This is a genomic window from Winogradskya humida, assembly GCF_016862215.1.
Taxonomy (GTDB): Bacteria; Actinomycetota; Actinomycetes; order Mycobacteriales; family Micromonosporaceae; genus Actinoplanes; species Actinoplanes humidus.
On record NZ_BOMN01000088.1, the window covers coordinates 1 to 57,671 of the forward strand.

General features: G+C 70.4%; 50 protein-coding genes (1 of these 50 running past the window's edge). 19 read left to right on the forward strand and 31 right to left on the reverse strand.

Going from position 1 to position 57,671, the window contains the following annotated elements; genetic code table 11:
• Positions 1-37: 37 nt before the first annotated feature.
• The 8 genes from Ahu01nite_RS31180 to Ahu01nite_RS31210 form a co-directional block, all read right to left on the reverse strand.
• Entirely contained in the window at positions 38-1,324 is a 1,287-nt protein-coding gene (locus tag Ahu01nite_RS31180; protein WP_239159297.1) for an IS256 family transposase, read from the reverse strand.
• A gap of 39 nt (positions 1,325-1,363) precedes the next feature.
• A complete protein-coding gene (locus Ahu01nite_RS31185) occupies positions 1,364-1,837 on the reverse strand; it encodes a GNAT family N-acetyltransferase (RefSeq protein WP_203840260.1) in 474 nt (157 codons plus the stop codon).
• A 292-nt stretch (positions 1,838-2,129) separates the two neighbouring features.
• Positions 2,130-2,747: a Sua5/YciO/YrdC/YwlC family protein gene (locus Ahu01nite_RS31190; RefSeq protein ID WP_203840261.1), complete on the reverse strand. Its 618-nt coding sequence runs from the start codon at positions 2,745-2,747 to the stop codon at positions 2,130-2,132.
• Entirely contained in the window at positions 2,744-3,598 is an 855-nt protein-coding gene (gene pqqB, locus Ahu01nite_RS31195; RefSeq protein WP_203840262.1) for a pyrroloquinoline quinone biosynthesis protein PqqB, read from the reverse strand. Before pqqB ends, Ahu01nite_RS31190 begins: the two co-directional genes overlap by 4 nt.
• On the reverse strand, positions 3,595-4,977 hold the full coding sequence (gene pqqE / locus Ahu01nite_RS31200; protein WP_203840263.1) for a pyrroloquinoline quinone biosynthesis protein PqqE: 1,383 nt from the start codon (positions 4,975-4,977) through the stop codon (positions 3,595-3,597). The genes pqqB and pqqE overlap by 4 nt, the downstream gene beginning before the upstream one ends.
• On the reverse strand, positions 4,974-5,735 hold the full coding sequence (gene pqqC / locus Ahu01nite_RS31205; RefSeq protein WP_203840264.1) for a pyrroloquinoline-quinone synthase PqqC: 762 nt from the start codon (positions 5,733-5,735) through the stop codon (positions 4,974-4,976). Before pqqC ends, pqqE begins: the two co-directional genes overlap by 4 nt.
• The gene (locus Ahu01nite_RS51460) at positions 5,714-5,842 is read right to left on the reverse strand and encodes a hypothetical protein (RefSeq protein ID WP_275411794.1); all 129 of its coding nucleotides are present in this window, start codon (positions 5,840-5,842) and stop codon (positions 5,714-5,716) included. Before Ahu01nite_RS51460 ends, pqqC begins: the two co-directional genes overlap by 22 nt.
• An 11-nt stretch (positions 5,843-5,853) precedes the next feature.
• On the reverse strand, positions 5,854-7,971 hold the full coding sequence (locus tag Ahu01nite_RS31210) for an outer membrane protein assembly factor BamB family protein (RefSeq protein WP_203840265.1): 2,118 nt from the start codon (positions 7,969-7,971) through the stop codon (positions 5,854-5,856).
• A 134-nt stretch (positions 7,972-8,105) separates the two neighbouring features.
• Here Ahu01nite_RS31210 and Ahu01nite_RS31215 point away from each other — a divergent pair, with 134 nt between their 5' ends.
• Positions 8,106-9,047: a ThuA domain-containing protein gene (locus Ahu01nite_RS31215; protein ID WP_239159282.1), complete on the forward strand. Its 942-nt coding sequence runs from the start codon at positions 8,106-8,108 to the stop codon at positions 9,045-9,047.
• A gap of 5 nt (positions 9,048-9,052) precedes the next feature.
• Here Ahu01nite_RS31215 and Ahu01nite_RS31220 read toward each other — a convergent pair whose 3' ends face one another.
• From Ahu01nite_RS31220 to Ahu01nite_RS31245, 6 genes are read right to left on the reverse strand one after another with little or no spacing between them, the layout of a single operon-like run.
• Entirely contained in the window at positions 9,053-9,787 is a 735-nt protein-coding gene (locus Ahu01nite_RS31220) for an ABC transporter ATP-binding protein (protein ID WP_203840266.1), read from the reverse strand.
• Positions 9,784-11,559: a branched-chain amino acid ABC transporter ATP-binding protein/permease gene (locus Ahu01nite_RS31225; RefSeq protein WP_203840267.1), complete on the reverse strand. Its 1,776-nt coding sequence runs from the start codon at positions 11,557-11,559 to the stop codon at positions 9,784-9,786. The genes Ahu01nite_RS31220 and Ahu01nite_RS31225 overlap by 4 nt, the downstream gene beginning before the upstream one ends.
• The gene (locus tag Ahu01nite_RS31230; protein WP_203840268.1) at positions 11,556-12,425 is read right to left on the reverse strand and encodes a branched-chain amino acid ABC transporter permease; all 870 of its coding nucleotides are present in this window, start codon (positions 12,423-12,425) and stop codon (positions 11,556-11,558) included. Before Ahu01nite_RS31230 ends, Ahu01nite_RS31225 begins: the two co-directional genes overlap by 4 nt.
• A 25-nt stretch (positions 12,426-12,450) precedes the next feature.
• Positions 12,451-13,608: an ABC transporter substrate-binding protein gene (locus tag Ahu01nite_RS31235; protein WP_203840269.1), complete on the reverse strand. Its 1,158-nt coding sequence runs from the start codon at positions 13,606-13,608 to the stop codon at positions 12,451-12,453.
• Between the two features lie 21 nt (positions 13,609-13,629).
• On the reverse strand, positions 13,630-15,342 hold the full coding sequence (locus Ahu01nite_RS31240) for a thiamine pyrophosphate-binding protein (protein WP_239159283.1): 1,713 nt from the start codon (positions 15,340-15,342) through the stop codon (positions 13,630-13,632).
• Complete coding sequence (locus Ahu01nite_RS31245; RefSeq protein ID WP_203840270.1) at positions 15,342-16,802, reverse strand: aldehyde dehydrogenase family protein; 1,461 nt, start codon at positions 16,800-16,802, stop codon at positions 15,342-15,344. Before Ahu01nite_RS31245 ends, Ahu01nite_RS31240 begins: the two co-directional genes overlap by 1 nt.
• Before the next feature lie 171 nt (positions 16,803-16,973).
• On the opposite strand from Ahu01nite_RS31245, the gene Ahu01nite_RS31250 reads away from it, so the two are divergent.
• The 3 genes from Ahu01nite_RS31250 to Ahu01nite_RS31260 are packed head-to-tail and all read left to right on the forward strand — an operon-like array spanning position 16,974 to position 19,849.
• Positions 16,974-17,738 carry an IclR family transcriptional regulator gene (locus Ahu01nite_RS31250; RefSeq protein WP_203840271.1) on the forward strand — a complete coding sequence of 255 codons (765 nt, stop codon included), beginning with the start codon at positions 16,974-16,976 and terminating at the stop codon, positions 17,736-17,738.
• A gap of 27 nt (positions 17,739-17,765) precedes the next feature.
• Positions 17,766-19,079 carry a CaiB/BaiF CoA transferase family protein gene (locus tag Ahu01nite_RS31255; protein WP_203840272.1) on the forward strand — a complete coding sequence of 438 codons (1,314 nt, stop codon included), beginning with the start codon at positions 17,766-17,768 and terminating at the stop codon, positions 19,077-19,079.
• Positions 19,076-19,849, forward strand: a complete 774-nt coding sequence (locus Ahu01nite_RS31260) for a citryl-CoA lyase (RefSeq protein WP_203840273.1) — start codon at positions 19,076-19,078, stop codon at positions 19,847-19,849. Before Ahu01nite_RS31255 ends, Ahu01nite_RS31260 begins: the two co-directional genes overlap by 4 nt.
• Before the next feature lie 149 nt (positions 19,850-19,998).
• On the opposite strand, the gene Ahu01nite_RS31265 is transcribed toward Ahu01nite_RS31260, so the two are convergent.
• Together Ahu01nite_RS31265 and Ahu01nite_RS31270 are read right to left on the reverse strand one after the other, a co-directional pair.
• Positions 19,999-21,144 carry an MFS transporter gene (locus tag Ahu01nite_RS31265; protein WP_203840274.1) on the reverse strand — a complete coding sequence of 382 codons (1,146 nt, stop codon included), beginning with the start codon at positions 21,142-21,144 and terminating at the stop codon, positions 19,999-20,001.
• Positions 21,145-21,193: 49 nt separating this feature from the next.
• Complete coding sequence (locus Ahu01nite_RS31270; protein ID WP_203840275.1) at positions 21,194-22,042, reverse strand: LysR family transcriptional regulator; 849 nt, start codon at positions 22,040-22,042, stop codon at positions 21,194-21,196.
• Between the two features lie 103 nt (positions 22,043-22,145).
• On the opposite strand from Ahu01nite_RS31270, the gene Ahu01nite_RS31275 reads away from it, so the two are divergent.
• The gene (locus Ahu01nite_RS31275) at positions 22,146-22,877 is read left to right on the forward strand and encodes an SDR family oxidoreductase (protein WP_203840276.1); all 732 of its coding nucleotides are present in this window, start codon (positions 22,146-22,148) and stop codon (positions 22,875-22,877) included.
• Between the two features lie 96 nt (positions 22,878-22,973).
• On the opposite strand, the gene Ahu01nite_RS31280 is transcribed toward Ahu01nite_RS31275, so the two are convergent.
• The 9 genes from Ahu01nite_RS31280 to Ahu01nite_RS31320 form a co-directional block, all read right to left on the reverse strand.
• Complete coding sequence (locus tag Ahu01nite_RS31280) at positions 22,974-23,171, reverse strand: hypothetical protein (protein ID WP_203840277.1); 198 nt, start codon at positions 23,169-23,171, stop codon at positions 22,974-22,976.
• Between the two features lie 231 nt (positions 23,172-23,402).
• Positions 23,403-23,726, reverse strand: coding sequence for a hypothetical protein (locus tag Ahu01nite_RS31285; RefSeq protein WP_239159284.1), 324 nt, complete (start codon positions 23,724-23,726; stop codon positions 23,403-23,405).
• 140 nt (positions 23,727-23,866) lie between these two features.
• Positions 23,867-31,105, reverse strand: a complete 7,239-nt coding sequence (locus Ahu01nite_RS31290; protein ID WP_203840278.1) for a non-ribosomal peptide synthetase/MFS transporter — start codon at positions 31,103-31,105, stop codon at positions 23,867-23,869.
• Entirely contained in the window at positions 31,102-32,259 is a 1,158-nt protein-coding gene (locus tag Ahu01nite_RS31295; protein WP_203840279.1) for a class I SAM-dependent methyltransferase, read from the reverse strand. Before Ahu01nite_RS31295 ends, Ahu01nite_RS31290 begins: the two co-directional genes overlap by 4 nt.
• A complete protein-coding gene (locus tag Ahu01nite_RS31300) occupies positions 32,256-33,059 on the reverse strand; it encodes a 2,3,4,5-tetrahydropyridine-2,6-dicarboxylate N-succinyltransferase (protein ID WP_239159285.1) in 804 nt (267 codons plus the stop codon). Before Ahu01nite_RS31300 ends, Ahu01nite_RS31295 begins: the two co-directional genes overlap by 4 nt.
• Positions 33,056-34,132 carry a pyridoxal phosphate-dependent aminotransferase gene (locus Ahu01nite_RS31305; RefSeq protein WP_203840280.1) on the reverse strand — a complete coding sequence of 359 codons (1,077 nt, stop codon included), beginning with the start codon at positions 34,130-34,132 and terminating at the stop codon, positions 33,056-33,058. Before Ahu01nite_RS31305 ends, Ahu01nite_RS31300 begins: the two co-directional genes overlap by 4 nt.
• Positions 34,129-35,382, reverse strand: a complete 1,254-nt coding sequence (locus Ahu01nite_RS31310; protein WP_203840281.1) for a diaminopimelate decarboxylase family protein — start codon at positions 35,380-35,382, stop codon at positions 34,129-34,131. Before Ahu01nite_RS31310 ends, Ahu01nite_RS31305 begins: the two co-directional genes overlap by 4 nt.
• Before the next feature lie 13 nt (positions 35,383-35,395).
• Positions 35,396-36,067, reverse strand: a complete 672-nt coding sequence (locus tag Ahu01nite_RS31315) for a class I SAM-dependent methyltransferase (RefSeq protein WP_203840282.1) — start codon at positions 36,065-36,067, stop codon at positions 35,396-35,398.
• Between the two features lie 178 nt (positions 36,068-36,245).
• Positions 36,246-37,448 (reverse strand): FAD-dependent monooxygenase, encoded by a 1,203-nt coding sequence (locus Ahu01nite_RS31320; RefSeq protein ID WP_203840283.1) that lies wholly within the window; start codon positions 37,446-37,448, stop codon positions 36,246-36,248.
• A gap of 142 nt (positions 37,449-37,590) precedes the next feature.
• Between Ahu01nite_RS31320 and Ahu01nite_RS31325 the strand changes: the two genes are divergently transcribed.
• The 8 genes from Ahu01nite_RS31325 to Ahu01nite_RS31360 all read left to right on the forward strand — a co-directional run bounded on the left by Ahu01nite_RS31325 (position 37,591) and on the right by Ahu01nite_RS31360 (position 45,827).
• Complete coding sequence (locus tag Ahu01nite_RS31325; RefSeq protein WP_203840284.1) at positions 37,591-38,403, forward strand: SAM-dependent methyltransferase; 813 nt, start codon at positions 37,591-37,593, stop codon at positions 38,401-38,403.
• A 35-nt stretch (positions 38,404-38,438) separates the two neighbouring features.
• Complete coding sequence (locus tag Ahu01nite_RS31330) at positions 38,439-38,909, forward strand: GNAT family N-acetyltransferase (protein WP_203840285.1); 471 nt, start codon at positions 38,439-38,441, stop codon at positions 38,907-38,909.
• Positions 38,910-39,177: 268 nt separating this feature from the next.
• Complete coding sequence (locus Ahu01nite_RS31335) at positions 39,178-39,885, forward strand: S1 RNA-binding domain-containing protein (protein WP_203840286.1); 708 nt, start codon at positions 39,178-39,180, stop codon at positions 39,883-39,885.
• 42 nt (positions 39,886-39,927) lie between these two features.
• Complete coding sequence (locus Ahu01nite_RS31340) at positions 39,928-42,783, forward strand: NACHT domain-containing protein (RefSeq protein WP_203840287.1); 2,856 nt, start codon at positions 39,928-39,930, stop codon at positions 42,781-42,783.
• Complete coding sequence (locus Ahu01nite_RS31345; protein WP_203840288.1) at positions 42,750-43,226, forward strand: MarR family winged helix-turn-helix transcriptional regulator; 477 nt, start codon at positions 42,750-42,752, stop codon at positions 43,224-43,226. Before Ahu01nite_RS31340 ends, Ahu01nite_RS31345 begins: the two co-directional genes overlap by 34 nt.
• Positions 43,227-43,266: 40 nt before the next feature.
• The gene (locus Ahu01nite_RS31350; protein WP_203840289.1) at positions 43,267-44,172 is read left to right on the forward strand and encodes an LLM class flavin-dependent oxidoreductase; all 906 of its coding nucleotides are present in this window, start codon (positions 43,267-43,269) and stop codon (positions 44,170-44,172) included.
• 96 nt (positions 44,173-44,268) lie between these two features.
• Entirely contained in the window at positions 44,269-44,676 is a 408-nt protein-coding gene (locus tag Ahu01nite_RS31355; RefSeq protein ID WP_203840290.1) for a YciI family protein, read from the forward strand.
• Complete coding sequence (locus Ahu01nite_RS31360) at positions 44,673-45,827, forward strand: RNA polymerase sigma factor (RefSeq protein WP_203840291.1); 1,155 nt, start codon at positions 44,673-44,675, stop codon at positions 45,825-45,827. Before Ahu01nite_RS31355 ends, Ahu01nite_RS31360 begins: the two co-directional genes overlap by 4 nt.
• Before the next feature lie 597 nt (positions 45,828-46,424).
• On the opposite strand, the gene Ahu01nite_RS31365 is transcribed toward Ahu01nite_RS31360, so the two are convergent.
• Positions 46,425-47,558 carry an MFS transporter gene (locus Ahu01nite_RS31365; RefSeq protein WP_203840292.1) on the reverse strand — a complete coding sequence of 378 codons (1,134 nt, stop codon included), beginning with the start codon at positions 47,556-47,558 and terminating at the stop codon, positions 46,425-46,427.
• 101 nt (positions 47,559-47,659) lie between these two features.
• On the opposite strand from Ahu01nite_RS31365, the gene Ahu01nite_RS31370 reads away from it, so the two are divergent.
• The 3 genes from Ahu01nite_RS31370 (at position 47,660) to Ahu01nite_RS31380 (ending at position 50,785) form a co-directional block, all read left to right on the forward strand.
• A complete protein-coding gene (locus Ahu01nite_RS31370; RefSeq protein WP_239159286.1) occupies positions 47,660-48,664 on the forward strand; it encodes a DUF5937 family protein in 1,005 nt (334 codons plus the stop codon).
• A 44-nt stretch (positions 48,665-48,708) separates the two neighbouring features.
• Positions 48,709-49,290, forward strand: coding sequence for a PadR family transcriptional regulator (locus Ahu01nite_RS31375; RefSeq protein ID WP_203840294.1), 582 nt, complete (start codon positions 48,709-48,711; stop codon positions 49,288-49,290).
• A 64-nt stretch (positions 49,291-49,354) separates the two neighbouring features.
• Positions 49,355-50,785, forward strand: a complete 1,431-nt coding sequence (locus Ahu01nite_RS31380; protein WP_344572236.1) for an MFS transporter — start codon at positions 49,355-49,357, stop codon at positions 50,783-50,785.
• 5 nt (positions 50,786-50,790) lie between these two features.
• Here the strand turns inward: Ahu01nite_RS31380 and Ahu01nite_RS31385 are convergent, their stop codons facing one another.
• The gene (locus Ahu01nite_RS31385) at positions 50,791-51,252 is read right to left on the reverse strand and encodes a GNAT family N-acetyltransferase (protein ID WP_239159287.1); all 462 of its coding nucleotides are present in this window, start codon (positions 51,250-51,252) and stop codon (positions 50,791-50,793) included.
• 289 nt (positions 51,253-51,541) lie between these two features.
• Here Ahu01nite_RS31385 and Ahu01nite_RS31390 point away from each other — a divergent pair, with 289 nt between their 5' ends.
• On the forward strand, positions 51,542-52,111 hold the full coding sequence (locus Ahu01nite_RS31390) for a hypothetical protein (RefSeq protein WP_203840297.1): 570 nt from the start codon (positions 51,542-51,544) through the stop codon (positions 52,109-52,111).
• A gap of 6 nt (positions 52,112-52,117) precedes the next feature.
• Here the strand turns inward: Ahu01nite_RS31390 and Ahu01nite_RS31395 are convergent, their stop codons facing one another.
• Positions 52,118-52,693, reverse strand: a complete 576-nt coding sequence (locus Ahu01nite_RS31395) for a TetR/AcrR family transcriptional regulator (RefSeq protein ID WP_203840298.1) — start codon at positions 52,691-52,693, stop codon at positions 52,118-52,120.
• A gap of 57 nt (positions 52,694-52,750) precedes the next feature.
• Between Ahu01nite_RS31395 and Ahu01nite_RS31400 the strand changes: the two genes are divergently transcribed.
• The gene (locus Ahu01nite_RS31400; RefSeq protein WP_203840299.1) at positions 52,751-53,647 is read left to right on the forward strand and encodes an alpha/beta fold hydrolase; all 897 of its coding nucleotides are present in this window, start codon (positions 52,751-52,753) and stop codon (positions 53,645-53,647) included.
• An 18-nt stretch (positions 53,648-53,665) separates the two neighbouring features.
• Here the strand turns inward: Ahu01nite_RS31400 and Ahu01nite_RS31405 are convergent, their stop codons facing one another.
• From Ahu01nite_RS31405 to Ahu01nite_RS31415, 3 genes are read right to left on the reverse strand one after another with little or no spacing between them, the layout of a single operon-like run.
• Positions 53,666-54,229: a redoxin domain-containing protein gene (locus Ahu01nite_RS31405; RefSeq protein ID WP_203840300.1), complete on the reverse strand. Its 564-nt coding sequence runs from the start codon at positions 54,227-54,229 to the stop codon at positions 53,666-53,668.
• 47 nt (positions 54,230-54,276) lie between these two features.
• Complete coding sequence (gene trxA / locus Ahu01nite_RS31410) at positions 54,277-54,717, reverse strand: thioredoxin (RefSeq protein WP_203840301.1); 441 nt, start codon at positions 54,715-54,717, stop codon at positions 54,277-54,279.
• 35 nt (positions 54,718-54,752) lie between these two features.
• Positions 54,753-57,305, reverse strand: a complete 2,553-nt coding sequence (locus Ahu01nite_RS31415; RefSeq protein ID WP_203840302.1) for a CHAT domain-containing protein — start codon at positions 57,303-57,305, stop codon at positions 54,753-54,755.
• Between the two features lie 162 nt (positions 57,306-57,467).
• On the opposite strand from Ahu01nite_RS31415, the gene Ahu01nite_RS31420 reads away from it, so the two are divergent.
• A protein-coding gene (locus tag Ahu01nite_RS31420; protein ID WP_203840303.1) for a S8/S53 family peptidase crosses the window boundary here: on the forward strand, positions 57,468-57,671 show its 5' end (the start). Its footprint extends 1,140 nt past the window's final position; 204 of the gene's 1,344 nt are visible here — the first part of the coding sequence; the start codon lies at positions 57,468-57,470; its stop codon lies beyond the right edge, outside the window.

A 57,671-nucleotide genomic window follows, 5' to 3' on the forward strand; every position in this document is an offset into this window, starting at 1 on the left:
TCTGTCAAGAAAACGGTGTAACCCAGGTTGTTGAAAGTTAGCGGCGGGCTGCGGCGAGGCGGCCTTCGAAGGTCATCTCGAAGGCGTTGAGGGCTGGTTTCCAGCGCATGGTCCAGCGTTTACGGCCCTGGCCGGTCGGGTCGAGGCTCATCACGGCGAGGTAGACGCACTTCAACGCGGCGGCCTCGTTCGGGAAGTGGCCCCGGGCGCGGACGGCCCGCCGGATCCGGGCGTTCACGCTCTCGATCGCGTTGGTCGAACAGATCACGGTGCGGATCTCGGCGTCGAAGGCCAGAAACGGCACGAACTCCGCCCACGCGTTGCGCCAGAGCCGGATGATCGCTGGATACGTCGTGCCCCAGGCCTCGGCGAACTCATCGAAACGGGCCTGCGCCGCGGCCTCCGTGGGCGCGGTGTAGACGGGTTTGAGGGCCTTGGCGATCTCCGCCCAGTGCTGCCGGCCGGCGTAGCGGAACGAGGCCCTGAGCAGGTGAATCACACAGGTCTGGACCACGGCGAGGGGCCAGGTCGCCGCGATTGCGTCGGGCAGGCCCTTCAACCCGTCACACACGACCATGCAGGCGTCTTCAACGCCACGGTTCTTGAGCTCGGTCAGCACCTGCAGCCAGAACTTGGCGCCCTCACCGCCGTCGCCGGCCCATAACCCGAGGATGTCGCGGGTGCCGTCGACGGTCACGGCCAAAGCGACGTAGATGGGCCGGTTCGCGACCTTGCCGTCGCGGATCTTCACGTGAATAGCATCGAGGAAGACCACTGGATAAACGGCGTCGAGGGGCCGGTTCTGCCACTCGCTCATCCCCTCGATGACTTTGTCGGTGATCGTGGAGATCGTCTGCCGGGACACGTCCGCGCCATAGACCTCTGCCAGGTGCGCGGAGATTTCTCCGGTCGTCAATCCCTTGGCGGACAACGAGATCACCATGTCTTCGACCCCGGACAGCCGACGTTGCCGCTTCTTCACAATCTGAGGTTCGAAGCTGCCCTCACGGTCACGTGGCACGGTGATCTCCACCGGGCCGACCTCCGTCAGCACCGTCTTGGCCCGGGCACCGTTACGGGAGTTCAGACCATTGTTCCCGGCCGGGTCACCCCTGTCATAGCCGAGGTGGTCAGTGATCTCCCCGTCCAGGGCGGCCTCGATCACCCGCTTCGTCAACTGCTGCAGCAGACCACCATCACCGGTCAGCTGCAGGCCCGCCGCGCGGGCCTGCTCGACCAACTGGCCGACCAGCACCGCGTCCACACCCTCGGCCGGCGTCACCGCCGGCTTCTTCTTCGCCACCGCGGAAGTATCCACGGTCATCGTCATCTCAGTCATCAGGTGCTGCTCCTTGATCAGGAGTTACACCGTTCTTTTTACAGTCCCTCCGCTCGCCTCGAACCCGAGTGACCGGTACAGGTCATGTGCGCCGTCGATCGCATGCCTCTTGTGCGTCAGCAGTTGGACCTTGAAGCACGACTTGCGACGGGCAGTGTCAAGAACGCTTTCGAGCATGAGTCTTGCTACCCCTCGCCGGCGATGGTCATATCGAACAACGACGGCCTCGACGAAGGCCGTCGGACGACAGTTGTAGGTGATGGTCGGCAGGATTGACAGGCATGCCGTGCCGACCGGCCTTCCGTCGGACTCGGCGTGGTAGACCGTCACATCGGGGCTGTCGGCGATCCGGCGCCACATCGCGATTTGCCGATCTGAGGGAGCTGCCGCGGGGGCAGGTAGTTCCGGTGGCCGGCTGGATTGGTTTTCTGGCAGTATTTCCAGTACCGATGCAAGGTCGCCGTCCGTGGCAGGACGCACCGAGTACAAGTGAGCCATACATCGAGTATCCCGTCGGCCGACTCGCTTGTTCAGACGCCCGCATTGCCGCCTATCGGGCTCCGGCGGTGCGACCTGGCAAGAACATGGCCATGATCGAGTTGGCAGTCCACGATGTGATGAGCCGCCGGGAAGGCCTGGCCGGACACGTTCGGGATGCTCTTGCCGTCGCGGGGCTTCCCGGCGTCGCTGCGAACATGAGCCCTCGGCTGATCATCGGAGGTGCCCCGGTCCGGGTCGACAAACTCGCGGACTGCCATGCGCCGGATCTTCCGCGGACGAAGCCATGCGGTCAGCCCTTGGTGTCCAGCGCGCCTGACCGCAGCCGGTCCAGGTAGGCGTCGGCGCCGAGCAGGCGGTCCTGGGCGCCGGGGCGGTGCAGGTCGAGGCGGCCGTCGGCGTGCAACCGCAGCGTTGTGGTCGCTGTCCGCTCCCCCGGCGCGTCCGGACCGGAATCCAGCACCGGCACGTCGGCCGGGAACATCGCGCGGGCCGCGGCTGCCGTGGCGGCTGGTGGGCTGCCGGAGCGGTTGGCGCTGCTCACGTAGAGCAGCGGGTGACCGGCGACAAGCGGCGACTGCGCGCCGAACAGCAGTGTCCAGCCGTCTCGGGTGGCCGGGGCCAGGAAATCGGGGACAGAGCGCATCGGCAGCAGCAGCGTCACCAGCTCCTCCCGCAGCAACCGGCGGGCCAGCGCGGCGGAAGCAGAAGCGGGATCCAGGGCCGAAAAAGCCAGCACCGATGCGAGGGTCTCGTCGTCGTGGCACCAGAGGGCGACCGCCTGGTCGGCGGGGCGGCCTTTGGCGCGGTTGACCGCAGCAGGGACCCGCGCGGTGACGACGTAGGTCAGCGGGAACGGGTTGGGTAGGACAACCGCACCACCGGCCAGCAGCACCTCGTCAAGGTTCACCCCAGGAGTTTGGCAGAGAGCTCCCCCGCCTCGGGCGCGATGAGGGCACCCGCGGCCGTGACCGTGGTGTGTTCCGGGGTGCCTTCCCACGCGGCGGGGTTGGTGTTGTTGAGGTGGGTGTAGATGTACGTGGCGCCGCCGTCGAGCAGCGGCAACGAGTCGACCATCGGGAGGTGGCCCATGGCTCGGGCGCTGCGGCCGACCATTTCGTCCTCGCGGTAGAAGGTGCCGTCCAGGATGACCACGTCGGCGCCAAGGCCCGCCTCGGTGAACGCCTCGCTCCAGGACGGCAGGCAGGGCGCGTAGAGCAGGGTGCCGCCCGGGCCGGTGATCCGGTAGCCGACCACCCAGTCGGGGGAATCCGGGGCCGTCGCCGCGTAGCGGGGTTTCTTGGTGCCGAGGGACACGGCGGTGACGGTCAGGCCGCCGTCGAGGTCGAACGGCTTGCCCGGCACGACCACCTGGGTGGAGACAGTGGTGTACGCGCCGGCGAGCGCGATTGACGGCGTCACGTCCAGCACCGGCGACGTCGCGTGGACGGTGAGGGATTCCGCTTCGCGCAGTGCCGCGAGGCCCAGCGTGTGGTCCAGCTCCGCGCTGGTGAAGAGCACGCCGCGGACGGGGGTGCGGCGGGTGCCGGGTGGTGGGGTGAGTGCGGGGGTGCGCAGGAGCTGCGTACGGATATCGGGGGAGGCGTTGAGCAGCCACCAGGCGGAACCGTCGCCGGTGACCGCGAGCCCGTCCTGGGTCCGGGTGTGGCCCTCGTGGCGGGCGCGGACGCAGCTGGGGCAGCCGCAGTTCCATTGGGGCAGGCCACCACCGGCGGCGGTGCCGAGGAACAGAACTCTCAAGGGAACCGCCTCGGCTGCAGCGGGGGCACCGGACCCGTACCGGCAAGAATGTCGTCGATCGTGCCATGGTCGGGCGACAGGGAACAGACCGGGTCGGTCGCGGCCGGATCACCCGTCAGCTGGTACGCCTGGCAGCGGCAGCCGCCCAGGTCGATGTCCCGCAGAGCGCAGCTCTGGCACGGCTCCGGCATCCAGTGCGTGCCCCGGAACCGGTTGAACGACGCGGAGCGGTACCAGATGTCCGCCAGACTCCGCGTGCCGACGTTCTCGACGGTCATTCCGGGCAGCTGCGCCGCGGCGAGGCACGGCAGCACGTCACCGTTGGGGGCCACGACCAGCTGCCTGCTCCCCCACCCCTGCATACAGGGCTTGGGGGTACGCGTGTGCAGGTCCGGTTGCACGTAGACGATCTCCAGTGTGTCGCCGTACCGCCGCTGCACCTCCCCCGCTTGCGCAGCGGCCCGCGAGACCTGCGCGGCACTCGGCATGAGAGCGGCCCGGTTCCGCAGCCCCCAGCCGTAGAACTGCGTGTGCGCCAGTTCGAGTCGGGAGGCGCCGAGCGCGACGGCCTGCGCGGCGATGTCGAGGACCCGGTCGGCGTTGAGAGCGTGCAGCACGACATTGACGGTCAGCGGCAACCCGCACGCGCGCACCCTCGCCGCCGCCGCCCTCTTGCGCTCGATCGCGTCGAGGCCGGCGATGTGCCGGGCCGAGGCCGGGTCGCTGTCCTGCACGGAGAGCTGCACGTGGCTCAGCCCGGCCTCGGCGAGCGCCTCCATGCGGCCTTCCGCCAGGGGGATGCCGCTGGTGATCAGGTTGGTGTAGAGGCCGAGCGCACTGGCGTGGGCCACGAGGTCGACGAGGTCACGGCGCAGCAGCGGCTCCCCGCCGGACAGGTGCAGCTGCAGCACGCCGAGCGCGGCCGCCTGATCGAGCACGCCGAGCCACTGAGCGCGGGAAAGCTCGTCGCGGTAGCCGGCTGTCTGCACGGGGTTGGAGCAGTAGAAGCACTGCAGCGGGCACCGGTAGGTCAGCTCGGCCAGCATCCCCACCGGCACGGGATCCGGCGGCGCATCGGCGACCGGTCGCGCCGCCGGCCCGGCGAAGACCCCGCGACCACCGGCTGTGACCAGCCGCCGCCTTACAAGATCATCCAGAAGATCGACCACCGCGGACACCGGCACGTCGTCATAGTCACGGCCGAGGTCGGCTGCGATCTCCTGGACCGTACGCACACCGTCGCACAGCCGGACCACGTCGGCGGCCGTCTCGTTGAGCAGCAGCACGCCCTCGGGGAACAGCAGGGCGTCCCCGCCCCGCACCCGGTCGTGGGTGAACACCACCCCGGGCCGCAGCCCGGGCACCTCGGTGGCCCTCATCGCGGACCGTTAGGTTGTGTGCAATTAAATTGTGCACAATTTAATTGCACACAACTAAATTGTGCACAACTCGACGCGTAGTCGACGGCGTCGAGGATCGCGCCGAGCACGTCGCACTTGAACGCGAGCGCCGCGATCGAAGCCTCCTGCTGCTCCCGGGTCACCGAGTGCGTCAGCACCACGTCGAGTGTCCACGAGCTGTCCTGCTCCACGACCGGGATCCGGGAGTCGAAGTAGGCCATCCCCTCGGGGGCGATCCAGTCGTAGTGCTCCCGCCACGCCTGCACCCGCGCGGTCATGTGCTGCGGCGAGAACAGCTCGGTCAGTGCCGCGGCGGCGCCTTCCAGCCAGGGCCGGGTCCGGCAGAACGCGACGTACGCGTCCACCGCGAACCGGGTGCCGCGCAGCACGTGCCGCTCGTCGAGCAGCTCCTCGCGGGACAGCCCGACCGCCTCGCCGAGCACGATCCAGTCGTGCAGCCCGCCCTCGGCCGCCGTCTGCCCGTCCTGGTAGCTGATCCGGCCGAGCCAGCGGCGGCGGATCTCCGGCAGCGGGCAGTTCGCGACGATGGCGGCGTTCTTCTGCGACAGGTGCCGCTGGTAGTACCAGCGGTTCGCGACCCACGAGCGGATCTCCTGCGGGCCGCACCCGCCGGCGTGCAGGCGGACATGGAACGGATGCTTGTCCCAGTACCTGCGCGACAGCGCGTGCAGCTCCGCGGAGAGCTCCTCGCGGGTCAGCGGCCGGCGTTCAGCCACGGACCGGTGTCACCGGAGTAGGCGGACACCTCGGGACGGGCCTCGAGACACGTCACCACGGGCTTCTTCCAGACCTTTTTCGTCTTCGGAGCGGACTTCACAGACATTTCGACCTCCATTAGTAGACGACGATCTTGCCGGTATTCTGGGGGTAGACCGAGTCGTTGTAGAAGTACGTGCCCGGGGTCGCGAAAATGTGCGTGGCGGACTGGCCCGGCATGAGCACGCCGGTGTCGAACTCGTTGTCGAAGAACGATACCGCCGCGTGGGCGCCGGCGTTACCCACGGGATTGATAAACGTCACTTCGCTTCCCACGGGTACGCGGAGGTGCTGCGGCGCCATCGCGTTCTGTGCCACCAGATTCTCGGTGGGCCCGGGCTGCCCCGTGGTGGCGTTCCAGACGCGGCCGAGCACGACTGTGGACGTACCCGTGACGGCGGTTGTCCTGATGTCGTTGCGCTTCGCGGGTGGGACCGGGGTGGCCGCCGGCGCGACCGTGCCACCCAGTTTGAAGGCCCACAGGTGGTCGCCGCGCGGGATGTCGGGGTAGGGCAGGCCGTTGCCCCCGGCGAACACCGCGATGTACTGCTCGCCGTCGATCTCGTACGCGATCGGGCTCGTGTGCACGCCCGCGCCGGTCTGGAAGCTCCACAGCGTTTCGCCGGTCTCGTCGTTCATCGCGTGCAGCAGCCCGTCCGGGCCACCCTGGAACATCACCCGGCCCGCCGTGGTCAGGATGCCGTTGCCGTGCGCGAGGGACCACTCGCCGTCCTTCGTCCAGACGGGGGTGTTGGTACGCGGATCCACGGCCGCGATCCCGCCCGCGAAGAACTCCCCGAGCGGGCGCGACGTGTTGACCCGGCCCTCGCGGGCGTTGGAGAACCCGGAGTTGATCAGCCCGTACCCGACGTAGATCCAGCCGGTGAACGGGTTGAACGACAGGTGTGCCCAGTCCGCGCCGCCGCCCGCGCCCGGGAAGATGATGGTGGGCCGGTCCCAGTGCGGCGTGTAGAGCCCGCCGAATTCGTAGAACGGCACCGGCCGGGTGGCGTTGTCGAAGCGCGGCGCCTGCGGCGTGAAGGGTTCGCCGCCGGGGAACGGCTGGGTCGCGGCGGTCTTCTGGCGTACGTCCTGCTCGACCGGCCGTTCCTCCATCCCGTGCACGGCTTCCCCGGTGCGGCGGTCGAGGATGTAGTACATGCCGACCTTGCTGCCGTAGACCACGACCTTGCGCAGCCGGCCGCCGATCCGGATGTCGGCGAGCACCGGGGCCATGACGTTGTCCATGTCCCAGATGTCGTGGTGCACCGACTGGAAGTGCCAGCGTCGTTTGCCGGTCTTCGCGTCGATGGCGACGATCGAGTTGGCGAACAGGTTGTCCCCGGCCCGGGACGATCCGTCCGTACGCGGGTACGGCCCGGAGAACGTCCAGTAGACGAGCCCGAGCTCCGGGTCGATCGCCGGATGGATCCACGGGACGGCTCCGCCGGTCTTCCAGGAGTCGCCCTCCCACGAGTCGTTGCCGAACTGGCCCTCGCCCGGGGCGCCCCAGAAGATCCAGGCGATCTCCCCGGTGGCGGCGTGCAGGGCGTACGCGCGACCGCGGGCTCCGCCGGTGCTGCCCTGCATTCCCACGTAGATAAGGCCGTCGTGATAAACCACTGCGCCGGCGAGGGTGCCCGTGGCGCCGCCGCACTGACCGTTCTGCGGGTCGCAGCCGCTGTCCATGCCGCCCTCGGCATCGGTGATCAGCTGTTTCTGCCAGAGGATCGCGCCGGTGCGCTGGTCGAGGGCGTAGACGATGTTGGCGCCCGAGGTGGAGTAGACCCGGCCCTCGCCGAGCGCGACACCGCGCATGTTCGTGGTGCGCGTACCCACATTGGTCTTCCATCTGATCGCGCCTGTCCGGCCGTCGACGGCGAAGACGTTCTGCTGGGTGGTCTGCACGTAGAGCACACCGTTCTGCACGACGGCGGTGCTCTGCTGCGCCTGGGCGGTGCTGCCGCCCTCCAGGTTGGTGTGCCAGGCGCCGCCGAGCCGGTTGATCGTCCGCCGGGAGATCTGCTTGAGCGGCGAGTGGTTCTGGTTGCCGAGATCGCCGCAGACCTTGGGGAAGTCCCGGCCCGGCGCCGCAAATGGCTGCTTGGGGACGAACGCGGAGGCGGATTCGGGGGTGCCGACCGCGACGGCGGCGGCGCCCGCTCCGGTGGTGGCGAGGAACTTACGTCGGTCCATCAGGCGGACCTCCCATTCCACTAGACGGATGGACCGTAAACCGGCTGGTTACACGGACGCAATACTTTGCTAGCGTCAGTCCATTGATTGGTCCCTATGGTCCGCCTAGCGGACCTTTTATAAAGGAGACCCCCATGAAACGCTTCGCACCCCTCGCGGCGGCCCTGGCGATCGTCCTCGCCGTGCTGACCGGTTGGGCCCTGCGCGCCGGCACCCAGCAGGCGGCCGGGAAGCCGAGAGCCGACACCTTCGACCTGTGCCGGGGCACGGATCCGAGCTGCTATCACAACTGGGGCAACTTCGACCCCGCCGCCGGATACCGCGTGCTGCTCTACACCCGCACTGCGGGTCCCCGGCACGCCAACCTCGGCCCGGCACTCACCGCCGGCCTCAATCCCCCGCTGACGGCCGCGAACATCGTGCAGAACGGCGTCGTCGCGCTCGGGCAGGCGAACGGGTTCGCCGTCGACTGGACCGAGGACGTCACCCAGCTCGCCTCCCCCGGCACCCTGCTGCGCTACAACGCCGTCGTCTTCTTCAGCACGTCGCGCGACGCGCTCGACGACTCCGCGCAGACCTCGCTGCGGCAGTACATCCGCGGTGGGGGCGGGTTCGTGGGCGTGCACAACGCGTTCGGCACTGAGTACAACTGGCCGTGGTACGAGGGCCTGCTCGGCGGGACGAACTACTACGACCACGGGCCCGCGCAGACCGGTGTGGTCCGCACGGTGGACCGCCGGGACGCCTCCACCGCGCAGCTCCCGGCCCGCTGGACGTTCAAGGACGAGTGGTACAACCTCGTCCCCGCTCCCAGCGATGTCCGCGTGCTGGCCACCGTGGACGAGTCGACGCTGCCCAGCGGCGCCGCGGGCAGCATGGGTCATCCCGGGCACGGCGCCGAGCACCCGGTCGCGTGGTGCCAGTACTACGACGGCGGCCGGGCCTGGCTGACCACGCTCGGACATGACGCCGGGCTGTTCGCCGCGGACTCCACCGTCCCCGGCGCCGCGCAGTTCCGCAGCCTGCTGCTCGGCGGCATCACCTCGGCGATGGGTCAGAAACCGTTCTGCCGCTGAGCCGTTCACAGCCCCAGATAGATGCGGCGGACCCGGGGATCGTGGCGCAGACTGGCAACCGGGCCGGTCATCGCCACGATCCCGTTCTCCACGACCAGGCAGGTGCTGGTGGCCTCGAACGTGAGCTTCGCGTTCTGCTCCACCAGCAGCATGCTCAGCCCCTCGGCCCGCAGCCGCTGCAGCACCGTCAGGATCTCCGAGATGAGCTTCGGCGAGAGCCCCATGGACGGCTCGTCGAGCAGCAGCAGCCGGGGCCGCGACATCAGGGCCCGGCCGATCGCGAGCATCTGCTGCTGACCGCCCGACAACGCGCCGGCGAGCCGGCCGCGCATCTCCCCCAGGACAGGGAACAGCTCGTACATCTCGCCCAGGGTCTGGCGGGTGGCGGCTTTCCAAGGCTTCGCGTACGCCCCGAGCAGCAGATTCTTCTCCACGGACAACCCCGCGAACACATGCCGGCCCTCGGGGACGTAGCCCACGCCGTGCCGCACCATGTCCCGCGCCGCCACCTTGCTCAGGTCGAGGTCGCCGAAGCGCAGCGCCCCCGCCTGACGCGGCACGAGGCCCATGACGGCCTTCAGCGTCGACGTCTTGCCGGCACCGTTCGCGCCGATCACCCCGACGGCCTCGCCCGCGGGCACCTCGAAGCTGACGTCACGCACCGCGCACACCCCGCCGTAGTGCACGGTGAGCCCCTCAACCGAGAGCGTCTCTGCCTTCACCGTGGTCTGGGCCTTCATCGTGTCGCCTCCGTGGGGATCTCCATGACGTCACCCAGGTACGCCTCGATGACCGCGGGGGTGGCGGCGACGTGCGCGGGGGTGCCCTCGGCGATGACGCGGCCCCCGGCGAGCACGGTGACCCGCTCGCACAGCGCCATGACCAGGCCCATGTTGTGCTCGATCAGCACGACGGTGACGCCGCTGTCGCGGATGGAGCGGACCATCTCGCCGAGCTGGCGCACCTCCTCGCCGTTGAGCCCGGCGGCCGGCTCGTCGAGCAGCAGCAGGCGGGGGCGCGCGGCCACCGCCCGGGCGATCTCGACGCGGCGCTGGATGCCGTAGGGCAACGCCTTCGGGGCCTGACCGGCGAACTCCGCCAGCCCGAACCGCTCCAGCACGGCATCGGCCTCGGCGCGCAGGCGTCTGTCGCGGGCGCGGACCAGCCAGGGGGCGAGGACGTATTGCCAGCTGTCGAGGGTCCGGCTGCGGTCGAGGGCGACCAGGACGTTCTCGCGTACGGTCAGATCGCCGAACAGACGCAGGTTCTGGAACGTCCGGGAGAGTCCGGCCCGCGACAAGCGGTAGGGGGTCACGTTCGTCATGTCCCTGCCGCCGAACTCGACGCGCCCGGCGGTCGGCTTGTAGAGGCCGCTGATCACGTTGAACAGGGTCGTCTTGCCGGAACCGTTGGGCCCGACGATGCCCCGGATCTCCCCGGTGGCGACGCTCAGCGACACGTCGTCGAGCGCCTTGAGCCCCCGGAACTGCTTCTTGACGGCGTCGACGATCAAGATCACTTCGTCGGAGCCGGATGCACCCGCTTCGTAGGGCTGGAAAGGCTGCAGTCGAGCCGCTTCGCCGGTGCTGCGGCGCAGACCTCGCAGGCGCGGCGGGATGCCGGCCAGGCCCGTGGGGGCGAAGACGACGACCAGGACGACAACGGCGCCATAGCCGATCTGGGCGTACGTGGGGTGGTCGGAGAGCAGCTCGCGCACGAGATAGAGCGCGACCGCGCCGGTCACGCAGCCGATCAGGCTCTGCCGCCCGCCGATGATGACCATGCCGAGCAGCAGGAACATGTTGGCGATGCCGAACGACTCCGGGGCCACGAACCGGATCAGGCCCGCGTAGAGCACGCCGGCGACCCCGCCGTAGACGCTGGCGAGCAGGAACGCCGTCATCCGCAGCAGCGGCACCTCGGCGCCCAGCGCCCCGGCGGCGAGGGAGTCGTCGCGCATGGCCCGCATCCGCCGGCCGAGCCCGGTGCGGACCACGAACAGCCCGAACGCGAGGGCCAGGGCGAAGACAATCAGTTCCAGGTAGTAGAAGAGGTATTCACTGGAGAGGTCGATGCCGGGCAGCTCGGGGGCGGGGATGGCCGAGATGCCCTCCGCGCCACCGGCGATCTGCGAATTGGTGACCCAGTTGGTGAACGCGAGCGCCAGGCCCAGGGTCACGATGCCGAGGTAGTGCGACTGCACCCGGAGCGCGGGCGTGCCCACGAGCAGGCCGATCACCACCGTGATGACGATCGCGAGCACGGCGGCGAACCAGAAGCCGAGCCCGGCGCGGGTGGTCAGGATCGCGGTCGCGTAGGCGCCGACGCCGAAGAACGCGACCTGGGCGAGGTTGACCTGCCCGGCGACGCCCATCGCGAGACCCAGGCCGACGGCGAGCAGGGCGAAGATGATGATGACGTTGACGACGTGGATGGCGTACGAGTCGAGGGTGTAGGGCAGTAACCAGGCCAGGACGCCCAGGCCGGCCACGACGGCGATCTTGATTCTCATGCCCGGTTCACCGTCCGCTCGCCGAAGACGCCGGTCGGCCGGATCATGATGATCGCCGTGAAGACCAGGAACGTCACCAGCTCCGAGTAGCCCTGGAAGTGCCCGGCGGCGAAGGAGTCGAGCACGCCGATCGCGAGCCCGCCCACCACCGCCCCCGGGATGCTGCCGAACCCGCCGAGGATCGCGGCGGCGAAGCCCTTGATGCCCAGCGCGCCGCCGAGCGTCGGGCTCACGTAGAGCAGCGGGCCGACGAGCCCGCCGGCGAGCGCCGCCAGCCCCGCGCCGACCATGAACGCGATCGCGTTGCTGCGGCCCACGTGGATGCCGACGGCGGTGGCCGCCTCGTGGTCCATCGCGACCGCCTGCATGGCCGCCCCGCGCTTGGTGCGCGACAGGAACAGCACGAGCAGGACGGTCGCGAGGGCCGCGATGGCGAGGACCACCAGGTCGTACGTGCGGATCCGCAGGCCGAACAGTTCGATCGGCGCGCCCGCCACGGGCGACGGGACGGCGCGGCCGGTGGCGCCCCAGATCATGATGATCAGCGCGTCCAGGACGATGCCGAAGCCGATCGTGCCGATCAGCATCAGGTCGAAGTCCTTGTTCTCGAGGGGGCGCAGCACCCGCTCGATGACCAGGCCGATCACGCCGGTGACCGCGATCGCGACCATCATGGCCAGCGCGAACGGCAGCTTCGTCGAGAGGTAGAACGTGGACGCGAGGTACGCGCCGACGGTCACGACGTTGCCGTGCGCGAAGTTGACCAGGCCCATGGTGCGGTAGACGAGCGAGAAGCCGAGCGCCACCAGGGCGTATACGGCCCCGAGACTGATCCCGCCGATGATCGTCTGAAGAGTGACCTGCATGGTGAGCTCCCTGGGGACGGCGCGGTCAGCCGGCGGCGGCGGCGAGTTTGCCGCCGCGGATCACGCCGATGGACGTGGCGCGGATGCCGACACCGGTCTCGTCGTAGGCGAACGAGCCGAGCAGCCCCTCGTACTTCGTGCCCCGGATCGCCTCGGCCAGGTCCTTGCCGCTCGCGACGTTGCTGCTCTTGAGGGCGGTCAGCACGATCTGCGTACCGTCATAGGCTTTGGCGCCGTGCAGCTCGGCCTCCTCGTTGTAGGCAGCCTTGTACGCCGTGGCGAAGCTCTTCGACGCCTCGCTGATGTCGTTGCTCAGGTAGGGCGAGCTCACGATCGTGCCCTCGGCGTTCTTCGCCCCGGCGGTGTCGAGGAAGACCGGCGTGCCCTGCGGCGCGGCACCGGCGAACGGCGCGGTGATGCCGAGGTCGCGGGCCTGCTTGACGATCAGGCCCGACTCGACCTCCTCCGCACCTAGGAAGATCAGCTTCGGGTTCTTCTGCCGGATCGTGGTGAGCGCCGCGCTGAAGTCCTTCTGGTCGGTGGTGACGACCTGGTCGGCGACCGGCGTGACGCCCCGGGCCGTGAGGGCCTTCAGGAACGCGTCGTGCTCGCCCTTGCCGTACGACCCGTTGTTGGTGATCATGGCGATCTGCTTGATGCCCTGGCCGTCGACGACGTGCTTGGCGAGCGTCTCGTCGTACGTGGTGCTCGTCGGACCGTTCAGGAACAGGAACTCGCTCTTGACCGCGACGAGACCGGTGGACTGCCCCGAGGTGATGTTGGGGATGCCCTCCTGCTTGAGGATGGGCGCCATGGCGATGGTGACCGCGCTCTCCGCCGTACCGATCATCGCGAGGTAGCCCTCGCTGGCGATCTTGCGGGCCAGGTTGGTGCCGATCGTCGGGTCGCCCTGGGTGTCGAAGACGTCGAGGGTGATCTGGCGGCCGTTGATGCCGCCCTTCGCGTTCCACTCGCTGACCGCGAGCTTGGCGCCCTTGAGCTCCCACGCCCCGAGCGAGCTGAGCTGCCCGCTCTGCGCGTCGGCGAGAGCGAGTTTGATGGGACCGCTGTCGTCGGAGGACTTGTCGCCGGCACCGGGGGCGCTGCATCCGGTGGTACCGCCCGTGGCCAGGACGGCGGCCAGCACGGCCGCGACGGCTCGCTTGCCTCGTAAGAGCTTCATGTGCGTCTCACCTCGTATGAGTCAGTCGAAAACGCCTTGGTAGATGTCCTTGATGTTCCAGTGCCCGGGAGTGGGCACCGGCTCGTTGACCATGGGCACGTCGATCACCGCGGGACGGCGGTTCCCGATCGCTGTTCGCAGGGCCTCGATCAGATCGCCCGGCTCGGTGACGGCATAGCCGTCGGCGCCGCACGCCCGGCCGTACGCCGCGAAGTCCGGGCTGTAGGGCAGGCCGTCCGGGCCTACGAAGTCGCAGCCGTAGCTGCGGCCGTAGAAACTGGACTGCAGGTCGGAGATGGTGCCGTGGGCCCGGTTGTTCATCACCAGGAAGATCACCGGGAGACCCTGTTCCACCGCCATGGGTACGGCGGGCAGCTGAGCGCTCATGCCACCGTCACCGATCAGCGCGACGACGACACGCTCCGGGTCGGCCGCCTGCACCCCGACCGCCGCGGCGGGACCGAAGCCCATCGTCGACGCACCGCCCGGGGTGATGAACCGGCCCTGCGCGGGCAGCGGGTAGCACTGCGCGACGCCGTTCTTGTTCCAGCCGACATCGGTGACGAGGACGGCGTCCGGTGGCAGCGCTGCCCGGACGTCGGCGAGGATGCGTTCGGGGCGGAGCGGGAACTGGTCGCTGCGGCCTCGTTCCGCACTGGCCTCGAAGAGTTCGTCTCTTGCGGCCTTGATCCATTGCGTGCTGCTTACGCGGCCAGGTCCTTTTCGCGCGGCCTGAGCGATCTTCTCGATGGCCAGACCGGCGTCGGCCACCACGCCGATCTCGACCGGATAGTTGCGGCCGATCTCCGCGGGGTCGATGTCGATCTGGATCAGCTTCGAGGGCGGGAACTGCCACGTGTAGGCGGGGTTCCACGAGCTGGCGTCGGTCTCGGCGAACCGCGTGCCGACGGCGAGCACCACGTCGGCGTTGCGGGCGTAGTCGTTGGTGACCTTGAGACCCCAGAAACCGGTCATCCCCAGCAGCAGCGGGTGGTCGTCGGGCAGCGCACCCTTGGCCATCAGCGAGTGGGCGACCGGGATGTCCAGGTGCTCGGCCAGCTCCTGCAGTTTCTCCCGGTTGCGGAGCCCTCCACCGAGGTAGATCAGCGGTCGCTCGGCACCGGCCAGGAGCTCGGCGATCCGCTCGGCGTCGGCGTCCGGCAGTGCGGGCCGGGTGACCGCGACCGGCAGCGGGTACGACGTGCCGGCGGGCAGCGGCCGGGAGAAGATGTCCATCGGCACGTTGAGCAGCACCGCGCCGGGGCGTCCCGAGGTCGCCGTCCAGAACGCGCGCTCGGTGAAGCGGGGCAGGTCCTCGACCCGCTGCACGTGCCAGGCACGTTTGACGAAGGGCCGGTAGATCGCCGTCTGGTCGGCGTCGGCGTGCAGGTTGACCTCTTGGTGCGGGTGCCGGCCGTGCAGGTACGACGGGATGTCGCCGGCGATCGCGATCAGCGGCACGGAGTCCAGGGCGGCGGTCGCGACGCCGGTGACGGCGTTCATCATGCCGGGACCGACGTGCAGCAGCACCACGCCGGGTTTGCCGCTGACGCGGGCGTACCCGTCGGCGGCGTGCGCGGCGGTCTGCTCGTGCCGGGCGATGACGAAGTCGATCGGGCTGCGGCCGAGCGCGTCCAGCAGCGCGATGTTGGTGTGCCCGCAGGTGCCGAAGATCTTCTCGACACCGTACGCGACGAGCTGCTCCACGAGCGCCTCGGCGGCGGTGATCCCCATCAGTTCTCCCCCCAGATCGACATGCCGCGCAGCATCAGCGTCTTGACGACCGTGTAGTCGTCGACCATCGGGCCCGGCGACTCGCGCCCGAACCCGGAGTCCTTCACCCCGCCGAACGGCACGTGGTCGAGGCGGTAGTTGGAGGAGCCGTTGACGATCAGCGCGCCGACCTCGAGCTCGCGCCACGCGGTCAGGATCCGGCGCACGTCGTGGGTGAACACGCCGGCCTGCAGCCCGTACCTGCTGGTGTTGCAGGTGGTGAGCACCGCGTCGAAGTCGTCGTAGGCCACGACGGCCACCAGCGCGCCGAACACCTCGTGGGTGATGACCGTGGCGTCCTCGGGCGGCCCCGCGACCACGGTCGGGCGGACGGTGGCGCCGTCGCGCGTACCCCCCGTGGTGATCGTCGCCCCCGCCGCGGCGGCCTCGGCCGCCCAGAGAACGACCCGCTCGGCGGCCTGCTCGTCCACCATGGACCCGACGTCCGTCGCCGGGTCGAGCGGATCGCCGACCTTGAGCGCGGCGACCTCGGCGGTGAACGTCTCGACGAATTCCTCGAAGCGGCTGCGGTGCACGTAGACGCGCTGCACCGAGATGCAGCTCTGCCCGGAGTTCGAGTAACCGGTGCGGGCACAGTTCGTCGCGGCGGCGCTCACGTCGGCGTCCTCGCAGACGATCGTGGCCGCGTTGCCACCCAGTTCGAGGACGAGCCGCTTGGCACCGGCGGCCCGTGCGACGGCCGTACCCGTGGCGGCACTGCCGGTGAAGCTGATGACGCTCACCTCGGGTGCCGCGCACAACGCCGCGCCGACCTCGCCCCCGCCGTGCAGCAGCTGCACCGCCTCGACCGGCGCGCCCGCCTCCAGCAGCAGCGCGACCAGCGCGGCGGAGACGGCCGGTGCTTGCGGCGGCGACTTGACCAGGGTGGTGTTGCCCGCCGCGAACGACGCGCCGAGCTTGTGGGCGAGCAGGTTGGCGGGCGCGTTGAACGGCGTGATCGCGAGCGCCACCCCGGCCGGCGCGCGGTAGGTCAGTGCGGTGTTGCCGATGCCGCGTTCCCAGCCCGCCACCGGCAGGTTGTCGCCGCCGATGCGCCGGGCCTCGGCGGCGCAGACGCGGAACGTGTCGGCGACCCGGTCGAGCTCGCCCAGGCCGTCCTTGACCGGCTTGCCCAGCTCCAGGGCGATCAGCCGGGCGAAGTCCGCACGGCGGTCCGCGGCGAGCCGGGCGGCCGTCTCCAGGACACCGGCCCGCGTCGCGGGGGCGAGCCGGGCGACGACCTTGGCGGCACGGGCGGCGTACCCGGCGGCAGTGGTGACGTCGGTGGCGTCACAGACCCGGGCCCGGCTGACCACCGTGCGGGTGTAGGGGCCGATGCGGTCGGCGGCAGGGCCCTCGGTGACCCAGGCTCCGGCCAGCAGCGCGGGCGCCTGTGCCACTTTCAAGATCGAGTCGAGCATACGAGCCCTCCCACCCCAAAAGGTCCATCTAGTGGACCAGGAAGCGGCATTGTGGACCGCTGTGTGGACTGGGTGTAACGTACGGGCGACCGCGGGCCGCTGGCAAGAGCGCGAGTCGAGAAAGTTACGGATCGATGAACCGCGCCGCCGTGCGCAGAGGAATGAGGCACTGTGGAGGCTCTCGAAACCCAGGGTGTTCGCAGTGTGCAGCGGGCGCTGGACATCCTGTCGCTGCTCACCGAGGAACGCCCCTCGATCACCATCAAGGACGCCGTCGCGGCCACCGGGCTCGCCAAGACGACCGTCATCCGGCTCATCCAGACCCTTGAGCAGATGGGCCTGCTGTGGGCGACCAGCAACGGCTACATGGCCGGCCCCGGCCTCTGGCGCTGGGCACACCTGGCCCGCAGCAGCTGGGAGCTGCCCCCGGAGACCAAACGGCTCATGCGTGACCTGGCCGCCCGCGACCGCGAGACGGTCAACGTCTACGTGGCTCGTGACATCGTCCGGGTCTGCATCGCCCAGCAGGAGGGCCCGCAGCCGCTGCGCCACGTCGTGCACGTCGGCGACGAGCTGCCGATGTGGGCGGGCGCGTCGGCCAAGGTGCTGCTGCGCAACGCCCCCGCCGCGCTGCTGACCCGGATCGCGCGCTCCTCGCCCTACGGCGAGGACCACGTGCGGCAGCTGCAGGAGTGGATCGACGAGGCCACCGGGCGCGGCTGGGCGGTCAGCCACGGGGAACGCGAGGAGGGGATCACCGCGGTCGCCGTGCCGATCCTCGGCCGCTCCGGCACGGTCGTCGCCGCGCTCACGCTCAGCGGCCCCACGATGCGTTTCAGCGACGAGCGCGTCGAGACGTACGCCAAGGATCTGAAGGAGGTCGCGAACCACATGACCGAGCGCGGGTTCGACCACCCGCTCGGTGCGTCCTATTAGCCATCGCGCGCGCAAGGAGAACCAGGCATGCCCGACCGACCGCTCACCGGCATCCGCGTCCTCGACCTGACCAACGTTCTCGCCGGGCCGTACTGCACCTACCAGCTGATGCTGCTGGGCGCCGAGATCGTCAAGATCGAGGTGCCCGGCCACGGTGACCTCGCCCGGCGTCTCGGCCCCGACTCCTCGCTGAACGCCGCCGGGATCGGCGCGTCCTTCCTCGCCCAGAATTCCGGCAAGAAGTCGGTGGAGCTCAACCTCAAGGAGCCCGCCGGCCGGGCCCGCTTCGAGGACCTCGTCGGCGAGGCCGACGTACTCATGGAGAATTTCCGGGCCGGTGTGCTCGCCCGGATGGGCTACCCCTGGGAGCGGCTGCGCGAGCTCAACCCCGGCCTCGTCTACTGCGCGATCACCGGCTTCGGCCAGGACGGCCCGATGAGCCAGGCGCCTGCCTACGACCAGATCATCCAGGGTCTTTCCGGGATGATGAGCATCACGGGTACGCCCGACACGGCCCCGTTGCGCGTCGGCTTCCCCATCAGCGACACGGTCGGCGGCCTGACCGCGGCCCTCGCCGTCACCGCCGCCCTGACCGGCCGCCAGCGCGACGGCCGCGGCCGGTTCCTGGACGTGTCCATGCTGGAGGCCTCCGTCTCCGCGATGGGCTGGGCGGTCTCCAACTACCTGGTCAGCGGTGCCGCACCGGAACCGATGGGTGATCAAAACGCCACCGCCGCCCCGTCGGGCACGTTCGAGACCGCCGACGGCCCGCTCAACATCGCCGCGAACCGCCAGGAACAGTTCGCCACGCTGTGCCGCCTGCTGGAACGCCCCGAGCTGCTGACCGACCCCCGCTTCGCCGAGCGGGAGTCCCGCAAACAGCACCGGGCCGCCCTCAACCACGAGCTGAACACGTCCCTCGCCGCGCGCCCCGCCCACGAATGGGAGCTGCTGCTGTCGCGGGCGGGTGTCCCGGCCGCGCGCATCCTGACCGTGCCGCAGGCCGTCGCCTCGGACCAGCTCGCCGCCCGGGGCTTCTTCACCGACGTCCCGTTCCCCGAGGGCACCCGGCCCGGCACCGTACGCGTCAGCGGCAACGGCGTGCTCTTCGACGGCGAGCCGTACACCCCGGATTCCCCCGCCCCCGTCCTCGGCCAGCACAACGAGGATCTCCCCGCCCTGCTGTCACGCTGGCGAGGCGCCCGTGCCGCTTCTTCTCCGGCCGCCTCGGCTTCTGCCGCGCCTGGTCGGGCCGCGTCTGCTCCGGCCGCGTCTGCTTCGGCGGCGTCCGCTCCGGCCGCGTCTGCTCCGGCCGCGTCCGCTTCGGCGGGCGACCGATGAGCGACCAGGACGTCGCCGACTGGTGGGCGACGTCGGTGAGCCGCATCGAACCGGGCGTCATCGAACTGCGCGGCAAGCCGGTCCAGGACCTGATCGGCTCGACCGGCTTCGTCGCGACGATCTGGCTCATGCTGCGCGGCGAGCTGCCCCCGCCCGGCGCGGCCCCGCTGCTCGAAGCGGCCCTGGTGGCCTCGGTGGACCACGGCCCGCAGGCCCCCTCGATCGCCATCGCCCGGATGACCGCCACCTGCGGCGTAGGCCTCAACAACGCGATGGCCGGCGGCATCAACGCCCTGGGCGACGTCCACGGCGGCGCCGGCCAGCAATGCTTGTCCCTGCTCGACGAGATCGTGGCCGCCCCCGGGAGCACCGCCGAGGTGGTCGCCCGCTGGCAGTCCCGCTCGAAATACCTGCCCGGTTTCGGCCACCGCTTCCACCCCGTCGACCCCCGCCGCGAGCCCCTGCTCACCCTGGTCGACGACGCGGTCGAGGCCGGCGTCGTCGAGGGCCGCCACCTCGCCGCCGCCCGCTCCATCGAGGACCTGCTCAACGCGCGCCCCGGCCGCCACATCCCGATGAACATCGACGGCGCCACCGCCGTCATCTACGGGGAACTGGGCTTCCCCGCCCCGCTCGCCCGCGGCCTGTTCGTCCTCAGCCGCAGCGTCGGCATCCTCGCCCACGCCTGGGAGGAAACCCAGCAGGGCCGCCGCATCAAGGGCCCGATGCCCCCGTCCATCCTGCCCACCTACCGAGGCCCCGAGAGCTAGCGCGCATCGCATGGCGGCACCTCCCGGCAGCTAATGTACGAACCAGTACGTTAGTTATCTGCCGCCGGGCGCGCTAAGTCAAGCGTCGATATGACTGATGGACCTCTCCCCCACCGGGGCAATCGCCGGCTGACCCCACCCGGCAGTCGTCAGTTGACCGGCCCGGCGGCGGGGAGCGGTGCGGACCGGCGGCCGGTGCCCGCGATGAAGGCGACGCCGCCCAGCGCGGTCACCACGCCCCAGAGCAGAAGCGTCGCCCGATAGCCGAGGTGTTCGACGGACGCGCCGGTCAGAACGCCGGAGACCAGCAGACCGGCCGTGGTGGCGTTGGCGAACAGGGTGGTGGCGCGGCCGGTTGCCGGAGCGAGAAGGTCCTGGAAGTAGCGAATGCCGGCCCCGGCGACGACCGCGATCCCCACGGCACGGAACACCTGGGAGACGATGAGCATCGCCATGCCCGACGACACCGCCGTCATGGCGTTGTAGCAGACGAGGGAGCCGAAGCCGACCAGGATCACGGCCCGCTGGCTGACCCGGGCGGGAACGGCGACCAGGGCCAGCGTGGCCACCACCTCCACGGCGGCACAGACGCTGAACAGCACTCCGACCGACGCCGGCGACTGGTGCAGGGCCCGGGTGACGAACAAGGGCAGCGCCAGACCGCCCCCGAACATCGCGGCGAAGAACAGGGTGACACTGACGATGAGCAGCACCGGGGTGCCGCCCGGTGCCGAGTCGGTGACCGTGACGGGCCCGGGGCGCGGCACCAGGAAGACAGCGAGCGCGGACGCGAGGAACACCCCCGCGGCCGTCCACATCAGCCACGAGTAGCCGCCATGGGACAACACAAGAGCCCCCAGCAACGGCCCTACCGCCCAGGCCAGCGACCAGGCCGAACGCAGCAACGGCGCGGACCGCTGCCCGGCGGTCCCCTCACCGAGCACGGCACGCGCCAGCGAGAACAGCTGAGGAAAGGCGGCCCCCAGCGCCCCGAGCACCGTCGCCGCCATCAGCAGCAGCACCAGGAACCCCGACACCCGGGGCAGCAGCGCATAGCCCGCCGAGCCCAGCAGAATCACCACGACGGCGTACGCCCGGGCGGGCCGCCGGTCGAACAACCGCCCCAGCCACCAGCCGATCGTGATCCCGCTGACGGCGAACACCGACGACCACACCCCGATCTGCACCGGCGTCAGCCCGGCCACATCGGCGCCGAACAGCACGATGTACGAGTTGACCATCGAGTCCGCGATGCCGAGCAACAGGACCGCTACGAAGAGCGCAAGAAAGGGCACGCGCTCTTCGTAGCGGGTGAGGCGTCTCGGCGACACCGAATTAGGGCGCCTACAGACGGGTCGCGGTGCGGACGAGGGCCGCTACTGCCAGGGACCGGCTGTGCGGGGGCCAGGCGATCACCGTGGTCACCGGGTGGGCGTCCGGCACCGGGACCGCGACGACGTCGGGGGGAAGCTGGGTGCGGCTCGTCTCCGGGGCGACCATCATCGTGCGGCCGAGGGTGATGAGCTGGATCAGCTGCATGTGGTCGCGCACCTCCGGGCCCGGGCCGGGAGGGTACGTGCCGTCGCGTGCCGGCCAGCGCGGCATCGGCAGGCCGGGCAGCCCGGTGACCTCCGCCATGCTCAGCTGCGTGCGGGTCGTGAGGGAATGACCGGCGGGCAGGATCGCGATCTGGCCCTCGGTCATCAGCTCCTCGGTGTCGAATCCCGCGACGTTGTCGAACGGCCGGTGCAGCAGGGCCACGTCCGCACGGCCGTCACGCAGGATCCGCTCCTGCTCGCCGGGCCCGCACAGGAACACCTCGACCGGCACCGCGCCGGGCTCTGCGGCGTAGGCGTGCAGGAGTTTGGCGAGCAGCTCACTGGCGGCACCGGCCTTGACCGCGAGGACCACGCCGGCCCTGCCCGGCTCGGCGGAACCCGCCCGGCGGGTGCGGCGCTCGGCGGCCTCGACCGCCTCCAGCGCTGCCCGGCCCTCGGCGAGCAGGACCGTCCCGGCATCGGTCAGCGCGACCCGGTGGCTGTCGCGGTCGAACAACCTCGTCCCGAGGCGCCGTTCCAGCAGGCTGATCGCCCGGGACAGCGGGGGCTGAGCCATCCCGAGCCGCGACGCCGCCCGGCCGAAGTGCAACTCCTCCGCCACGGCGACGAAGAACCGCAGCTCCCGAGTCTCCACCCGCCGATCGTACGCCCGCCTACGCCACGGTGATACCCGCGCGGTATCGCACCGTACCGAGTTGGTGTTGCCCGGCATCACGCTGTGTAGCGACGATCGGGGCATGACTGAGACGACGATCGCGCTGATCACCGGCGCGAACAAGGGCATCGGGTACGAGATCGCAGCAGGACTCGGCGCACGGGGACTCACCGTCGGCGTCGGTGCCCGCGACGACCAGCGCCGGGATGCCGCGGTGGCAAAGTTGCGGGCTGCGGGCGTCGACGCTTTCGGCGTACCCCTGGATGTGACCGACGATGAAAGCGTGACCGCCGCTGCAAAGCTGGTCGAAGATCGGTTCGGGCGCCTGGATGTGCTGGTCAACAATGCCGGCATCACCGGCGGCATGCCGCAGGAACCCACCCGCGTCGACCCGGCGATCATCAGGACCGTCGTGGAGACCAACGTCATCGGCGTCATCCGCGTCACCAACGCGCTGCTGCCGCTGCTGCGCCGCTCATCCGCGCCACGGATCGTGAACATGTCGAGCAGCGTCGGCTCCCTCACCCGCCAGTCCGGCCCCGGCGGGGCAACCACCACGGGCCCGGTCGCGATGGCCTACCCGCCGTCGAAGACGTTCCTCAACGCCGTCACCCTGCAGTACGTCAAGGAACTGGCCGGCACGAACATCCTCATCAACATGGCCTGCCCGGGCTTCGTGGCGACGGACCTGAACGGCTTCCGCGGGGTACGCACCCCGGAGCAGGGCGCAGCGACCGCCATCCGCCTGGCCACCCTGCCGGACAACGGCCCCACCGGCGGCTTCTTCGAGGACGCGGGCGACGTTCCCTGGTGAAGACGATCAGCCTCTGTTTCCGTAGCGGGGACCGGCCGACGGGGCTCATGGTCCACCGGAAAGCTTGCGGGATCGCGCCCGCCCGCCCTCACGGGGTCAATCGTCGAGGTAGTCGTCCCAGTCGACGCGGTTGTGACGTGGATCGTCGGAGGGGTCATCGCTTGTCAGGCGGGCACGAAGATCGTCTGCCCAGGTCTGGGCCCAGCGGTGCAGGCCTGCGATGTCGTTCTCGGTCAGCCCGTACTCGCCGAAGGTGGTGTCATCGAGGTAAGCCAGTCCATCGAGCTTGAACAACAGGTCCCCCGACCTTGAGTCCGACGGCGTCGTCACGGTTCAGAACGGGCCCCGTGCTGAGGATGACCGGGGCACCAACGCCTTCCTTGAGCAGGTCGATCTCACACGTACGGATACCGTCGATCACCTCGAACCGCGATGCGGTCGGGGCCACCTCGATGACGTGCACGCGGACACCTGACGTGCGGTAGACAGCAGCGAGTCGCTCGGTGACGTCGGCCAGCGGCAGGGTCAGACCGTGGCCAGCTCGGGCAGCAGGCTTTCCCATGTCTGGATGAGCACACGGGCAGTCAGCATCCGGATCTTCGGCCAGTCCGCGATGAGGAGGTCACGGTTGATCCGCCTGGCCAGGTCGGCACGCTGACCATCGCCGATCAGCGTGGTGTAAAGCGTCAGACGGCGGGGCGGATTCTCCACGTCGAAGGCCGGGGCGCCAGACCAGTAGAGCCGGTTGGGCAGTTCAACGAAGCCGGTCTGCGGTCCGGCGAACTCGTTCCAGGCCGGAATACGTGCCGCTACGTCCCCGGTCCGGGCCAGCCTCTGGTTGATGCCCACCAGCCGATTCGCATCAAGTTCGCGACGAAGAGCGAGAGGGGCGGGAGGAATATCGCGGTTCCCCGACGGGGCTTGCCGACAGCGCAGCGCGAGGCGGTCCGCTGTTCGGCGGACCGCCTCGTTCAGGTGGCGGGCTCAGGTCAGCTCAGGCGGGCGTCGGCCATGCGCTGGACGGTGTCTCGGTCTTCGATCTCGCCGGCCGGGGTGAGGTCGGGGAGGGCGTCCTCGACGAAGCGCAACCGCCGGTTGAACCACCCTCGCACCGCCCACAGCGTCATCACGATGCCGCTGACGACGATGACCAGGGCGAGCCCGCGACCAGGGCCGACGCCCACGATCGGGCCGAGCGAACCCGCGAGGGGGCCGTCCGGTTCGAGGAGCGGCTTGAACCAGCGGTCAGCCGAAGGGCCGATGATGACGTAGCCGAGGGGCATGGTCAGCATCATGACCGTCATGAAGATGCTGAGGACGCGGCCCTGGAGGTCGAAGCCGACCTTGGCCTGGATCAGGGACATCCAGTGACCGTTGATCAGCGACTCGGTGGCGGACATCGTGAACATGCCCAGCACCAGGAGCCAGGGGTTGGTGAACAGGCCGACCGTCATCAGGCCGATGTTGTTGACGGCCATGAAGATGATCATTCCGTCGGTACGGCGGTGGGTGCCGCCCCAGATGCTCATGGCGAGCGCGCCGAACAGGGTGCCGAGGCCGCCGGCGCTCAGGACCAGGCTCAGGGTGGCCACGTCGTGTTCGATCAGGATCAGCGGGACGATCAGGGCGAAGCCCGCGGTGTAGAAGACGTGGTCGATGGTGAAGAACCAGAGCGCCGATACCAGTCCGGGGCGTTTGGTGATGAAGCGCCAGCCGTTGACGATCTGGGCGCGTACGGTCTCCTCGCGTTTTTTGAATGCCCGGTCCGGGAAGCGGACGAACTGCAGGGTGACCACCGCGACGAGGAATGTTGCCACGTCGACCAGGAGCACCGACTGCAGAGGGAGTACGGCCAGAAGTGGTGCGGCCAGCATCGGTGCGAACAGGGCGCCGGCGCCTACGCCCAGCTGGGCGATGCCGTTCGCTTGGCCGAGGAACGCCTTCGGGACGAGTTGGGAGATCGCTGCCGCGTATGCCGGTCGCTGGAAGGCGGACGCGAGGGAGGTGAGGGCGCAGAGGGCGTACACGTGTCCCATCTGGAGGTTTCCCGCGGACATCAGCGTGATGAGGACGATCGTGGCGGCGCCGGCTGCCGCGTCGGACCAGATCATGACCTTGCGGCGGTCGTAGCGGTCGGCGATGGCGCCGGCGAAGGGGCCGGCCAGGATGCCGGGAAGCAGGGCTACGGCGCTGACGAAGGCGAAGTCGGTGATCTTGCCGGTTTGCTGGAAGACCCAGAGGCTCATGATGAGCTGGCTGAGCGCGCTTCCTACCAGTGAGACGAACTGGCCGGCGGCGACCACTCCGAAGCGGCGCAGGCTTGGCTTCGGGCCGGGTTCTTCTTCCGGGGGCGCGACGGGCTCGGGCCAGTCGGCGGAGAGGATGCCGGCGAGGGGTACGGCCTGGTGCTTGAGGAAGCCGTGTCCCGCTTTCGGCAGCACGGCCAGGGACACCTCGCCGGAGTAGTGCTCCCATTCGCGGTAGCGCTCGGTGTAGAGCTCGGTGACCCGGTCCTTGTCGCCGACGACGCTGAGCAGCGGCGCCTTGAGTTTGCTGGGTTCCTCCTGCAGCGTACGGGCGTAGAAGTCCTCGGAGCCGCGCTCGTCGTGGCGTACCGCGCGCATGGCGAACGCTCGTTCGGCCGGGTCGTCGAACTCGTCGAAGCCGCCGCCGAGGGCGCGGATCTCGTCGAGGATCGCCCGGTCGGAGATCAGGCGGTCGGGGCGGAACTTGCGGTAGACCCAGTCGGCGAACTTTCCGGGAAGCCGGGCCATCGGGAACATCGCGCCGACCGACACGCCCTTGAGGGGCAGGCCGGCCGCTTCCATTCTGCGGCCGAGTTCCATCGTCATCGCCGAGCCGTGGCAGTGGCCGTAGAGCGTGATCGGGCCGGGGAGAGTGCGCACTTCGTCGAGGGCTGCCGTCATGAGCGCGTCGAAGTCCGGGGCCTGCTCGTCCGGGTTGCTCCAGTCGCGGCCGGGGACCTGCAGGGCGTAGACGACCCAGCCTTCCGGCATCGCTGCGGCGAGGGGCAGGAACGACAATGCGTGGCCGCCGGAGTAGGGCAGGCAGACCAGCGTGCCGAGGGTTGGATCTCCGTCACCGGGAGTGAGCCGCTGGAGCAACTCAAACGGTTCGGTTGTGTGCAATTTAGTTGTGCACAATTTAATTGTGCCCAACTTAGTTGCACCCAACGGAACGGTGAGTGGTGGCGCGGCCACAGAGGGCGAAGCGAAAGTCGGCGAAGCCTTAGACGGCGAAGCGGAGGCCGGCGAAGCCGTAGACGGCGAGGCCGGCGGGGTGAGGAGGGTGTCGAGGTGCGCGGCCAGATCGCGCAGGACCGGGTTGCGGTAGAGGTCGAGCAGCGCGATGCGCACGCCGTACTCGGCGTGGACCGCGCGGGCCATCCGCAACGCGGAGAACGAGTCGCCGCCGAGGGCGAAGAACGCGTCGTCCGGGCCCGGCGAACGGCCGAGCAGCTTTGCCCAGATCGCCGCCAGGCCGCGCTGGGTCTCGGTTTCCGGCTCCACCAAAACCGAAGCCCCGGGCCCCACCGGCGGGTCGGGCAGGGCTCGCCGGTCGATCTTGCCGTTGGGGGTCAGAGGCAGCGACGGTACGCCCACCAGCCAAGCAGGCACCGCATAGTGCGGCAACGAGGACTGCAGCCCATGCAGCAGCCCGGGTTCGGTGCCGGTGACGCCGACGAGGTAGCCGGCGATGCGACCGTCGCGCACGTCGGCGGCCGCCGCGGTGACACCGGGCAGCGCGGCGAGGGCGGCTTCGATCTCCCCGAGCTCGATCCGGTGGCCGCTGACCTTGACCTGGTCGTCGAGACGCCCCAGCAGGACCGTTGTTCCGTCGGCGAGGAGCCGCGCGGCGTCTCCGGTCAGATACCAGCCGTCCCGGAAACGGGACGCGGTGAGCGAGGGCAGGTTGTGGTAGCCGAGTGCCACGCCCGGCCCGCCGATCCACAGCTCCCCCGTTGTCCCGAACGGAACAGGCGAGCCCAAGGAGTCCCGCACACTGAGAACGTTGCCCGGGTAGGGCCGTCCGATCGGCAGCACCGCCTCGTCCGCAAGCCCGGAAACCGGCCCGTCGAAGTACGCGTTGTCGATGGTCGCCTCGGTGACGCCGTACGAGTTGATCACCCGCGCACCGGGGCCGGCGAGCGCAACCGCGCGCCGGTACTCGTGGACGTACCACTTCTCGGCGCCACCGGCGAGCACCCGCAGATCCGGCAGCCGGGGCAGGTCCAGCAGTCCACGCAGGACGGTCGGCACCAGCTCGGCGATCGCGACGCGCTGCGAGCGCAGCAGGTCGTGCAGCGCCGGAGCGTCGAGCAGTGTCTCCTTAGGGCAGATGACGAGATGGCCACCGGTTGCCAGGGCGCGCAGGCTCTCCCCCGCGAACACGTCGAACGAGAAGCTCGCGGCCTGCAGGTGGATCTCGCCGGGCCGCAGACCGTACGTGGCTGTCCAGCCGGCGATGGCGTGCCGCAGGTTCGCGTGCGACACCATGACGCCCTTGGGCTTACCGGTCGTCCCCGACGTGTAGAGCACGTACGCCGCGTCGGTTTTAGACGTCCCGGACAGCACCGAAACGCCGTCCACATCGACAACCGCCCGCACGTCACCATCGCTGAGCAGGTATTCCTGCCGCTCAGCCGGGTAGTCCGGATCGACCGGCACATAGGCGGCGCCGACCTTCCACACCCCCAGGATCGCGGCGTAGCTCCGCGGACTGCGCGGCAGCCTGATCGCCACCCGGTCCCCCGGCCCCACCCCGGCGGTGGTCAGGCTCTCCGCGAGCCGTTCCGCTTCACGACCGAGCTGACCGTACGTCCAGAGCTCGTCACCAAGACTGACAGCGACCGCGTCGGGCGTGGTACCGGCGTGAGCGAGGATCAGATCGTGCACACCCCCGCCAGAACCGTCGCCGGGCAGGGAGGGTGCCGACGGCGCTGACCCCGCGGCCAGGATCCGGTCCCGCTCGGCGGCGTCGAAGAGCGGCAGCCGCGCGACCCCGGCCGACGGTTCCCGGACACCGGCTTCGAGGACCGTCAGCAGCGACGCGGCGAGCCGGGAGACCATGGCCTCGTCGAACAGCTCCGACGCGTACTCGGCGTAGAGCACCGGTGCGCCGTCCGGGAAGTCGACGCTGAACGTCAGGTCGAGCTTGGTCATGCCCGGGTGGGTGCCGCCGAGGAACTCCACCCGGGTGTCGCCGGCGGTGGCGATCGCGGGCGGCGTGTTCTGCACGATGAGCATGACCTGCGTGAGCGGCCCCCGGTCGGGGCGAGCGGGCAGGCCCAGCGCGGCGGGCAGTTGCGCGGTCGGCGGGTCGTCATGGCTGAGCGCGCCGAGCACGGTGTCATGGGCGCGGGTGATCAGCGTCCGGAAGTCCGGGTCGCCGCCGACGTCGGTGCGCAGCGGCACGACGGTGATGAACGCGCCGATCGTACGTTCCCGCTCGGGGTCGGTACGGTGCGCGACGGGTGAGAGCACGGTGATGTCGCTGTGCCCGCTGACCCGGGCGAGGACCGTCTGCAGCGCGGCCAGAACCACGGTGGCGACGCTGGCCCCGGTCTCGCGCGCCAGCCCGGCGGCGGCGGTGAGAACGGCCGGGTCGATCGCCCGCTCGACCATGCCCCCACGGAACGACCGCACCTGCGGCCGCGGCCGATCGGCGGGCACGAGGACCTCGGTGTCGACGCCGCTGAGCCGCTCTACCCAGTACGCACGCTCGTCATCACGCGGCCGGGCAAGATAGCCGGCAAAATCCGCGGCCCGCTCCTGCACAACCCCGCCGGGCCCTGCGGCCGGTGATAGCTCAGCCCCGCCGGGCCCTGCGGCCGGTGATAGCTCATCCCCGCCGAGGGCTGCGGGCGGTGATAGCGCATCGCCGCCGAGGGCTGCGGCGAGGTCGTCGGCGAGCACGGTTGCGGACCAGCCGTCGAAGACGAGGTGGTGCACGGCGACGACGAGCTCGGCGTAGCCGCCCTCCCCCAGCAGCAGGGTCGCGGCGATCAGCCCACCGGCAGCAGGATCGAAAACGGTCTGTCCCCGGGAAGTGCGTAGCCGGTCGGCCTCAGCACCGGAGGCGTGGTGGACGTCGAGTGGTACCGGCCGGGCGGGGCCGCCGAAGACCATCACCGGCTCGTCGCCGTCCTGCCGGAACGTGGCCCGCAGCGCGTCGTGCCGCGCGACGACGGCGTCGAGGGCGGCCTGGATCCGGGCCGCGTCCGCGGTGCCGGTGATCCGGTAGCGCAGGCCGATGGTGTGCAGTGGCGTGCCCGGGTGGAACTGGTCGGCGAGCCACGTGTCGCGCTGGAACTCGGTGAGCGGCAGGACCGTGCCCTCCACGAGCGGCCCGTGCTCGACCCGGTCGCGGGCCTCGATCAGCGCGGCGATCCCCCGGGGTGTCGGGTGCGCGTGCAGGTCGGCGAGCGTCAGCCGGACGCCGTGGTCGCGGGCGACGCGGGTGGCGATCTGCACGAGGCTCAGCGAGTGGGCGCCCAGGTCGAGCACCGACTCGTCCGGACCGATCGACGCGACGCGCAGCACTCCGGCGATGAGACGCTCGAGCTCGTTGCCTCCGGCCGGCGGGGCGGGCGATGCCCGGTGCAGCGCTGCGAAGTCGACCTTGTCGCGGTCGTTGCGGGGGAACGCCGGGACCGGGATCAGCAGGGACGGGACACTGTGCGCCGGCAGCCGGTCACGGACAAAATCCCGGACCGGGCCGACATCAGAGCCTTCCATGATGAGGTACGCGACCAGCGCGCCCCGTGACTTGTCGAGGTCGACGGCGGCGTCGCGGACGGCGGGGTGTGCGAGCAGCGCGCGTTCGACCTCGGCGGGTTCGACGCGGAACCCGCGTACCTTGAGCTGGCGGTCCATCCGGCCCCGGAACGCGAGCCGCCCGTCGGGACGCTGCCGGACCCGGTCGCCGGTGCGGTAGTAGCGCTGACCGTCGGCGCCGGCGCTGAACCGTTCGGCGGTGCGCTCGGGCTGGCCGAGATAGCCCAGTGCCACGGTCGGGCCGCCGAGGAGCAGCTCCCCGTCCTCCCCGGACGGCACGTCATCGCCGTGCTCGTCGACGACGCGCACGAGGACACCCGGCAACGGCAGCCCGACAGTGGGCTCGTGGTCGTCGCCGGCCCGCGGTGAGAGAGCGCGGGGGCCGGCGAGCTCGTCGACGGTGGCCACGACCGTGGTCTCGGTCGGGCCGTACTCGTTGACCAGGCGTACCCCGTCGAGGGGCAGCGCGCGCCACGCGGCAACACGGTCGGCGCGGATCTCCTCGCCGCCGGCGGTGACCACCCGGACGGCCGGGGGCAGCCGCAGCCCGTCGCGGACCATCGCGTCGACCAGTTCGTGCCAGTACGCGGTGGGCAGGAACAGGACGCTGATCTCCCACGCCGCGCAGCGGTCCAGGAACCCGGCGATCGAGGAGATCATCTCGTCGTCGCGCAGCACGATCGTCGCGCCGGCCAGGAGCGGCGGGAACACCTCCTCGATGCACGCGTCGAACGACATCGAGACGAACTGCAGGATCCGGTCGCCGGGGCGCATCGCGTAGTGGTCGACGGCGATCCGGCTGAAGTGCTCCAGGGCGCGCCGCGGGATGCCGACGCCCTTGGCCCGGCCGGTAGTGCCGGAGGTGTGGATGACGTACGCGAGCGCGTCGGGATCCTCGTCCCACGCCAGGCCGTCCCGACCGCCGGTGTCCGACGGGCCGGCCGAAGCCCCGGCAGGAGCACTGGCCGCAGCGCCGGGAGAAGCGCTGGCCGAAGCATCGGCCGCAGCGCGGATCGGCACGCAGCGCAGGCCGGCGCCGGTGAACGCGGCCTCGTCGCGGGGACCGGTCACCACGACGTGCACCCCCGCGTCCCGGACGATCCCGGCGAGCCGGCCGGGTGGGTCGGCGGGGTCGAGGGGGACGAAGCCGGCGTCGGCGAGCAGGATGCCGAGCATCGCGATCACGGTGTCGGCGCCGCGCACCGAGGCGAGGCCGACCGGGTCACCCGCTCGGGCCCCGGCGGCGGCGACGCGGGCGGCGACTCCTTGCGCGGCTGCGTACAGCTCGGCGTACGTGTAGGTGCGGTCGCCCTCGATGAGCGCGAGGGCCGACGGGGCGGCCGCTACCCGTTCCCGGATCCCGGCGAGCAACCCCGGCCGTGCCTCGTCGGGACGGTCCGGTCCCGGCCGGTACGCGGTCTGCGTCGTCACGTGTTACTCCCCAGCACATCGGTCCAGGCGGCCGGGCCGGTGCCCGCAGCCACGTAAAGCACATCCATCAGCGCGATGTCGTCCGGCGCCCACGTCACGGCGGCACGGTGACCGGTGGCCTCCGCGAGCTCGTAGAACAACTCCGGCTCCACTCCCGCGGCACCGCCGAGCAAGGGCTCACCGCCGAGCAAGGGCTCACCGCGCACCGCACTGTCGAGCGGGGGCTCGCCGTGGAGGGCGCGGTCGTCGGCGGTCTCCGTGACGAGGCGGGCGTTAGGGACGCCGACCACGCGGAGCCTGGTCGTGCCCGGTTTGGCGAGGTGGCGGGCCAGGGCGTCCGGGTCGCCGTCCCACACGTGGTGCGGGGCGTTCGCGAGGGACAGCACGCGGCCGGGGCCGTTGGTCAGGACGACGTCGTAGCGGTGGCGGGTGAGTTCGTTGTGCGCGTACCCGCGGCGCAGCCGGACGTCGGCGGCGCCGAAGTGGGCGAACCAGGCCGGGTCGACGAGCAGTTCGCGGTCCTCGTCCAGGTGTTCGCGCACGTCGGCGGGGCCGAAGCCGGCCGGGGAGCGGTGCCGCAGCACGGCGGTGGCCAGGCAGCGGGCGGTCCGGGCGTTGCGTACGTCCCCGACGTACAGGCTGCCGCCGGGGGTGAGCCGGGCCAGCGCCGCGTCGAGCACGCCCTGCAGGTAGCCGAGGCTCGGGAAGTACTGCACCACGGAGTTGATGACGATCACGTCGAAGCGTTCGGCGCCGAGCGCGTCGGTCTCGTGTGCGGCGAAGGGGTGCAGTTCGACCTTCGCGTCCAGCGCGGGGTGACGCCTGAGCACGGCGCGGAACGAGTCGATGGCCACGGCGGAGAAGTCGGTGCCGACGTAGCGGTCGACCTCCGGGGCGACCTTGGCGAGGATGTGCCCGTCGCCGACGCCGATCTCCAGGACCGTACGGGGACGCAGCCCGAGCACCCGGTCCACGGTGGCCGTCCGCCACTCGCGCATCTCGTCGACCGGGATCGGTGCGCCGTCGTAGGCGCTGTCCCAGCCGGTGAAGTCCTCGCCGATCTCGGCACCCCACGAGTCCTCGTAGAGGAAGTCGTAGACGTCGCGCCACCCCTCGACCACCTGCAGGTCGTCGGGGTCGAAAGTCGCGCTCACAGCGCGTACCCGTGCTCTCGGAAAAGCTCTGAGATCCTGAGGTTGTCGGGGGTTTCGCCCGGGGCCAGGCGGCGCAGGACGAGCAGGCACGGGGTGCCGAAGACACCGCCCGGGAACTGCTGCTGGCGGTACGCGGTGACACACACCGACCACGGCGGCGCCTCCCCGCGCGGCAGGTCCTCGCCGGTGGTGGCATCGACGACCCGGGTCGTGCCGGTGAGCAGGGTGCCCGCGCCGAGGTTCGCACCCGTCCGCACCCGCGCGCCCTCCACGACGATGGACCGCGAGCCGACAAACGCGTCGTCCTCGACCACGACCGGGACGGCGCCCTCGGGTTCGAGGACCCCGCCGATGCCGACCCCGCCGGAGAGGTGCACCCGCGCGCCGATCTGCGCGCACGAGCCGACCGTGGCCCACGTGTCGACCATCGTCCCGGCACCGACGTACGCCCCGACGTTGACGAACGACGGCATCAGCACGGAACCGGGCGCGAGGTAAGCCCCGAACCGGGCGATCGCGCCGGGCACCAGCCGCACGCCGTCGAAGCGTTGCTTGAGCGGCAGCCGGTCCCGGAAGTGGAACGGCCCGGCGTGCGTCTCGGTCAGCGCGTACAGCCGGAACGCCAGCAGGATCGCCCGGCGGCTGCGCTCATCGACCACCACGGCGTCGGTGACCGGGTCGATGCCCGCCACCCGGTCCACGCCCCGGTCCAGGCGGTCCAGGGCCTCGGTCACCACCAGGGTGGCCTTCTCGTCGGCGGGCGACAGCCCGGCGCGCCGCTCCCACAGCTCGTCGATCACACCTTCTCCTTCAGTTTCAGCAGGGCGAGCCGGCAGGCGACCACGGCGGGGTCGTGCACGGCGGCGATCCGGACGAACGCTGTCCCGGCGGGCCCATAGGCAGCGCCGGGCATGACGACGACACCGGCCTGTGTGGCGAGTTCGCGGGCGAAGGCCGCACCGTTGGTCACGTCGAGCCACACGAACAGGCCGCCGTCGGGGGGTGAGCACGGGAAACCGTTGTCGCGCAACGCTTTCACGAGGCCGTCGACGCGGGCCTGGTTGCGGTCGCGTTGCCCGGCCGCGAGGTCGTCGTCGGCGAGCAGCTGCGCGGCGGCGTCCTGCGAGGCCGTGGACGCCATCAGTCCGGCGTCGCGGCGGCTGCGGACCAGGGCCCGGACCAGGCCCGGATCGCCGGCGTAGAACCCGGCGCGCAGGCCCGGGGCGTTGTTGCGCTTGGCGAGGCTGTGCACGGCGAGCACCCCGTGGCCGGCGCCGGTGAGGATCGTGCGGGGCGGGCCGGTCCAGGTCGTCTCGGCGTACGCCTCGTCGGAGGCCACCAGCACGTCGTGCGCGCGACCCCACGCGGCAAGAGCGGGCAGGTCCTCACACACGCCGGTCGGATTGCCCGGGCTGGTCACCCACACCATCAGGGCGCGGGCGGCGATGTCCGGCGCCAGCTCCGACGGCCGCATCCGCAGATCGGGACCCATAGGCATCCGGTACGCCCGGAGCCCGGCAAGTTCCGCGCCGAACGCATACGTCGGATAACAGAGCCCCGGGATCAGCACGATGTCCCGGTGATCGTCAGCGCGCAGCCGCCTGAGGTGCTGAGGCAGTCCGGCGACGAACTCCTTGGCCCCCGCGCAGGCGGCGATCGAGTCCGCTGCCGCGCGTACTCCAAATTGCCTCCACAGATAACCGGCGGCCGCGGCACGCAGCTCGGCAGTCCCCGCGCTGGGCGGATATCCCCCGGCGCGCGCCGGAGGTCCCGGCTGGACCCGCGGGGGTGGATCGGCCGGCACGCCGAGGGACAGGTCGAGCACCGGATACCCGGACCGTCCCGCGAGTGCCAGCAGCTCGTCGCGCGTCACCTCGCGGCGATCGCGGGCGAGGCAGCGACCAGGGTGTCGGCCTCGCAGTCGAGGGTGGCGAAGTAGTCCGCGATGGTCTCGGCGCGGCGGATCCGCTCGACCGTGCCGTCGGGGTGCAGGACGAGCTCCTGCGGGCGCAGCCGGCCGTTGTAGGTGAACGACATCGACAGCGCGTGCGCGCCGGTGTCGTGCACGAGCAGAAGATCGCCCTCCTGGGTACGCGGCAACGTGCGCTGGATCGCGAACTTGTCGTTGTTCTCGCACAGCGACCCGACCACGTCCACGGTCTCCGTCGGGCGGTCGTCGCCGCCGTGCACGGTGATGTGGTGATAGGCGTGCGGGTACATCGCCGGGCGGATCAGCGCGTTCATCCCCGAGTCGACGCCGACCAGCTCGCGCCACTTGCTCATCCGGTTGAGGACCCGGGTGACCAGGACGCCGTGCGGGGTGAGGATGTAACGGCCGCACTCGAAGAGGATCCGGGGGCTGCGGCCGGCGGCGTCGAGGCGTTCCCGGATCGCGCGGGCCAGCGCGGGCAGGTCGAACGCGGTCTCGTGCGGCCGGTACGGGATGCCGATCCCGCCGCCGAGGTTCAGGAAATCGACATCGAGCGGTTGTGCCAGCAGCAGGTCGAGGCTGAGCAGGAACGGTTCGGGGTTCAGGAACCCGGAGCCGAGCATCATGTGCAGGCCGAAGCTCTCCGGCTGCAGGGTGGCGGCCTTGGCGGCGACCACGGCGAGACGATCCATCCGTACGCCGAACTTCGCCGACTCCGCGTCACCCAGGTAGGACTCGCCGACCGCTCCGGCCGTACCCGGATGAACGCGCAGCGCGAGCGACCGCGGCCTGGCGCCCATCGCGATCAGCTTGTCCACCACTGTCTCGTCGTCGGCCGTGATGATCGCGCCGAGCCGCAGCGCCTCGGCCAGCTCGTCGTAGCTGGTGTTGTTGGACGTGAAGCAGATGTCCTCACCGGACGCCCCGGCCTCGGTCGCCGCCCACAGCTCCGCCGGGGAGCTGCAGTCGAACCCGAAGCCGTACTCCCGGACGCGGCGCAGCATCGCCGGGTTCGGCTGGCCCTTGACCGCGAAGTACTCGCGGACGTCCATCCCCGCGAACGCCGCCTTGAAGCCGGTCGCGGTCTCGTGCAGGCCCTGCAGGTCGTAGATGTGGAACGGGGTGCCGAAGTGCTCGGCCACCGCGGGCAGCACCGGCTCCAGCCGGCGTGCGAAACCGTCGCTGATGGGCATGACGCGGCCGCGATCAGGCGTGCGCGGTCAGGACGGCCCGCAGCCGCGGACCGGAGAGCGGGCGCTCGTAGCCGTACGACTCGACGACGGTCTCCCGGAACCCGGCCGCGCGGGCCTGCTCGGCGAGGTACGCGCCGGACAGCCACCGGAACCCGGGAACGCCGGGCGCCTCCTGGACCGGTTCGCCGTCACGGGGCGCGTCGTTGGAGACGATCAGCGTGCCGCCCGGGGCGAGCCAGGAGCGGATGCGCTCGAAGATCCCGGTGAGCTCGCCCTCGGCCGCGTACAGGTGGCCGAACAGCCCGTCGGAGTAGACCACGGGCCAGAGCTCGTCGGGCTGCCACCGCGTGATGTCCGCGCGGACCGCGTCCACACCCTTGGCGCGGGCCACGTCGACGGCCTCCTGCAGCGCGTCGACGGCGAGCACCCGGACGCCCGCGTCGGCCAGCTCCCGCTCCACGGCCGCGTTGCCGCAGCCCAGGCTCAGCACCCGCGTCCCGTTCGCGGCCAGCACCTTGTCGCGCATCCAGCCCCGGTAGGCCGGGGACGCCACCGACGGCGTGATCGAGTCGCCACGGGCACCGCCGTGCTCCCAGACGTCGAAGAGACTGCGCTCCCCCGCACAATAGAAATCGCGCAGCACATCAATTTCCGTCAGGGTCGACAGCGATTCGTCGCGGCCCATTCCACTCGCATCCTTAGGTAGCGATTCACCATTTCCCCGTGGTCGCGGCGAATGCTAAGGGTGCGAATTCGCGCCCGTCAACACGGTGGTTGCGGGGCATGTGTCGCTTTCGTCCTGCGGTGTTGTGCGATCGTGAATGCGTGATTGGGCCGACGTTCATGTTCCAGGAGCGACAATTTCACGATCGCGGGAAATGGCTGCCATAATCGGGCAGCGCGATCCGGTCGGCGGGCGGGGTGAACAGCTTGGCCGCCACCGAACCGGCCACGCGGGTCGACGCGAGCGCGGCGGCGGCGTGGAACACCTTCAGGCCCAGGCGGCTCTTCGGGTTGGCCAGCCGCGGGGCGCCCGGGGGCAGCTTCTGCGCCTGGTCGACGTAGGGCCGCATGATCCGCTCGTACGAGGCGAACGCCTCCTCGGGCGAATCGGCGCGGGTCAGCTCGCCGCCGAGGATGTACGCGCCGACCAGGGCCAGGCTGGTGCCCATGCCGCTGATCGGGGAGGCGCAGTAGGCCGCGTCGCCCAGCAGCGCCACGCGGCCGCGGTGCCAGCTCGGGGCGCGTACCTGGCCGATGCTCTCGAAGTAGATCGGCACGTCCTCCATCGCCGCCAGGACCCGCGGCGCCTGCCACCCGGCGTCCCGGAAGACCCGGCGCAGGACCTGCTTCTGCTCGTCGACGCCCAGGTCCTCGTAGCCTCGCGGGCCGGAGAGGAACGACAGCGTGGCCCGGATCGTCCCGGTGTTGTCCGGCCGCAGCCCCACGTTGCGCCCGCCCACCGCCCCGAACCACTGCCACCAGTCCACGTCGCCGGCCTCACGGGGAATCGTGAAATATGAGGTGTACATGCCGAGGAAGCGGATCTGCGGCTCATCCCCGAAGATCATTCCGCGGGTACGCGATCGCATGCCCTCGGCCAGCGCCACGACATCGAAGCGGCGCTCCGGCCCCTCGGCGAAGGTGACGAGCACGCCGTCGCCGTCCTCGCGGAGCGCGGTGATCGAGTCCCCGAAGACGTACTCGGTCTGCCCCTCGGTCAACCCGGCAACGATCCGGGACAGCTCGCCCCGCAGGATCTCGACCTCCGCGGTGGCGCCACCCGTCTCGTTACCGCTCGCCGGGAAAGCCGCCCTGACCCGCCCCTTCTCGTCGACGAAGCGGGTGCCCCGCTCGCCGGTGTTCGCGGCCAGCACCTCATCCTCGATGCCCATCCGCCGCAGCACCTCGCGGGCAGCGCCCCGGACGTCGATGTTCTGCCCCTCGGCCCGCAACCGCCCGGCCCGCTCGACAACGGTCGTGCGCCAGCCCGCGGCGTTGAGCCAGTAGGCCAGCGACGGCCCCGCGATGCTCGCACCGGAGATGAGAATGCTGCCTGCACGCATGAGATTCCTTCTTGTTCTGTTTTGGGACGGACCGCTTCGTTCTTGGGGCCGACCGCTTCGTTCTTGGGGCGGACCGGTGATGCGGGCGAGGGTGACGGGCTGCAATGATGTCGCCGACGATCGAGGGATCGAAGGAGCAGTCATGGACGCCGAGCAGTCACGAACCGCCATCGACTCGACGGTGGCGCACCCGGCCCGACGCTACAACTACTGGCTCGGCGGGAAGGACAACTTCGCCGCCGACCGGGCCTCCGGTGACGAACTCGAAGCCGCCTTCCCGAACGTCCGCAAGGGAGCGATCGCCAACCGGGCGATGCTGCGCCGCGCCACCCGCTACCTGGCCGCCGAGGCCGGCATCCGCCAGTTCCTCGACATCGGCACCGGCCTCCCGACCGCCGACAACACCCACGAGGTCGCCCAGTCGGTCGCCCCGGAGAGCCGCATCGTCTACGTCGACAACGACCCGCTGGTCATGGTCCACGCCCGCGCGCTGCTCACCACCAGCCCCGAGGGCCGCACCGCCTACATCGAGGCCGATCTCAAGGACCCCGACACGATCCTCGCCGACCCGACGCTGCGCGAGACCCTCGACCTCGGCCAGCCGGTCGGCCTGATGCTGATCGCGGTCCTGCACTTCATCCAGGGCCACGGCACGGCCAAACCCATCGTCCAGCGCCTGCTCGACGCCCTGCCCTCCGGCAGCTACCTGGTCGCGACCCACGCCACCTCCGACTTCGGCACCCCCGAACAGCAGGCCCTCTACCAGCAGATGATGGAACAGGGCCGCAGCGACGTCTGGACCCGCGGCCACGCCGAGGTCACCGACCTCTTCGACGGCCTCGACCTGATCGACCCCGGCGTCGTCCCCGCCAGCAAATGGCACCCCGCCCCCGGCGACCCTGCCTTCGCCGACAATGAGGTCAACGTCTGGGCCGGCGTAGCCCGCAAACCCTGACCTTCCCCCGGAGACCCCCTGTGACCGTGATCCCGATGACCGACACCCACGCCCCGGCGGTCCTCGCCATCTACGCAGCCGGCATAGCCACCGGCACGGCAACCTTCGAGACCACGGTCCCGCCCTGGGAACAGTTCCACCAGGGCAAGCTCCCAGGCCACAGCTACGTAGCCGTCGAGGACGACACCGTCCTCGGCTGGATCGCCTGCTCCCCGGTCTCCACCCGCCCCGCCTACGCCGGCGTCGTCGAACACTCCGTCTACGTAGACCCGGCAGCGAGCGGCCGCGGCGTCGGCCGTTCCCTGCTCGAACGCCTGATCACGTCAACGGAGGCCGCCGGCATCTGGACCATCCAATCCGGCATCTTCCCCGACAACACCGCCAGCCTCGCCCTCCACGAACGCTGCGGCTTCCGCACGATCGGCGTACGCGAAAAGGTCGCCCGCCAAGGCCCCACCTGGCAGGACGTCATCCTCCTCGAACGCCGCAGCCCCGTCGTCCTCTAGCGTCCTGAGTGAGTTCGGTCCGGGTGGATCACCCTTTCCCTGGCCGATGCCGGTGGCGTTCTGCCACCCACAGGTCGCGACCGAGTCACTGCCGTCCACGCCCATGTGTTTCAGGGCCAGACGTGGTTGGCCCACACTTGACACCTGAGGCCGCAGAAGGTTGCGGCCTAGCCGGTTTCGGCGCAACATCGTGCCCCGTGGCCAGATCCTGCCGCCCTCGCCACCTACTGCAACCGGATCAAAGACTCAGGACACTAGATTGACAGCCGTGCGCATCGGCGAAACTGCAACGGTGACGGTGACCGGCTTCGAACCCCGCAACGTCCTGGTACAACTCGACGGCCCCGGCCCCGCAGGCCGCATCCCGCACAGCGAAATGTTCGACGCGGCCGGAACAGCCACCATCGGCCAGACCTTCGAAGCCGAAATAATCAGCCTCGACCCGATCATGCTCTCGGCCCGGGCCTGCGCGAACCCCGCCACACGCGCCTTCCTCCTGAGCCTGCGCCGCGGCCAGATCATCAGCGGCACGGTGACCAGCGTCCGCACCTTCGGCGTCTTCGTCGCTCTGGACGGCGAGCCCACAGAAAGCGAGACCGGCTTCATCCAGGTCCCCGAACTCACCTGGTCCCACATCAGCAGCACCACCGAGGTCGTCGAGCCGGGCCAGCGCGTCACCGGCGAGATCCTCGACATCGACACCCGCCGCGCCCAGGTCTCCGTGTCCCTCAAGGCCCTGCAACCAGACCCCTTCATCCCGTACGCCACCCGCGTCGGCGAAACCCTCACCGGCCCGGTCACCAAGGTCGTCCCGTTCGGCTCCTTCATCCGCATAGGCCCGGGAATCGAGGCCATGCTGCGGGGAACCGAGCCCTACCCGATCGGCACCGAGCTCACGGTAACGATCGCCGAGGTCGACCTGCAACGGCACAGGATCACGGTTGACCTGCCCCTCGACAGTCACCCGGAGGCATGACGATCTTTACCGCAAGTAGTGGGCCGGGCTACGGTTCGCCGGGTGCGCACCCGGTCCCTGACCTATGCCGATGCCCTGCGGTTACTGGGTAAGGACGAGAACGAGGCGGTCGCCGCGCTGAGCCGGCTCACCGGGGTAACGGCCGGTGTCGTGACGGTGGCGAGTGCGGGGACCGTCGACTTCTTCGCTCTCCGTGGCGAACTCGTCAAGTGGGGCCATGACACGGTTCGGGGACTGCGCGACCGGGCGAGCGGGATCAGGCGCTTCGACCGCACCGAACTGCTTGTCGCCGCCCACGCCGTGGTGGTCATCACCGCGTTCTTCGAGGCCCTCGACGAGGCGTTCGCCGCCGCGCCCGGTCTGGACCTGACCGACGCGGAGCTGACCGCTCAGGAGCAGGTTGCCCTCTCCACCGGGACCGGGCTGACGGAGAGTTACGCCGCGATGGTCGGCGCGCTGATCGACCAGCCGCCGCCGATGCCCACTCCCCTTCATCCGTTCGAGGATCTTCTGGCCGGGCTGTCATCCTTCTACGGCGGTCTGAGCCGCCGGATCCTGACCTTCCTCGCCGAGCTCGCCGCCTTCGCGGACAAGCACAGCCGGCTGGAATCAGTGGTCTTCAGTGAGGCACTGACGACGGCTGCCGTATCCCGCTATCAACTGCTGTACCGGTCCTTGATCGCTGCCGCGCCCGAGTTCGGCATCTGGGTGAACACGATCGAATCGCAGGCCACCCGCCATGTCGTCCGGGTCGTCTCCGCGGATCTCGGCGCCGAGATCGCGCGGCTGCGAAGTGTGCTAACCGCGGTTCCCCTCCCGGTGGACGCTGTCCGGCAGGGGCTCGGCGTGCTGCATCGTCAAGCGATGGAGCGGCCGGTGCTGGCCGCTCAGTACGCACCGGATCACGTCATGTTGCCCAGCCTCGGCCAGGGATACCTCAACCCGTCCGGGCAGATGGGCGTGGCCGGGCGCAACTCCCGCCCCTCCACCGAGGATTGGTGGGCCGCAAGCCGGCCGGTCCCCGATGTCCAGGACTTCCTGCTGGCCTGTCTCACCAGCGTGCCGGCCACCTCGAGCCTGCTGGTCGTGCTCGGCCAGCCCGGCTCCGGAAAGTCGGCGCTGACCCGGGTGCTCGCCGCGCGCCTTCCGGAGAGTGACTTCCTCGTCGTCCGGGTGGAGCTTCGCACCGTCCCGGCCGATACCCAGGTGCAGAACCAGATCGAAGAAGCCCTCTATCAGGCCCTCGGCGAACGGGTCGTCTGGCCCGAGCTGGCCCGGCGGTCCGGATCGGCCCTGCCTGTGATCATCATGGACGGGTTCGACGAGCTGCTGCAGGCCAGCGGGCTCAACCGGGCTGACTACCTGGAACAGCTCCGCGCCTTCCAGGACCGCGAGCGGGACCTCGGCCGCCCGGTGGCGATCCTGGTGACCAGCCGCACCGTCGTGGCCGACCGGGCGCGCTTTCCCGCCGAGACGACGGTGGTCCGGCTTGCACCGTTCGATGACGACCAGGTAGGCCAATGGCTTGCCATCTGGAACACGGCCAACGCCGACGCTCTGGCAGAGCGTGGTCTGTACCCGCTGCCGGACGATGTCGCGCTCGCCCATCCCGAGCTCGCTCGTGAGCCGCTGTTGCTGCTCCTTCTCGCGCTGTACGACGCGAGCACCAACGCGCTACAGAATTCCGGCACCGGTCTGGGGCGGGTGGACCTCTACGAGCGGCTCTTCTCGGACTTCGTGCGCCGCGAGGTCGACAAAGGGCATCCCGGCGATCGACGCGATGACGAGATCGACGCCGAGTGGCGCCGGCTGGGCGTGGTCGCCCTGTCGATCCTCAACCGTGGCGGCGACGTCATTCTCGACACCGAGCTCGACCGCGACCTGCCGCACCTGCTCGGTCCCGCCTCGACCGCTCCGGACCCGGACGCGCTCTCGCCCAGCCAGGTGCTGGTCGGCCGGTTCTTCTTCATCCACGAGGCGTGCGCGACCCGCGACACCGGCGGACCGCGGCGCAGCTTCGAATTCCTGCACGCCACCTTCGGCGACTTCCTGGCGGCCCGGCTGATCGTCGGCGAGCTCGTGGACACCGCGCAGGAGCGGCTGCATCAGCGCCGGCGCCGGTCGCAGGCCGGCACGCTCGACGCGGGATTCCTCTACGCGGCGACATCGTTCGTCACCATCGCCCGCCGGGCACCGCTCTGGGATTTCTGCGCCGGAGTCATCGCCCGGCTCACCGCCGCGGATCGCGAACTGTGCCGCGAACTCGTCATCGAGTTGCTCCCGGAAGCGGGATACCCACACCCGACGTGGTCCCTCGCCGGGTACGAAGCCCGGCGCAAGCCCTCCGCAGCCCGGCATGCCGCGTTCTCCGCCAACCTGGTGTGCCTGGCAGTGCTGCTCTCCGACCGTCCGGTCGACATCGAGGAACTCGTCGGTCAGCCGGATGTCACCGCATGGCGTGACCAGGCACTGCTCTGGCACAGCATGCTGGACCCCGAGGACCGCCGGCGGTTGTGGCAACAGTTCCGGGTCAGCTGGCACCTCGACGAAAGGCCACCCCGCCTGCGGATCCGGCTGGAGGACAACGCCGCCGTCAGCGTGAAGGAGTCGCTGCCCTGGCCGCCGGCGGAGGTGCCGGACCCCGGGCTGCTGACGTTCGACGACATTGCCGCGCCGGCCACGAGCCGGACCGGTCGGCTGCTGCGGCGGTGCGCGTTCGTCCAGACCACCATCGACTCGCGCGAACTCATCTACGCGCTGACTCCCGCTCTGGCGCTCACCCCGGGACCGGAAGGTCCGGTCATGGACGACCGCCTGTTCCAAGGGACGGATGCGGGCGGAGCGAGGCGCAGTACGCTGCGGGAATGGGTGAGCAGGGTGGGCCGGTCGGGGTGGTGACCGGGCTGGTTCGGGCGACGTTTCTGGTCAATGCGGTGTATGAGAAGTCGGCGCGGGAGCATGGGATCACCTCGCAGCAGGGGCAGTTGCTCTGCGTGCTGATGGTGCAGCCGTACGGGATGGGTGAGCTGAGTGCGATGCTCGGGCTGGCCAAGTCGAGTCTTACCGGGCTTGTCGACCGCACCGAGCGGAACGGCCTGGTCGAGCGGCTGCCGAATCCGAAGGACACCCGGGGCGTCCATGTCGGCCTGACCGTCGCCGGGCGGGAGCTCGTTGACGTGTTCTATCCCGAGACCTGCCGGCGGATCGACGAGCTCGCCAACGGGCTGGGTGCCGGTGAGCGGGAGGCGCTGGGTGCGTTGCTCGGGCGGGTGGTGCGCGAGAACGAGGTGCCGATGGTTTTCCTTGAGCCGGGGGACTTTACGGTTCGCAGTACGAACTAATACAGTTCGTGGTGCGAACTATACGCCACGGAGGGCCACCATGAACGTTGTATTCGGGTTCGGGACGCAGCATGACCTCGCCGAGATCCCCGAGATTCTGCGCAGTGTCGAACGGGCGGACGCCGACGGGCTCGACCACTTCTCGATCTCCGATCACCCTTATCTGGGTGCGCGGCTGGACGCGTACGCGATGATCGGGTTTGTTCTGGGGCGGACCCGGCGGATCGCTGGTCTCGCCAATGTCACCAATGTGCCGTTGCGGCCGCCGGCGATGCTGGCCCGGACGATCACGTCGCTGTCCGCGCTGTCGGGCGGGCGGGTCATTCTCGGTGTCGGTGCGGGCGGGATCTGGGACCGGATCACCGCGATGGGGGTGCCGCGGCTCTCTCCCGGCGCAGCGGTGGAGGCCTTCGAAGAGGCAATCCTGTTGGTACGCGAACTGAGCGCGACCGGCCAGCCGGTAACCCACCACGGCGTGCACTACCGCGTCGACGAGATCGAGCCGGCGCCGGTGGCCGCTCCCCCGGTGTGGACGGGCTCGGTCGGCGCGAAATCGCTCGCGGTCACCGGGCGGGTAGCCGACGGCTGGATCCCGGGACACGGCGCGGACTGGCTCAGCGAGCGGTACCGCAGCTCGCGCCCGGTCATCGACGCCGCCGCGACCGCCGTGGGACGCGACCCGCGCGACATCCGCACGATCTACAACCTGCAGGGGCAGATCACCGACCTGCCGCAGGCCACCACCCGCGATCGGGACACCGGGAAGTGGATCGGGGGCTCGGTGCGGCAGTGGGTCGAGGAGCTGACCGGGGCGGTGCTGGAGCACGGCGCGGCGGGTTTCACGCTGTTCACGCTCGCTGGGGGCACTGCTGACCCGGTCACCCTGGGGCGGTGGGCGGGCGAGGTGGCTCCGGCCGTACGCGAAGCAGTGTCAAAAAGTCTTTGAAGTTTTTCGGGCCGGGATGTCGAGAACCCGTGTCGGGCTCCGTCCCCGGTGCGAACGCGGCCACAATGGGTCGCAGTCGCACCGAGGAGAACCACGATGGCCAAGTATCTGCTGCTCAAGCACTACCGCGGCGCGCCGGCCCCGGTCAACGACGTGTCCATGGACAAGTGGACGCCGGAGGAGGTCTCGGCGCACATGCAGTACATGCGGGACTTCTCGGCTCAGCTCGAGAAGACCGGCGAGTGGGTCGACGGGCAGGCTCTCGCGCCGACGGGCATGTGGGTGCGCTACGACGGTGAGGACCGGCCGCCGGTCACCGACGGGCCGTTCGCCGAGACGAAGGACCTGATCGCCGGCTGGATGATCATCGACGTCGACAGCGAGAACCGCGCCATCGAGCTCGCCGGGGAGCTGTCCGCCGCACCCGGGGCCGGTGGCCGGCCGATCCACGAGTGGCTCGAGGTGCGCCCGTTCCTGACCGGGCCTCCCACCATCACGGAGTGAACGACGTCCTGCTCCGGACGCTGACCCCGGAGGTTCTCGCCGTCCTCGTCCGCCGCGGAGCTGACTTCGCGGCGGCCGAGGACGCCGTGCAGGAGGCGCTGATCGAGGCGGTCCGTGTCTGGCCCGATGATCCACCGCGGGAGCCGAAGGGCTGGCTGGTCACCGTGGCCTGGCGCCGGTTCCTCGACATGGCCCGGGCGGACGCCGCCCGCCGCCGCCGCGAGGACGTCGCCGAGGAGGAGCCGCTGCCCGGGCCCGCCTCCGGGGTCGACGACACCCTCCAGCTCTACTTCCTGTGCGCCCACCCGTCGCTGACCCCGTCGTCCGCGGTCGCGCTCACCCTGCGCGCCGTCGGCGGGCTCACCACGCGGCAGATCGCCGAGGCGTACCTCGTGCCCGAGGCCACCATGGCGCAGCGCATCAGCCGGGCCAAGCGCACGGTGAGCGGCGTACGGTTCGACCAGCCCGGCGACGTCGCCACCGTCCTGCGGGTGCTCTACCTGGTGTTCAACGAGGGCTACTCCGGCGACGTCGACCTGGCCGCCGAGGCGGTCCGGCTCACCCGCCAGCTCGCGGCGGCGATCGACCACCCCGAGGTCGCGGGCCTGCTCGCCCTGATGCTGCTGCACCATGCCCGGCGCGCCGCCCGGACCGCCCCCGACGGCAGCCTGGTGCCGCTCGCCGAGCAGGACCGCAGCCGGTGGGACACCACGTCGATCGCCGAGGGCGTCGAGATCCTGCAGGCGGCCCTCGCCCGGGACCGGCTCGGCGAATTCCAGGCCCAGGCCGCCATCGCGGCCCTGCACGCCGACGCCCCCACCGCCGCCGAGACCGACTGGGTCCAGATCCTCGAGTGGTACGACGAACTCGCCCGGCTGACCGGCAACCCGATCGTGCGACTCAACCGCGCGGTCGCCGTCGGCGAGGCGGACGGCCCGCGCGCCGGGCTGGCGGCGCTCGCCGGGCTGGACGACTCCCTGCCCCGGCACACCGCCGTGGCCGCCTGGCTGCACGAACGCGACGGCGACCTGCCAACTGCCGCCCGCCTCTACGCCGACGCCGCCCGCAAAGCCCCCAACCTCGCCGAACGCGACCACCTCACCCGCCAGGCCGCCCGCCTCAACACCCACCTCCGCCCGGACGAGGCTTGACTCAACCCGACCAGCAGCCGCCGGTCGCTCTAGATTCGGCCGACCGGCGGATGCCCAGATGCCGGTGACCGGCCTGGACCGGGCAGCCACAATTGTCACAGTCAGTCACCTCAGCCAGAAGCCACGTGTTGTATGCCAAGGCATGATTGCCGTGCCCTTGACAATCGGCGCTCACATTTATTGCGCCATTCATCGTTCCGACGCAATGAAAGTGCACTTCTGCGCCCGTAGCGGACGATCTTCAGCTGGTTCCCGCGAACGCAACCACAGGGTGTGACCACACGCCGCGGTTGGTCATGCTGAATTCCACTGTGCTTCGAGAGCGCCGCCATTGGAAAGTGACTCGGCCTACCGGGTTTCAGCGCACTACGCAGCATGGTGACACCCCGTGTTGTCCGCCGCGCGAAATGATCATCGTCCCTTCGAGAAGGCGCAAAGTCGCCGAAAATTGCGCCAAAGGACCGCACTCCGCAACTTCCGGAGGCTCTGGCTGTCAAACGCACGGCACTCATGCCACAGCACCCTAAACATAGGTTCTGGCTGAGGTGACGGAATGCGACGACACCGATGGGGGCCGGCGAGCTTCAGACCATCGGCTCAAACTGCCGGGGCCCAGCGGCGGACCGCGACCGCCGCGCCGAGGGTGCCCGCGGTGAGCGCGCCCCACAACGCAGCCGGCCCGGCGGCGAGCAGCGCGGTGAGCACCGCCGGGGCCGCCGCGGACGCGAGCCCGGTCGACAACTGCCAGCGCGACAACGCCCGCCCCAGCAGATGCGCAGGCGCGGCGGCGGCGACCAGAGCTGTGCCGCTGCCCGCATACAGGATCTCGCCGATCGTGTACGGCACCGCGACCGCCGCCACCATCGCCGGCCCGAGCGTGCCGAGCTCCCCCGCGGCCCAGAATCCCAGGTAGGAGCACGCGAGCACCACTCCGGAAGCCGCCAGCACCCGCCGCCGCGGCTGCCCCGCGAGCCGTACCACCGCGAGCGTCTGGATCGCGACCACCAGCACCGTGTTGCCCGCGAACACCGCCGCGGACCACGCCGGCGCGGCGTGCATCCGCGTCACGAGCAGGGCGGGGAGGGCGACTTCGAGAACACCGAAGCACAACGCGTACGCAAGATTGGCGATCAACAGTGGTCCCAGGGCCGGCCCTTCGACCAGCTCGGGCCGAACGGGGCGGGGATCTCCGCGCTGCGGCAGCGAGAGCACCAGACCGGCGGCGACCAGATAGCCGGCAGCGTTGATCGCGGCGAGCAGCCGCAACGTGTCCGGGCCACCGGTGACCGCGACCGCCGCGATCAGCGCACCCACCCCCAAACCGGCGTTACGCACCGCGCGGGCACCGGCGAGCGCCCGGTCGGCTGGACCGTCCACGAGCGAGCTGACCAGCGCCGCGTGCGCCGCCGGGAAGACCTGGCTGCCCGCCCCGAGCAGCAGCGCGGCCAAGCCGAACGCGACCGGGCCGGACGCCTGGAGCAGCAGCCCGATCCCGGCCGCGCGGATCAGCATCGTGGCGGCGACCGGCCGTCCGCGGGCACCGGAGTCGATCCAGCGCCCGGTCAGCGGGACGGCGATCAGGCCGAGCAGCAGGCCCGCGGAGAGTGCCAGCCCGGTCCCGGCGACGCTGAGATGGACGACGGTGAGACCGTAGAGCAGCAGGAACGGCCGCAGCAGACCGGCGCCCAGGGCGTCGACGAGCAGCGCGGCCGAGTAACGGCGCAGTGACATGGCGGCAACCCTGAACCCCTGATCACGGGTACGCCGCGTCAGTTGCGGATCTTCGTCAACCGGCTCGCCCGCGCACAGCCGGGCGCGCGACAATGCGGCACATGGCGTTGACGATCGACATCACCGGGCTGGCACCGCAACGGCTCACGATCGCGCCTTCCCCGCTGGCTGAGCTGACCGCGATGCTGCACGTCCGCGCCCCGCAGACCCGGGTCAGCGCGTCGTTCGCCGACCGCCTGCTGGACGCCGAGTTCCTGTGGCGCTCGTCGCGGGCCGACTTCCTGCTCCCGGCCGACCCCCAGCCCACCCTCGAGGCGGAGCTCGACCGCATAGATCAACTACCCGATGGGGTGTACGTCGCGTCCGCGCTGGTCACGACGTGCGGCTCGTCCCGCCTGTCGTTCCGGGCTCCCGCACCCGACCGGCTCGTCGAGCTCATGGCGGCCCGGGGCCCGCGCCAGGCAGCGTTCGCCGCGCGCCTGCTCAGCGACCCGGCCGGCGCCCGCGCCCACGTCCGCCGCATCCTGGAGGACTGCGCCACCGAGTTCTTCGACGCGGCCTGGCAGGGCATCCGCACCACGCTGGCCGCCGACGCCCGCCACAAGTCCGACCTGCACGCCCGGCACGGCCTGCCCGCCGCCCTCGCCGCGATGTCCCCGGCCCTGGCCCTGCACGGCACCCGCATCACGCTGGACAAACTCCAGAACGACAGCACCACCGCGGCGCACGGCCTGACGTTCGTCCCGACCGTCTTCGGTCATCCTCACCTGCTCGCCGTGTACGCCCCCAGCTGGCAGCCCGTGGTCCAGTACCCGATCACCGCGACGCCCGTAGCCGCCCCGGGCGTGGTCCAGCGGCGGCTCGACGCGTTCGCGCATCCCGTACGCCTCCAGCTCTGCCGTAGCCTTGCCCGCGCACCCCGGACGACCACCGAACTCGCCGAGGCCCTGCGCCTCACCGCCCCCGAGGTGTCCCGCCACCTCGCCACCCTGCGCGGAGCGGGCCTGCTGCACAGCACCCGCACCGGCCGCTACACCAGCCACCGCCTCGACCTCACCGCGACGGCGGCCCTGGGCACGGACCTGATCGCCGTCCTGCTCCGCTGACCGGCAGCCGTTCGCGGCGCGGCGGCCATGACACGATGTCCGGTATGAGCGTCGACCCGACCCGGCTCCTCGTGCTGGGCGCCACCCGTCAGGAACAACCGGCGACGGGGTACGCCATCATGCGCGAGCTGACCAGCTGGGGCGTGCAGGAGTGGGCCAGCGTGAACCCCGGCTCGATCTACGGGGCGCTGCGCGCGCTGGTCAAGGACGGGTTCGTCACCGAGGTCACCGACACAGTCGCGAAAAGCGGGCGGGGCCACAAGGACAGCACCAGGTTCCGCCTCACCGACGAGGGCGAGTCGGCGTTCACGAGCCTGCTGCGCAGCGCTTTGTGGGAGGTCAGCCCGTACCGTACGGCGCCCTTCATGGCAGCGCTCTGTTTCCTGGTCTGCCTCACCCGCGACGAGGTGACCGCCGCCATCGAGGAGCGGGTCTCCCGGCTGGAGAGCCAGCTGCGGCAGTTCGAGTTCGACGAGAAGCAGACCGTCCTCGACAGCGTCACCAAGCCGCCGCACTCGGTCGAGTTCGTCAAGCTCGCCGCGGGTCGTCTCGAGGGCGAACTCACGTTCACCCGCGCCCTGCTGGAGCGCATCCGCGCCGGCAGTTACACCTTCACCGGCGAGTAGGCCCGCTCCCGTGATCGACGTCATTCCCTGTTGACGATTTTTATTCAAGGGTGAATATTCGGCTTTGAACAAAATTTCACCAGGAGGCACCGTGTCCGTCGACACCGCACGTCAGACCCACCCCCGAGCGTGGCTGATCCTCGCCCTGATCCTCTGCGCGGAGATCATGGACCTGCTCGACAGCACCATCGTCAACGTGGCCGCGCCGAGCATCGCCCGCGACCTGCACGCCGGCACCGCGGCCCTGCAATGGATCACCGGCGGCTACGCCCTCACCCTCGCCGCGTTCCTCATCGCCGGGGCCCGCCTCGGCGACCGTTTCGGCCGCCGCACCCTGTTCGCCGTCGGAGCCTGGGCGTTCGTCGCCTGCTCCACGCTGTGCGCACTCGCCCCCGACACCCCGACCCTGATCACCGGCCGGCTGCTGCAGGGCGTCGCCGCCGCACTCCTGATCCCTCAGGGCCTCGGCCTGCTCCAGGAGGCGTTCAGCCCCGGCGACCAGGGCAGGGCCTTCTCGATCTTCGGCCCCGTGGTCGGCCTCGCCGCCGTCCTCGGCCCGGTCCTCGGCGGCGTCCTCGTCGACGCCGACCTCCTCGGCACCGGCTGGCGGCTGATCTTCCTGATCAACCTGCCGATCGGCATCCTCGCCGCGGTCGGCGCCACCCGTATCTTCCCGCAGTCACGGGCCGAGTCCGCCCCACGCCTCGACATCACCGGGACCCTGCTGGTCGGCGCGGCGGCCCTGCTCATCACGTACCCCCTGATCCAGGGCCGGGAAGCGGGCTGGCCCGACTGGACCTACGCCATGATCGCGGGAGGCCTGCTCACCCTCGGCGCCCTCATCCTCTGGACCCGCCTGCGCCTGCGCACCGGCCGCGACCCCCTGGTCCAGCCGTCGGTCTTCTCCCACCGCGGGTTCTCGGGCGGCGTACTGATCACCCTGGCCTTCTTCGGTGGCACCTTCGGCGTAGGCCTGGCGCTGACCCTGTTCCTCCAGCTCGGCCGGGGCTTCTCCGCGATCCACGCCGGCCTCACCGCCACGCCGTTCGCCCTGGGCTCATCGGTGGGTGCCATCATCGGAGCAGCGGTCCTCGCCCCCAGGATCGGCCGCAACACCCTCCAGCTCGGCAACGCCCTGCAAGCCGCGGGCCTGATCCTGACGCTGATCGTCCTCGCCCGTACGCAGATGACCGTCACCAGCTGGGACCTCGCCCTGCCGCTCCTCGTGTGGGGCTTCGGCATCGGGCTCGTGATCGCCCCGCTGTTCGACTTCGTCCTGGCCGCCCTCACCGAGAACGAAGTGGGCTCAGGCTCCGGCGTCCTCAACACGCTGCAGCAACTGGGCTCAGCAACCGGCGTCGCCGCCATCGGCACGGTCTTCTTCGCCACGCCGGGCTACCTCGCCGGCTTCGAACGCAGCCTCCAGCTAGGACTCGGCATCACCGTCGCCCTGGCCGCACTGACCTTCCTGCTCCCCCGCCACGCCCGCGCGTGAGACAACTATCGGACGTAGTGGCGCAGCCGCACCGTTTCCCCACGCGGACCGCTCCAGCCGGCAGTCGACATGTGCGTGTACCGCCACCCCGTCGCCTCGTAGAACGCGACCGCGGACGAGTCCGGCCGGTCAACGACGTCGAGGATCAGCCGGCCACCGGCCCACACACTCACGTGATCCAGCAACGCGCTGGCAACCTTCATCCGCCGAGCCGCCGGCGCCACGAACAGCCGGGTAACCTCCCGGCCGTTCTGCACGGCGACATGCCCGTCGATCACCCCGGGTGAGCTGTAGGCGACCCAAGCCTGATCCAGCCGCGGATGGTCCAGCCACCCCACGGGATCCGACGGCCACTTCATCGGATAACCGCTCACGAGGCGAACCTCACGCAACACTTGCACACACAGCTCGAGGTCCTCGGACCGCCGGGCCCGGATGGTCAAAGGCCGGATAGTCAGGTTGCTCACCCCAACATCATGAAGCAACCCCCGGCCACCCCTCCCAACGGCCGACCCCACGAGACCACCCGCTCCCCGGACGCCCCACCACGCGGCAGGCGCCTGGTGACCCGCATCCGCTCGAAAGAAAATGGTCACTCCACATTGTCCGGCCGACGATGAGGTTTATCCACAAAGCGCTCCTATAGCCGATTTTTAGCCTTCGCAGATCAATGGTCATGCTGACATCCGACAAATATTCTTTCACGAAATCTTGCTAGGCTCAGGATCTTGCTGTCACGGCCCAGGAGGAGATCTCGTGACTTCTTCCCACGCTCTCAGAAAAAGTATTTTTTCTCGCCTGAGAGCGTTCCTGGAGAGTAAGTCGTGGGGCGGAATAAGCGCTATTACCGGGCTCGTCGCTCTCGGCCTCGCCGCCGTCACCACACTGGTCACCCTCTCCGTCAAAAATTCTGAATCAGTCCCTTACCGCGGAGAGAAATGCCGTGAGGGAACCGCGAGCCAAGACGTTCGCACTGACGCGGCAGCGCTCGAGACCTCCACCACGGCGCCCCTCAAGGTGCTCGACGTGGGCGTCAAGGACAAGGACCGGATCTATGGCTCACCACGATCGGGGCCAGTCGACGGAGAGACCTTTTACTGGGGTCGGGTCGCCTCGGATCGGGCGAATGGAGGAGTGCAGCTTCTCTGGCGTATCAATGATGGACCATGGCACGACTGCCGCAGCGATCTCAGTGCCGACAACCCCGATTACGTCTACACCCCGGCCGTGGCGAGCGAGATCGGCGAGAAGCAGGTCACCTTCAAGGTCTGCATCTGGCGCAACAACCCTCATCTTCAGAGCTGCTGGAACGACACCGACGACTGAGGCTGCTCAGGGGCTCCCGGGGATGCGGGCGGCGGCAGCGGCGACGGTTGCCAGGTCTTCTGCGGAGAAGCCGGTGCGGCTCAGCACCGCCAGGGACTTGTTTGTTGCCAGGGTGCACAGCGCGAGCTCTGCCGCCTGCTGCTCATCGGCACCCGCCGCCAGCAACGCCTGCTCCAGCATCGCCCGCAAGCCGTCGATCATGGCTCGGACCATGGCCTGACCTTCCGCGTCGAGGGCCGGGAACTGCGTTGCCGAGACCGTGAGCAGGCAGCCGTCCGGGACCGTGGGGTCGGCGATGCGGTTCAGGGTGACCTGGAGGTAGGCGAATATGACGGCGCTCGGGTCCGGGTGGGGGGCGGTGAGTGCCTGGTAGTACAGCGGGTGGTAGGTCTGGGCGTACCTTTCGAGGCTTTTACGGAAGAGGGTGCTCTTGTCGCCGAACGTGCCGTAGAGCGAGCCGCGGCCCAGGCCCGTGCCCTCGGTGAGGCGGTCGATCGAGGCTTCCGAGTAGCCCCAGCGCCAGAAGACGTGCATCGCGCGTCGTAGCGCCTCGTCCACGTCGAATTGCTTGCGGCCCGCCATGGTTCATCAGCCTACACATCTTGTACTGATCGTTCAAACATGGGTATGGTCGCCGCCATGACCTATCTGAGTTCGTTGCGGTTGCCCGAGGGGTTCACCGATGTGTTCACCAGTCGGATCGTGGAGGTGAACGGGCTGCGGCTGCACGCGGTCACCGGCGGGGAAGGCCCGCCGCTGCTGCTGATCGGTGGGTGGCCGCAGACCTGGTACGCCTGGCGCGAGGTGATGCCCGCGCTCGCCCGTGAGCACACCGTCGTCGCCGTCGACTCGCGGGGATCCGGGCTCTCCGACAAGCCCGACGACGGGTACGACGCCGGCACGCTGGCCGCCGATCTGGTCGCGCTGATGGCCGCGCTCGGGCACGACCGGTTCGACGTGGTCGGCCATGACATCGGCATGTGGACCGGCTACGCCCTCGCCGCCGATCATCCGGAGCGGGTGGGCCGGCTCGCCGTCGTCGACGCCATCATCCCCGGTGTCACGCCGACCCCGCCGTTCTTCAGCCCGGCCTCGGTCAGCCAGCGGTTCTGGCACTTCGGCTTCAACCGGCTCGCCGACCACCTCGGCGAGGAACTCGTCCGGGGGCGGGAGCGGCTGTTCTTCGGCTACCAGTTCACCCAGAAGGCCGCCACCCCGGAGACGATCCCCCCGTACGCCGTCGATGTCTACGTCGATGCGATCGTCGCGGATCCCCGCGGGCTGCGGGCGAGCTTCGCCTACTACCGGGCGCTGGACGAGACGACCGCACAGAACGAGCAGCGCATGAAGACCCGGCTGACGCTGCCGGTGCTCGCCGTCGGCGGCGCGCTCTACACCGGCGCGTCGGCCGCCGCGACGATGCGGCTCGCGGCCGACGATGTCACCGAGGTGGTCCTCGACGATTGCGGCCATTACGTGGCCGAGGAGCAGCCCGCGCAGTTCACCCGGATCCTGGAGGACTTCCTCGACGGCTGACCCGCCACCCGGTCATCCTCAGAGGGCGGTGACCGCCTCGATGATCGCGGCGGCGCCGGTGCGGGCGGACGGGTCGGCGCTGACGTCGGTGAAGCGGACCGTGGCCGTGCGGTCGACCACCACGACGGCCGGGTAGGGCAGGGTCGAGCGGCCGGTCGCGAGGGCCGGAGCCGATTCGGGGCTGCTGTAGCCGAGGTTGAACGCGTCGATCAGGGTGTGGCGCGGGTCCGCGGCGACCAGCAGGCCCGACAGGTCGAGGCGGTGCTTGAGCTCGGCGAGGCGTTCCGGGCGCTGCGGGCTGACGGCGACCAGGTGGGCGTCCAGGCCCCGCAGATCCTTCTCGTACGCAGCGAGCGCGTCGGCGCTGCCCGGGGAGCCGGCGTGACCGAAGAAGATCAGGACGACGGGGCCGGTGTCGAGCAGGCGGTGCAGGAAGATCGGGCCCAGGTCAGCCTCGAGGAGCGGCAGGTCCGGCACCCGGGTGCCCGGGGAGATCATGCGTTCCCAGACGGCGTCGCGTTCCAGCTGCTGGCGGAACGCTGCGTCGGTAGCCGGTTTGGGGTGGGCCGAGGTGACGGTCATGGATTCAGAGTACCCGGTCATTTCCTATTAGAATAGTAGGTTAACGGCTAGTGGACCGCGGGGGCGGCGAGACCCTGCTCGACCCAGCGGCGCAGCACGGCGGCCGGTGCTGCGCCGGCCTGGCGGGCGGCGACGTGGCCGTCCCTGATCAGCATCAGGGTCGGGACGGCCTGCACGGCGAAGCGCTGCGACAGCCGGGGTGCGTGGTCCACGTTGACCTTCACGAGCTTGACCTGGCCGGCGAGGTCCCGGGCCACCTGCTCGAGTGCCGGGCCGACCGCGCGGCACGGCCCGCACCACGGTGCCCAGAAGTCGACCAGGACGGGTGTCGAGGACTGCTCAGCCACCTCGGCGAACGTGTCGTCGCCCGCGTCGACGATCCACGGCAGTGCAGCACGGCACTTGCCGCAGACGGGTTTACCCGCGGCGGTAGCCCGCACGCGGTTGCGCTGCCCGCACGAGGCGCACGCGACGATGTCAGAGGTCACGTCACAAACAGACAACACAACACCACAGAAAATTCCTAACCCGGACCGTACGCCGTGAGCCCGTACCAGGCGACGTACTCCTCCGCACCGCCCTCGGCCAGCGCGGCGCGGGCCTGCCGGACGGCCTGCGGCATGGTGTCGCCGCGGGCGAGGCGCTGGTGGAGGACGGTCATGGCACCCGTGCTGGCGCCGTCGGGGATCGGTACGTCGGCGGCGGCGATGCCGGTGCTGCCGTGCGACATCATGGCGCTGGCGAAGCCGAGGACCTCGTTGCCGCCGTACGGCTGCTGCGCCCCGGAATGGCACGAGGCCAGCACCAGCCTGCGCGGGGCCATCCCGTGCGCGAGCATCTCGTAGAGCGTGAGCGGCCCGTCGGCGAGCTGCAGCGCGGAGAACAGCGGGCTGTCGGACCGGAACCGGCCGTGGCAGGCGAAGTGGGCCAGCTCCACGTCCTTGACCAGGGCGACCGTCGCGGCGGCCGTGCTCTGCGGCGGGAGCAGCGTGCGGGCCCGGTCATGCTCGGCGGCGACCGCCTTGACCTCGGCTCCCGCGCCGTCCAGGTCGGGGCCGCCGATGACGGCCACCCCGCGCGCTCCCCCGGCCGGTACGATCCGGCGAGCGTGTGCCCAGAGACCTGCGGAAGGCGACACCGACACGGGGGCAGGGTGCAGAGCCGACCACGGTACGCCGAGCAGGTGCGTCGACGGCACCACGACGAGCGGAACATCGGCGGGTACGCCGGCCGGGGCGACCAGCAGCCGGGCCAGCGCGTCGATCGCCTCCTGGGTCGCCGCACGGGCAGCGGCCCCGAACCGGGTGCCGCTGAGCAGCCGCCGCAACCCGAACTCCGCCGCGGCGACCTCCTGGTTCATCGGGGTCACCGGGCCGAGCTCGACCACGCGGGTCCGGCGGGGCTCGACCACCACGGCCAGCGCCCGGTCGCCGATCACGGCGTACTCGATGAGCCATTGACCGTCCAGTGCGCGCCGCAACCCGGCCAGGCTCGTCGGGGAAGCGGCCTCGCCGCCGACGCCCTCGTCCCCCGTCCAGGAACGACGCCGGATGCGGGCCTCCAGGGCGCTCTGCCGGGCCAGCAACGCGGCCGGTTCCTCGCCGCGGGCCAGCCGGGCGTCGCGGAGCTCCTGCTCGACGCTGCGCAGCGCGACGACGTCCTCGTCGACGCCGGTCGCCGGGGGGTGCACGCGCAGCAGGGCGGCGGCGCGGGTGCGTTCGAGCCACTCGAAGATCCGGCCGGCCGAGCCGTTCGGCAGCAGGGTGCGCAGGCCCAGCTCGCCCAGCTCGGCGCCGTGCCCGGAGGCGAGGACCCGCAGTTCCAGCGACGGCAGGGCGGCGCGGTGCCGGGCCAGTTCACGCAGGCCCCGTACGCAGTCCCGCAGCACGTCGCCGGAATCCTCGGCATCCGCGAGCAGTGCCCGGGCGAGGTGCCCGCGCAGGCGTACCAGCAGAGACTGGCCGTCCGCGAGCTCGCCGACCGCGGAGAGCTCGCGCCGCGCGAAGTCCGGGCGCTTGAGGGCGATGGCGGCGCGACCGGCGGCCAGGTGTGCATAGGCGGCCTCCTCGCGCAGGCCGAGCCGTTGCAGGGTGGCCGCAGCACGCCGCAGCCGGTGCAGCACCGGCGTCGAGTCGCCCTCCAGGGCGGCCTGCGCCTCCGCCTCCGCTACTCGCGCCCGGGCGGCCCAGGCGGGGCGGCGCTGACGGCGGAAGTCGCGGGCCGCGGCCTGCGCGTCGGCCAGGGCGGTCGCCGGGTCACCCAGCTCCAGCGCGAGCCGGGCGCAGCGCAGCCGGGCCTCGGCGGCCATCAGCCGGGCGCCGTGGCGTTCGAACTCGACACTCGCGGAGCGGGCCGCCGCCATCGCCTCGTCGAGCAGCCGCAGATCGCGCAGCACGTCGGCGTACTCGACGTGGTGCTCGCCCAGCGGCAGCCCCGCCGCCGCATGCAACCGGCCGGCCTCCTCGAACAGGCGCACACTCTCGGCGAGCCGGCCGGCGTGGTAGCTCGACCAGGCCCGCCCGTTCGCGATCACGGCCGGCAGCCGGGTGCCCAGGCCCGCGGCCAGCTCGGCGGCGCGTTCCAGGTAGCCGAGCGCCTCCTGCGGGCGGCCCAGCAGCGTCTGGATGTTGGCCAGGTTGTTGGCGGCCTTCACCCAGACGAACGGCGGGCACGCCGGATCCTGCAGCAGCTGCTCGTACGCGTCGGCGGCGGCCTGGATGCGCCCGCGGTTGTGATCGAGGACGGCGAGCTGGAACCGCAGGTCGGGCAGCGCCGCGTGATCCACGAGCGGTTCGGCGCGGTGCAGGTCACGGGCGGCCGCCTCGTAGCGGCCCAGCTCCTGCAGCGCCATCGAGCGGGTCATCAGCAGGTCGCCGAGGCGCCGGTCGAGGCCGCAGTGCGCCGCGAGGCGTACCCCTCGGCTCAGAAGTTTCCGGGCACCCTCGTTGTCGAGATCGACGTGCCGCACCCAGGCCAGGGCACGCAGGCTCACCACCAGAGCCTCGCTGTCGCCGGCCGCAGTGGCGGACGCCACGAGTTCTTCTGCCTCTCCGGCGTATCTGACCGGATCGAGCACGACTCTGTTGTAAGCGGCGTCAGCCTGCTCACTCAGATCCATTACAGAACTCAGATCCACTACCGACCGTCTTCCGTTCCGCCGGCCCCCATGGTCCACCGCCCCGGATGACGTGAGGGATAAAGCCGCCGTCAGACTACCGACGACAAGGGAGAAGAATCCATGACCGTTGCGTCCCGCTGGCCACTGCCGGACCGGCGAACCGCCGAACAGCTCGCGCACGACAAGGAAGCCGTCCGCAAGCAGGTGACCTCGCTGTCGACGCCCAACGCCGACGACGACGCCCGGGTCGCCCAGGAGGTCTTCGTCGAGCGGATCCAGCGGCGCCAGCTCGCCGCCCCGGCCGACCACGCCACGCCGTTCCTG

Coding starts and splice junctions, on each gene's coding strand:
- pqqE (WP_203840263.1), bottom strand. CDS start 4,977: ATGAGGGCCACCGAGGTGCCCGGGCTGCGGCCCGGGGTGGTGTTCACC.
- Ahu01nite_RS31240 (WP_239159283.1), bottom strand. CDS start 15,342: ATGGGGATCACCGCCGCCGAGGCGCTCGTGGAGCAGCTCGTCGCGTAC.
- Ahu01nite_RS31355 (WP_203840290.1), top strand. CDS start 44,269: ATGGCCAAGTATCTGCTGCTCAAGCACTACCGCGGCGCGCCGGCCCCG.
- Ahu01nite_RS31375 (WP_203840294.1), top strand. CDS start 48,709: ATGAGCGTCGACCCGACCCGGCTCCTCGTGCTGGGCGCCACCCGTCAG.
- Ahu01nite_RS31210 (WP_203840265.1), bottom strand. CDS start 7,971: ATGGACCGACGTAAGTTCCTCGCCACCACCGGAGCGGGCGCCGCCGCC.
- Ahu01nite_RS31275 (WP_203840276.1), top strand. CDS start 22,146: ATGACTGAGACGACGATCGCGCTGATCACCGGCGCGAACAAGGGCATC.
- Ahu01nite_RS31400 (WP_203840299.1), top strand. CDS start 52,751: ATGACCTATCTGAGTTCGTTGCGGTTGCCCGAGGGGTTCACCGATGTG.
- Ahu01nite_RS31215 (WP_239159282.1), top strand. CDS start 8,106: ATGAAACGCTTCGCACCCCTCGCGGCGGCCCTGGCGATCGTCCTCGCC.
- Ahu01nite_RS31260 (WP_203840273.1), top strand. CDS start 19,076: ATGAGCGACCAGGACGTCGCCGACTGGTGGGCGACGTCGGTGAGCCGC.
- Ahu01nite_RS31255 (WP_203840272.1), top strand. CDS start 17,766: ATGCCCGACCGACCGCTCACCGGCATCCGCGTCCTCGACCTGACCAAC.
- Ahu01nite_RS31405 (WP_203840300.1), bottom strand. CDS start 54,229: ATGACCGTCACCTCGGCCCACCCCAAACCGGCTACCGACGCAGCGTTC.
- Ahu01nite_RS31225 (WP_203840267.1), bottom strand. CDS start 11,559: ATGAGAATCAAGATCGCCGTCGTGGCCGGCCTGGGCGTCCTGGCCTGG.
- Ahu01nite_RS31230 (WP_203840268.1), bottom strand. CDS start 12,425: ATGCAGGTCACTCTTCAGACGATCATCGGCGGGATCAGTCTCGGGGCC.
- Ahu01nite_RS31345 (WP_203840288.1), top strand. CDS start 42,750: ATGGGTGAGCAGGGTGGGCCGGTCGGGGTGGTGACCGGGCTGGTTCGG.
- Ahu01nite_RS31320 (WP_203840283.1), bottom strand. CDS start 37,448: ATGCGTGCAGGCAGCATTCTCATCTCCGGTGCGAGCATCGCGGGGCCG.
- Ahu01nite_RS31365 (WP_203840292.1), bottom strand. CDS start 47,558: ATGTCACTGCGCCGTTACTCGGCCGCGCTGCTCGTCGACGCCCTGGGC.
- Ahu01nite_RS31180 (WP_239159297.1), bottom strand. CDS start 1,324: ATGACCGTGGATACTTCCGCGGTGGCGAAGAAGAAGCCGGCGGTGACG.
- Ahu01nite_RS31395 (WP_203840298.1), bottom strand. CDS start 52,693: ATGGCGGGCCGCAAGCAATTCGACGTGGACGAGGCGCTACGACGCGCG.
- Ahu01nite_RS31245 (WP_203840270.1), bottom strand. CDS start 16,802: ATGCTCGACTCGATCTTGAAAGTGGCACAGGCGCCCGCGCTGCTGGCC.
- Ahu01nite_RS31350 (WP_203840289.1), top strand. CDS start 43,267: ATGAACGTTGTATTCGGGTTCGGGACGCAGCATGACCTCGCCGAGATC.
- Ahu01nite_RS31315 (WP_203840282.1), bottom strand. CDS start 36,067: ATGGGCCGCGACGAATCGCTGTCGACCCTGACGGAAATTGATGTGCTG.
- Ahu01nite_RS31325 (WP_203840284.1), top strand. CDS start 37,591: ATGGACGCCGAGCAGTCACGAACCGCCATCGACTCGACGGTGGCGCAC.
- Ahu01nite_RS31370 (WP_239159286.1), top strand. CDS start 47,660: ATGGCGTTGACGATCGACATCACCGGGCTGGCACCGCAACGGCTCACG.
- Ahu01nite_RS31220 (WP_203840266.1), bottom strand. CDS start 9,787: ATGAAGGCCCAGACCACGGTGAAGGCAGAGACGCTCTCGGTTGAGGGG.
- Ahu01nite_RS31330 (WP_203840285.1), top strand. CDS start 38,439: ATGACCGACACCCACGCCCCGGCGGTCCTCGCCATCTACGCAGCCGGC.
- Ahu01nite_RS51460 (WP_275411794.1), bottom strand. CDS start 5,842: ATGTCTGTGAAGTCCGCTCCGAAGACGAAAAAGGTCTGGAAGAAGCCC.
- Ahu01nite_RS31310 (WP_203840281.1), bottom strand. CDS start 35,382: ATGCCCATCAGCGACGGTTTCGCACGCCGGCTGGAGCCGGTGCTGCCC.
- Ahu01nite_RS31185 (WP_203840260.1), bottom strand. CDS start 1,837: ATGGCTCACTTGTACTCGGTGCGTCCTGCCACGGACGGCGACCTTGCA.
- Ahu01nite_RS31235 (WP_203840269.1), bottom strand. CDS start 13,608: ATGAAGCTCTTACGAGGCAAGCGAGCCGTCGCGGCCGTGCTGGCCGCC.